The organism is Christiangramia flava JLT2011, assembly GCF_001951155.1.
Classification (GTDB): domain Bacteria; phylum Bacteroidota; class Bacteroidia; order Flavobacteriales; family Flavobacteriaceae; genus Christiangramia; species Christiangramia flava.
Genome location: NZ_CP016359.1, coordinates 3,446,861 through 3,504,531, shown reverse-complemented (window position 1 = coordinate 3,504,531; position 57,671 = coordinate 3,446,861). Strand labels below are relative to the sequence as shown.

General features: G+C 41.3%; 52 protein-coding genes and 1 tRNA gene (2 of these 53 running past the window's edge). 34 read left to right on the top strand and 19 right to left on the bottom strand.

Annotation, left to right across the window (positions count from 1 at the left end; all coding sequences use genetic code 11):
- Window positions 1-3,876 carry the 3' portion of a M4 family metallopeptidase gene (locus GRFL_RS15605; RefSeq protein WP_158091641.1) on the top strand. It extends 153 nt beyond the left edge of the window, so 3,876 of the gene's 4,029 nt are visible here — the last part of the coding sequence; the start codon falls outside the window, past its left edge; its stop codon occupies window positions 3,874-3,876.
- Between the two features lie 131 nt (window positions 3,877-4,007).
- Window positions 4,008-7,301: a maltose alpha-D-glucosyltransferase gene (treS, locus tag GRFL_RS15600; RefSeq protein ID WP_083645479.1), complete on the top strand. Its 3,294-nt coding sequence runs from the start codon at window positions 4,008-4,010 to the stop codon at window positions 7,299-7,301.
- Between the two features lie 5 nt (window positions 7,302-7,306).
- Here the strand turns inward: treS and GRFL_RS15595 are convergent, their stop codons facing one another.
- The 3 genes from GRFL_RS15595 to GRFL_RS15585 form a co-directional block, all read right to left on the bottom strand.
- On the bottom strand, window positions 7,307-8,503 hold the full coding sequence (locus tag GRFL_RS15595) for a hypothetical protein (RefSeq protein WP_083645478.1): 1,197 nt from the start codon (window positions 8,501-8,503) through the stop codon (window positions 7,307-7,309).
- Window positions 8,504-8,613: 110 nt separating this feature from the next.
- Entirely contained in the window at window positions 8,614-9,342 is a 729-nt protein-coding gene (locus GRFL_RS15590) for a class I SAM-dependent methyltransferase (protein WP_083645477.1), read from the bottom strand.
- Window positions 9,332-10,627, bottom strand: a complete 1,296-nt coding sequence (locus GRFL_RS15585; RefSeq protein WP_083646198.1) for a serine hydrolase domain-containing protein — start codon at window positions 10,625-10,627, stop codon at window positions 9,332-9,334. The genes GRFL_RS15590 and GRFL_RS15585 overlap by 11 nt, the downstream gene beginning before the upstream one ends.
- Window positions 10,628-10,792: 165 nt before the next feature.
- On the opposite strand from GRFL_RS15585, the gene GRFL_RS15580 reads away from it, so the two are divergent.
- Window positions 10,793-12,076: a carboxypeptidase-like regulatory domain-containing protein gene (locus tag GRFL_RS15580; RefSeq protein WP_083645476.1), complete on the top strand. Its 1,284-nt coding sequence runs from the start codon at window positions 10,793-10,795 to the stop codon at window positions 12,074-12,076.
- A 75-nt stretch (window positions 12,077-12,151) separates the two neighbouring features.
- Here GRFL_RS15580 and GRFL_RS15575 read toward each other — a convergent pair whose 3' ends face one another.
- Window positions 12,152-12,736 (bottom strand): DUF3244 domain-containing protein, encoded by a 585-nt coding sequence (locus tag GRFL_RS15575; RefSeq protein WP_083645475.1) that lies wholly within the window; start codon window positions 12,734-12,736, stop codon window positions 12,152-12,154.
- Between the two features lie 217 nt (window positions 12,737-12,953).
- Here GRFL_RS15575 and GRFL_RS15570 point away from each other — a divergent pair, with 217 nt between their 5' ends.
- A complete protein-coding gene (locus GRFL_RS15570; RefSeq protein WP_083645474.1) occupies window positions 12,954-13,832 on the top strand; it encodes an AraC family transcriptional regulator in 879 nt (292 codons plus the stop codon).
- 68 nt (window positions 13,833-13,900) lie between these two features.
- Window positions 13,901-14,482 (top strand): SRPBCC family protein, encoded by a 582-nt coding sequence (locus GRFL_RS15565; protein WP_083645473.1) that lies wholly within the window; start codon window positions 13,901-13,903, stop codon window positions 14,480-14,482.
- A 49-nt stretch (window positions 14,483-14,531) separates the two neighbouring features.
- Here the strand turns inward: GRFL_RS15565 and GRFL_RS15560 are convergent, their stop codons facing one another.
- Complete coding sequence (locus tag GRFL_RS15560) at window positions 14,532-14,882, bottom strand: 4Fe-4S dicluster domain-containing protein (protein ID WP_083645472.1); 351 nt, start codon at window positions 14,880-14,882, stop codon at window positions 14,532-14,534.
- Between the two features lie 138 nt (window positions 14,883-15,020).
- Between GRFL_RS15560 and GRFL_RS15555 the strand changes: the two genes are divergently transcribed.
- The 8 genes from GRFL_RS15555 to GRFL_RS15520 all read left to right on the top strand — a co-directional run bounded on the left by GRFL_RS15555 (window position 15,021) and on the right by GRFL_RS15520 (window position 22,274).
- Window positions 15,021-16,079: an acyl-CoA reductase gene (locus tag GRFL_RS15555; RefSeq protein WP_083645471.1), complete on the top strand. Its 1,059-nt coding sequence runs from the start codon at window positions 15,021-15,023 to the stop codon at window positions 16,077-16,079.
- Between the two features lie 72 nt (window positions 16,080-16,151).
- A complete protein-coding gene (gene serC / locus GRFL_RS15550; RefSeq protein ID WP_083645470.1) occupies window positions 16,152-17,216 on the top strand; it encodes a 3-phosphoserine/phosphohydroxythreonine transaminase in 1,065 nt (354 codons plus the stop codon).
- The gene (locus tag GRFL_RS15545) at window positions 17,217-18,164 is read left to right on the top strand and encodes a D-2-hydroxyacid dehydrogenase (RefSeq protein WP_083645469.1); all 948 of its coding nucleotides are present in this window, start codon (window positions 17,217-17,219) and stop codon (window positions 18,162-18,164) included.
- Between the two features lie 114 nt (window positions 18,165-18,278).
- The gene (locus GRFL_RS15540) at window positions 18,279-18,872 is read left to right on the top strand and encodes a hypothetical protein (protein WP_083645468.1); all 594 of its coding nucleotides are present in this window, start codon (window positions 18,279-18,281) and stop codon (window positions 18,870-18,872) included.
- A gap of 34 nt (window positions 18,873-18,906) precedes the next feature.
- Complete coding sequence (locus tag GRFL_RS15535) at window positions 18,907-19,332, top strand: DUF6146 family protein (protein WP_083645467.1); 426 nt, start codon at window positions 18,907-18,909, stop codon at window positions 19,330-19,332.
- A 27-nt stretch (window positions 19,333-19,359) separates the two neighbouring features.
- Window positions 19,360-19,671, top strand: coding sequence for a DUF6787 family protein (locus GRFL_RS15530; RefSeq protein WP_083645466.1), 312 nt, complete (start codon window positions 19,360-19,362; stop codon window positions 19,669-19,671).
- A complete protein-coding gene (locus GRFL_RS15525; protein ID WP_083645465.1) occupies window positions 19,668-19,988 on the top strand; it encodes a hypothetical protein in 321 nt (106 codons plus the stop codon). The genes GRFL_RS15530 and GRFL_RS15525 overlap by 4 nt, the downstream gene beginning before the upstream one ends.
- A 33-nt stretch (window positions 19,989-20,021) precedes the next feature.
- Complete coding sequence (locus tag GRFL_RS15520) at window positions 20,022-22,274, top strand: TonB-dependent receptor (protein ID WP_083645464.1); 2,253 nt, start codon at window positions 20,022-20,024, stop codon at window positions 22,272-22,274.
- Window positions 22,275-22,326: 52 nt separating this feature from the next.
- Here GRFL_RS15520 and GRFL_RS15515 read toward each other — a convergent pair whose 3' ends face one another.
- Genes GRFL_RS15515 through msrA form a run of 3 tightly spaced genes read right to left on the bottom strand, consistent with a single transcriptional unit; the run spans window position 22,327 to window position 23,833 of the window.
- Window positions 22,327-22,632 (bottom strand): hypothetical protein, encoded by a 306-nt coding sequence (locus tag GRFL_RS15515; protein ID WP_083645463.1) that lies wholly within the window; start codon window positions 22,630-22,632, stop codon window positions 22,327-22,329.
- 44 nt (window positions 22,633-22,676) lie between these two features.
- Window positions 22,677-23,273 (bottom strand): GTP cyclohydrolase I FolE, encoded by a 597-nt coding sequence (folE, locus tag GRFL_RS15510; protein WP_083645462.1) that lies wholly within the window; start codon window positions 23,271-23,273, stop codon window positions 22,677-22,679.
- Window positions 23,273-23,833 (bottom strand): peptide-methionine (S)-S-oxide reductase MsrA, encoded by a 561-nt coding sequence (msrA, locus tag GRFL_RS15505; protein ID WP_083645461.1) that lies wholly within the window; start codon window positions 23,831-23,833, stop codon window positions 23,273-23,275. Before msrA ends, folE begins: the two co-directional genes overlap by 1 nt.
- A 123-nt stretch (window positions 23,834-23,956) precedes the next feature.
- On the opposite strand from msrA, the gene GRFL_RS15500 reads away from it, so the two are divergent.
- The 9 genes from GRFL_RS15500 to GRFL_RS15460 all read left to right on the top strand — a co-directional run bounded on the left by GRFL_RS15500 (window position 23,957) and on the right by GRFL_RS15460 (window position 34,592).
- Complete coding sequence (locus tag GRFL_RS15500) at window positions 23,957-26,383, top strand: DUF5916 domain-containing protein (RefSeq protein WP_083645460.1); 2,427 nt, start codon at window positions 23,957-23,959, stop codon at window positions 26,381-26,383.
- Between the two features lie 51 nt (window positions 26,384-26,434).
- The gene (locus GRFL_RS15495) at window positions 26,435-27,097 is read left to right on the top strand and encodes an ABC transporter ATP-binding protein (RefSeq protein ID WP_083645459.1); all 663 of its coding nucleotides are present in this window, start codon (window positions 26,435-26,437) and stop codon (window positions 27,095-27,097) included.
- A gap of 11 nt (window positions 27,098-27,108) precedes the next feature.
- Window positions 27,109-27,879 (top strand): TIGR02757 family protein, encoded by a 771-nt coding sequence (locus GRFL_RS15490; protein WP_083645458.1) that lies wholly within the window; start codon window positions 27,109-27,111, stop codon window positions 27,877-27,879.
- Between the two features lie 52 nt (window positions 27,880-27,931).
- Window positions 27,932-29,149, top strand: coding sequence for a sensor histidine kinase (locus GRFL_RS15485; RefSeq protein ID WP_083645457.1), 1,218 nt, complete (start codon window positions 27,932-27,934; stop codon window positions 29,147-29,149).
- A gap of 62 nt (window positions 29,150-29,211) precedes the next feature.
- Window positions 29,212-30,414 carry a sensor histidine kinase gene (locus GRFL_RS15480; protein ID WP_083645456.1) on the top strand — a complete coding sequence of 401 codons (1,203 nt, stop codon included), beginning with the start codon at window positions 29,212-29,214 and terminating at the stop codon, window positions 30,412-30,414.
- A gap of 45 nt (window positions 30,415-30,459) precedes the next feature.
- Window positions 30,460-32,364, top strand: a complete 1,905-nt coding sequence (locus GRFL_RS15475; protein WP_083645455.1) for a BatA domain-containing protein — start codon at window positions 30,460-30,462, stop codon at window positions 32,362-32,364.
- Window positions 32,361-33,614: a dihydroorotase gene (locus tag GRFL_RS15470; RefSeq protein WP_083645454.1), complete on the top strand. Its 1,254-nt coding sequence runs from the start codon at window positions 32,361-32,363 to the stop codon at window positions 33,612-33,614. The genes GRFL_RS15475 and GRFL_RS15470 overlap by 4 nt, the downstream gene beginning before the upstream one ends.
- A 1-nt stretch (window position 33,615) precedes the next feature.
- Window positions 33,616-33,939 (top strand): magnetosome magnetite crystal formation protein family, encoded by a 324-nt coding sequence (locus GRFL_RS15465; RefSeq protein WP_083645453.1) that lies wholly within the window; start codon window positions 33,616-33,618, stop codon window positions 33,937-33,939.
- Entirely contained in the window at window positions 33,936-34,592 is a 657-nt protein-coding gene (locus tag GRFL_RS15460; protein WP_083645452.1) for an alpha/beta hydrolase, read from the top strand. Before GRFL_RS15465 ends, GRFL_RS15460 begins: the two co-directional genes overlap by 4 nt.
- On the opposite strand, the gene GRFL_RS15455 is transcribed toward GRFL_RS15460, so the two are convergent.
- Together GRFL_RS15455 and GRFL_RS15450 are read right to left on the bottom strand one after the other, a co-directional pair.
- Window positions 34,589-35,089, bottom strand: a complete 501-nt coding sequence (locus GRFL_RS15455; RefSeq protein WP_083645451.1) for a hypothetical protein — start codon at window positions 35,087-35,089, stop codon at window positions 34,589-34,591. The two genes, GRFL_RS15460 and GRFL_RS15455, sit on opposite strands and share 4 nt — an antisense overlap.
- A gap of 1 nt (window position 35,090) precedes the next feature.
- The gene (locus GRFL_RS15450; RefSeq protein ID WP_083645450.1) at window positions 35,091-35,852 is read right to left on the bottom strand and encodes an MBL fold metallo-hydrolase; all 762 of its coding nucleotides are present in this window, start codon (window positions 35,850-35,852) and stop codon (window positions 35,091-35,093) included.
- Window positions 35,853-35,956: 104 nt separating this feature from the next.
- On the opposite strand from GRFL_RS15450, the gene GRFL_RS15445 reads away from it, so the two are divergent.
- Entirely contained in the window at window positions 35,957-37,420 is a 1,464-nt protein-coding gene (locus GRFL_RS15445; RefSeq protein ID WP_083645449.1) for a nicotinate-nucleotide adenylyltransferase, read from the top strand.
- A gap of 74 nt (window positions 37,421-37,494) precedes the next feature.
- Here GRFL_RS15445 and murA read toward each other — a convergent pair whose 3' ends face one another.
- From murA to GRFL_RS15430, 3 genes are all read right to left on the bottom strand, one after another.
- On the bottom strand, window positions 37,495-38,808 hold the full coding sequence (gene murA / locus GRFL_RS15440; protein ID WP_083645448.1) for a UDP-N-acetylglucosamine 1-carboxyvinyltransferase: 1,314 nt from the start codon (window positions 38,806-38,808) through the stop codon (window positions 37,495-37,497).
- A 13-nt stretch (window positions 38,809-38,821) separates the two neighbouring features.
- Window positions 38,822-39,460, bottom strand: a complete 639-nt coding sequence (locus tag GRFL_RS15435) for a DUF4290 domain-containing protein (RefSeq protein WP_083645447.1) — start codon at window positions 39,458-39,460, stop codon at window positions 38,822-38,824.
- A gap of 97 nt (window positions 39,461-39,557) precedes the next feature.
- Entirely contained in the window at window positions 39,558-39,851 is a 294-nt protein-coding gene (locus tag GRFL_RS15430) for a DUF493 family protein (RefSeq protein ID WP_083645446.1), read from the bottom strand.
- Between the two features lie 81 nt (window positions 39,852-39,932).
- Between GRFL_RS15430 and GRFL_RS15425 the strand changes: the two genes are divergently transcribed.
- The 5 genes from GRFL_RS15425 to GRFL_RS15405 all read left to right on the top strand — a co-directional run bounded on the left by GRFL_RS15425 (window position 39,933) and on the right by GRFL_RS15405 (window position 44,457).
- A complete protein-coding gene (locus GRFL_RS15425; RefSeq protein WP_083645445.1) occupies window positions 39,933-40,466 on the top strand; it encodes an AAA family ATPase in 534 nt (177 codons plus the stop codon).
- A 6-nt stretch (window positions 40,467-40,472) separates the two neighbouring features.
- Window positions 40,473-42,383 (top strand): RecQ family ATP-dependent DNA helicase, encoded by a 1,911-nt coding sequence (locus GRFL_RS15420; RefSeq protein ID WP_083645444.1) that lies wholly within the window; start codon window positions 40,473-40,475, stop codon window positions 42,381-42,383.
- Complete coding sequence (fmt, locus tag GRFL_RS15415) at window positions 42,370-43,317, top strand: methionyl-tRNA formyltransferase (RefSeq protein ID WP_083645443.1); 948 nt, start codon at window positions 42,370-42,372, stop codon at window positions 43,315-43,317. Before GRFL_RS15420 ends, fmt begins: the two co-directional genes overlap by 14 nt.
- Window positions 43,318-43,503: 186 nt before the next feature.
- Entirely contained in the window at window positions 43,504-43,776 is a 273-nt protein-coding gene (locus GRFL_RS15410; protein ID WP_083645442.1) for an HU family DNA-binding protein, read from the top strand.
- A 120-nt stretch (window positions 43,777-43,896) separates the two neighbouring features.
- A complete protein-coding gene (locus GRFL_RS15405) occupies window positions 43,897-44,457 on the top strand; it encodes a YqgE/AlgH family protein (protein WP_083645441.1) in 561 nt (186 codons plus the stop codon).
- 1 nt (window position 44,458) lies between these two features.
- On the opposite strand, the gene GRFL_RS15400 is transcribed toward GRFL_RS15405, so the two are convergent.
- Complete coding sequence (locus GRFL_RS15400) at window positions 44,459-45,304, bottom strand: aminotransferase class IV (protein ID WP_083645440.1); 846 nt, start codon at window positions 45,302-45,304, stop codon at window positions 44,459-44,461.
- Window positions 45,305-45,355: 51 nt separating this feature from the next.
- On the bottom strand, window positions 45,356-45,742 hold the full coding sequence (locus GRFL_RS15395; RefSeq protein ID WP_083645439.1) for an START-like domain-containing protein: 387 nt from the start codon (window positions 45,740-45,742) through the stop codon (window positions 45,356-45,358).
- Between the two features lie 190 nt (window positions 45,743-45,932).
- Between GRFL_RS15395 and GRFL_RS15390 the strand changes: the two genes are divergently transcribed.
- From GRFL_RS15390 to GRFL_RS15370, 5 genes are all read left to right on the top strand, one after another.
- A tRNA-Met gene (locus tag GRFL_RS15390) sits at window positions 45,933-46,006 on the top strand.
- A 653-nt stretch (window positions 46,007-46,659) separates the two neighbouring features.
- Window positions 46,660-47,034, top strand: coding sequence for a DUF7793 family protein (locus GRFL_RS15385; protein WP_083645438.1), 375 nt, complete (start codon window positions 46,660-46,662; stop codon window positions 47,032-47,034).
- Window positions 47,035-47,045: 11 nt separating this feature from the next.
- A complete protein-coding gene (locus GRFL_RS15380) occupies window positions 47,046-47,942 on the top strand; it encodes a helix-turn-helix domain-containing protein (protein WP_083645437.1) in 897 nt (298 codons plus the stop codon).
- Window positions 47,943-48,037: 95 nt separating this feature from the next.
- Complete coding sequence (locus GRFL_RS15375) at window positions 48,038-48,469, top strand: MauE/DoxX family redox-associated membrane protein (RefSeq protein ID WP_083645436.1); 432 nt, start codon at window positions 48,038-48,040, stop codon at window positions 48,467-48,469.
- A gap of 83 nt (window positions 48,470-48,552) precedes the next feature.
- Window positions 48,553-48,825 carry a DUF6520 family protein gene (locus GRFL_RS15370; protein WP_139839255.1) on the top strand — a complete coding sequence of 91 codons (273 nt, stop codon included), beginning with the start codon at window positions 48,553-48,555 and terminating at the stop codon, window positions 48,823-48,825.
- A 51-nt stretch (window positions 48,826-48,876) separates the two neighbouring features.
- Here the strand turns inward: GRFL_RS15370 and GRFL_RS15365 are convergent, their stop codons facing one another.
- The 3 genes from GRFL_RS15365 to GRFL_RS15355 are packed head-to-tail and all read right to left on the bottom strand — an operon-like array spanning window position 48,877 to window position 56,156.
- Window positions 48,877-51,711: a M16 family metallopeptidase gene (locus tag GRFL_RS15365; protein WP_083645434.1), complete on the bottom strand. Its 2,835-nt coding sequence runs from the start codon at window positions 51,709-51,711 to the stop codon at window positions 48,877-48,879.
- A 12-nt stretch (window positions 51,712-51,723) separates the two neighbouring features.
- Window positions 51,724-53,130, bottom strand: a complete 1,407-nt coding sequence (locus GRFL_RS15360; protein ID WP_083645433.1) for a RagB/SusD family nutrient uptake outer membrane protein — start codon at window positions 53,128-53,130, stop codon at window positions 51,724-51,726.
- Between the two features lie 11 nt (window positions 53,131-53,141).
- A complete protein-coding gene (locus GRFL_RS15355; protein ID WP_083645432.1) occupies window positions 53,142-56,156 on the bottom strand; it encodes a SusC/RagA family TonB-linked outer membrane protein in 3,015 nt (1,004 codons plus the stop codon).
- Between the two features lie 687 nt (window positions 56,157-56,843).
- Between GRFL_RS15355 and GRFL_RS15350 the strand changes: the two genes are divergently transcribed.
- Entirely contained in the window at window positions 56,844-57,134 is a 291-nt protein-coding gene (locus GRFL_RS15350; RefSeq protein WP_083645431.1) for a hypothetical protein, read from the top strand.
- Window positions 57,135-57,206: 72 nt separating this feature from the next.
- Here GRFL_RS15350 and GRFL_RS15345 read toward each other — a convergent pair whose 3' ends face one another.
- A protein-coding gene (locus tag GRFL_RS15345; RefSeq protein WP_083645430.1) for a hypothetical protein crosses the window boundary here: on the bottom strand, window positions 57,207-57,671 show its end. Its footprint extends 633 nt past the window's final position; 465 of the gene's 1,098 nt are visible here — the last part of the coding sequence; the start codon falls outside the window, past its right edge — the gene reads right to left on this strand; the stop codon is at window positions 57,207-57,209.

The following is a 57,671-nucleotide window of genomic DNA, read 5'->3' as shown; positions in this document are numbered from 1 at the left end:
ATCAAAGTGGAACACGGGCTTATCAAAGCCGTTGTGAAAAACAACCAGGTGATCGCATTTACTTCAGAATATTATATTCTGGACAATGCTGCAACTTCCGCCGGTCTTTCCGAAGATGCAGCATTACAAAAGGCTTTGACCCATATTGGCGCAGAACAATATTCCTGGGAATATGTACTAAGCCTTGGCAGCAATTTGCTTGTTCAGCAAACCTACGACGAGTTTTATCCAAAAGGTGAACTGGTTTACGTAGATGATTATGCCACGCCTGAAGTTGACCTCTCCCTTGCGTATAAATTCAATATTTATGCGGCCAAGCCTATTTCCAGAGCCTATGTGTATGTAGATGCCAATAACGGGAATATTCTTTTGGAAGATGCGATTATCAAGCATGTTACGGAAGACGCTCCAAAACCGCAGCCGCAACCCGCTTATTTAAACGGAATTGGTGATACGCGCTATGCCGGGCGGAGACAGTTTGATTCGTCCCAGGATACCGACGGTAATTTTATTCTGAAAGGCGTCACCCCAAGCGGTGTAGAAAATGAAACCCTTTCTTATGAAGGAATTGGCGGGCTACCATTAAGCGTTCCGGCACTGGAGACTTTTGCGGTTCCTATTGCTGATGGTGATGGCGACCTGCTAAATCCGGAAACAGCCGATAATATCTGGAATGCTTCGGAACATCGTAAAGATGAATTTTCCACCTTGAACCCGTATCCGCTGGCCAATGAAAAAAATAACGACGACGTGGCCCTGGACGCACACTGGGGAGCTGAAGTAGTTCTTGATTACTGGAAAGACGTTCATAATCGCCTGAGCTACGATAACCAGGGAACTAAAATATTCAATTACGTGCACTACGGCGATGCATATGACAATGCTTTCTGGAATGGTACCGCAATGACCTATGGTGACGGAAGTTACCAGGGCGGCACCAACCCCGACGGGTCTTTTGCCCCGCTGACCTCTATGGACGTTTGTGCCCACGAAATTGGTCACGGAGTTTGTGAATTTACTTCAAACCTGGTGTACCAGCGCGAATCCGGAGCCATGAATGAAGGGCTTTCAGATATCTGGGCGGCTTCTGTAGAAAATTATGTCTTGACAAGAATTGATTCTTCTTTGGAGTTCGATACCTGGGGAATTGGTGAGCAAATTGACGAAAGTGATGGCGGTCTTCCCGCCGGAGATCCTGATTCTCGCGCCTTACGCTGGATGGACGCTCCTAAAACAGAAGGAAATCCAGACTGTTATGGTGGAGATAACTGGACAGACCCTGAATGTGGTACTCCTAACCTCGCCAATGACCAGTGTGGAGTACACAATAATAGTGGTGTGTTGAACAAATGGTATTACCTTATGGTTGCCGGCAGCGGCCAAACTTTGTCACCCGGCTTCGGAAAACCTGCCGTAGAAGATCAAATTACAGACGCTGGAAATTCCTACTCGGTAGAAGGCATCGGCTTTTCTAAAGCGGAAGCGATTACCTATATGGCAGAGACATTGCTTTCACCAAATGCCAAATTTGCCGAAATGCGCGACGCTTCTATTTTTGCGGCGCAGAGCCTTTACGGGATCGATTCCTTTGAAGAGCAGCAGGTAACCAATGCCTGGTTTGGAGTAGATGTGGGAGAAGCCTACAATTCCGGGGAACCCAATACCATTAGCTTCAGTGATAGCAATGTGACCATTTTTTCAGAAGACAATACCGAAACCGGTTGTGATGATTTTGTAATTTATGAAGTGGTGATCAGCAGTGTGGATGTAAACCCGACTGCTACGATTAGTCTGAATTTAAGCGGAACCACTGCCATGCAGGGGGAAGATTTTGAAATTTCGGCTACCGATCTTACTTTTTCAGGTTCCGAAAGAAAAACCATCGAGATCAAGGTTTTTGACGATGCGGTGATCGAGGATACTGAAAATATTACCCTTTCCTTCGTTTATAACAATGAATTTCAGCAGCAGGTATTCCGTATCGCTGATAACGATTTTGAACCACGAACCGGTTCTACCGTAGAAACTCTGCTGGCTGAAGATTTCAGCGGAAATGGACTTCCGCAGCAGTGGAGCATCAAAACTATCACGGAAGGTTTTAACAGCTGGAGTGTAAATGGAGATCTCACTGCGGCTGGCCGCGCTTATGTGAATGATAGCCTGGTAAACATTCCTTTTTATAACCAGGCCTCCCCTTCTGAAGTGATTTTGCAAACCGGGCTCATCAACGCCATGGGATACCAGGATGTGAACGTAAGTTTTGACTGGGAAGCCGGTGGTGAGACCGATGCGGTGGATCCAACGATCATTTTTGACTACGGGGAATTTGTTTATACGTTTGACGGCGCGAACTATCAGTCCCTTCAGAAATTTGTAGGATCAGGTCCATTAGCCGTAAGTATTGAAAACGGCCAGTTTTCCGGGCTTATTCCGGAGCTGGAAGGAAAATCATTTTACCTAGGCTGGAGATGGTACAACGATGCCAACGCGGGTTCTGAATTCAGTTTTGCTATTGATAATGTGACGGTGACCGCAGTGCCTGCCGGAATTGCTACGGAAATTGGTAAAACCATGACCACCAACGTGAGTGCGGGGACAACCGTATACTTCATGGCAAATTCCGATAAAAGCCTGATCGCGAAGATCAGCAATGCGACGGAAGATCTGGGCTGTGTGACGTTGAGTATCGAAGAATCCGGAAACGGTTTTGAAGTTTTCTCCAACATCAATACGGCGAGAGCTTCCAAAGTTTTCAGTATAAATACCGAAAATGAAAATGCCAGTTATGACCTGAGCATCTATTATACTGATAAGGAGCTGAGCAGTTTTGACCAGCCTTTGGAATTATTACCGATCAAAGTAGATGCTGCTACAATTGACGAGGCTGATGAAAGTTTAAAGAATTTTGAACTAAACGGCAGCGTGACCGAAGTGAATTCTGAAGATGCTTATAAGGTTTACACCGGTACGTTTACCGGCTCCGGAAAAGTAGGCCTGGCACAGGATTTTCAGTATTGTTTTGCAGCTCCCTCACCATGGAAGTCGGCAGCTATTGGCAATGGCAGCGGAAAAACCTGCTATGATGATGCGATTTTCAGCGTCGAGGCTAGTGGCGCTGGTTTGAATGCCCGCAGCGATTCCTTCTATTATACCTATCAAGATGTTTCAGCAGATGTGACGATCGTGGCCAGCCTGGATGCGCTCAGTAAGGAGGAATTGCAGAACGAGGCAACGCTTCAGATTCGGGAAAATTTGCAGGCTGGCAGTAAATTTGCCGCGATCAGTATAGAGGCCGATCCCCTGAGCGGTGCCAGTGAATTCCGCTTTGCGTATCGTAAATCGAGCGGCGGAAACATCAGTTTTGGGAATTATACTTTGACCAGTCTTCCGGAATATTTCAGATTGGAACAGTCTGGCAACCTGGTGACCGCATCCTATTCCGTAGATCAGAATAACTGGACCGAAATTGGTAGTGTCCGGCTGAAGTTTTCGTCAAAGACTGCCGGAATTGGTAGTAATGTGAACGCCACTTTCAGCGAAGTATCCATAATCGAAGGAAACGGCAAGACCCAGGAGGCGGATGAGAAGAACCTTACAAAGCTGGACGAAGGCAACGAGGCTCCGGTGAATGACTCCCGAAAACTCACATTATATCCTAACCCGGCTGTAAGCCAGATCAATTTGGAACTGGAAGAATCACCTATCAGTATGGTAAGCATTTACAGCCTAAATGGGAAGATGGTTCGTAGTGAAAAAGCGGAAAAATCTGGTGCCAGTATGCGCATCGATGTGTCCAGGCTACTCTCCGGCCTGTATATCGCGAAGATTTACACCGAAGATGGAAAAGTCTATAACAGGCGCTTCCTGAAAAAGTAAAAAATTAAGAAAATGAAGAAGCCGGGCTGTGTCCCGGCTTTTTTTATGGCAGTCTTTAGCTTTTTTTTAACTGAAGCTGCTGGCAGATTTCCTACTTTTAGATAGTACGCTATGATCGAAAAATAAACACTATGAATGAACAAAGCTATTCCGAAGAAAGTCTATGGTATAAGGATGCCATTATTTACGAACTCCATATAAAAGCTTTTTTCGATAGCAATGGCGACGGAATTGGTGATTTTAAGGGCCTGTTGCAGAAGTTGGATTACCTGGAAGATCTCGGTGTCACGGCAATTTGGCTCCTTCCATTCTACCCCTCTCCTCTTCGGGATGATGGGTATGATATTGCAGATTATTATTCGATCAATCCTTCCTACGGAAACCTGGAGGATTTTAAAAATTTCATTGAGGAGGCCCATGCCCGCGGACTAAAAGTGATCACCGAGCTGGTCATCAACCACACCTCCGATCAGCATCCCTGGTTTCAAAAGGCGCGAAAAGCTCCCGCCGGTTCCCCGGAAAGAGAATTCTATGTTTGGAGCGACGACCCAAAAAAATACAAGGATGCGCGAATCATTTTTACGGATACCGAACCATCCAACTGGTCCTGGGATTCTGAAGCGCAGGCTTATTACTGGCACCGTTTCTTTGCTCACCAGCCAGACCTGAATTTTGATAATCCCGAGGTGCAACAGGAAGTTTTTAATGTTCTTGATTTCTGGTGCCAGCTGGGTGTGGATGGCTTTCGCCTGGATGCTGTACCCTATCTTTTTGAAAGAGAAGACACTAATTGTGAAAATTTACCTCCAACCCATGAATTTCTGAAAAAATTACGGGCATACATTGATGCCAATTACGATAATAAGCTGCTTTTAGCGGAAGCAAATATGTGGCCTGAAGATTCCGCCGCGTATTTTGGAGACGGGGATGAATGCCACATGAACTACCATTTTCCCATTATGCCACGAATGTTCATGGCGGTAAAGATGGAAGACCGCTACCCTATTATAGATATTATAGACCAGACTCCTGAAATCCCTGAAAATTGCCAATGGGGAATCTTTCTTCGGAATCATGATGAACTGACCCTGGAGATGGTGACCGATGAAGAACGGGATTATATGTACAAAGTTTATACAAAAGATCCGCAGGCTAAGATCAACGTTGGGATCAGGCACCGCCTGGCGCCACTTCTCGAAAATAACCGAAATAAGATCGAGTTGATGAATATGCTCCTGTTTTCCCTTCCGGGAACACCCATCGTGTACTATGGTGATGAGATAGGAATGGGTGACAATTTTTATTTAGGAGATCGGGACGGTGTACGCACACCCATGCAATGGACGGCCGATCGGAATGCCGGTTTTTCGCTTGCCAATCCGCAGAAATTATACCTGCCGCTAATCATCGATCCTGAATACAAGTACGAATCGATCAACGTGGAAACCCAGAAAATGATCTCTTCCTCGCTGTTATGGTGGATGAAAAGGATCATCGGGATGCGTAAAAAATATCGCGCTTTTGGCCGCGGAGATATTGAATTCCTGTCGCCTGCTAACTCCAAGATCATTGCCTATACCCGAACCTTTGAAGATGAAAAGATCCTGGTTTTAGGTAATTTATCGCGATTTTCCCAACCGGCGGAAATTGATCTTTCCGAATTCAAAGGCTACACTCCGGTAGAAGTCTTCAGTCATAATAAATTTCCGGTGATCACAGACGATCCATATTTATTCACCATTGCGCCTTATGGTTATTACTGGTTCAGTTTAGAAAAGGAACGCGCCCGTGTAAAAGGGGAAACGAATATCCCCGAACTAAAAGTGGATAAATGGGAAAACCTTTTGAAGAACAGGACGCTTCAGAAGTTATCTGAAAGCATTTTGCCGCCGTATTTATTGCATCGACAGTGGTTTGAAAGTCACGGCCGCATCATCCAGGAGATTCATATTAAAGATACTGTAGATGTAGATGCCAATGAACTGGCGGTAAGAATTGTAATCCTGGAAGTAACTTATAATGAAGGTCTCCCGGAAACTTACCAGTTACCCATCGCTTTCTGTCATGATAAAGACGAGGAACTTCGAAGAGAAATTCCAGATCGCGGGGTGATCGCGAAACTGAAAATTGGCAAAGATCAGGGAATTCTTTTTGACGCGGTCTTTTCCGAAGCTTTTCGCGAACATTTACTGGAGCAATTCATTGAAAACAAGCAAAAAGGAGAGCTGCTTTTCGTTACGGAAGAACGAATTGAACTCGAGGAAGAAAATTTCAGGTCCCGACTCATCGATACAGAAAGCCGGCAAACCGTTATCACCTATGATGATGAATATGTCCTGAAGCTATACCGAAAACTGGACCTCACCTTTAATCCTGATGTGGAAACGGTGAAATTCCTGAGCAGGGCTAATTTCAAGCATATTTCACCTTACCAGGGCTCCATGGAATTCCATAAGATATCCGGAAAACCCTACATTCTCGGGATGCTTCAGAAGGTTACTGAAAATCAGGGTGAAGTCTGGCAGTATATGAAGGATTCCGCAGATCGATATTTCGAAAATGTGCTTACCAATACCAAACATTTTAAACGGGAAAAAACCGAAGGCAGGCTTACGCAGGCGATCAGCTACGAAGAAATTCCTGAAAACATGAGGGAACTCCTGGGGGTGATCGTCCCAGACCGTGTACACCAGCTTGGCAAATTCACGGCAGAACTACACAAAAAACTTTCAGAAGACACTCGCGATGAAGATTTTGACAAGGAAGAATCTTCCCTGCATTACCAGCGCTCGCTGTTTTCTGGACTGCAAACACTTACCAGGACCAGTTTGCAGCATCTAAAAACGCAAATGGGAGAACTGCCGGAAGATGTTCAGCAGGAAGCCCGCGAAGTTATCAGGATGCGTGAAGAAATTCTCAATTGTTTCAAAGATATTTATGACCACAAGATTCCCGTGATGAAGATCAGGACTCACGGCGATTACCACCTGAAACAGATTCTCTGGACCGGGAAAGAATATATTATGAACAGTTTTGAAGGGGATCCTTCCAGGTCATTTAGCGAGAGAAGGATCAGGCGTTCCGCGATGCGCGATTTGGCGGCTATGATCCGCTCCTTCCATTATGTGACTTACAGCAGTATTCTTTCTTCAGAATTCGACCAGCAACGCAAAGAGGGAAAACTTGAAACCTGGGCAGAAGACTGGCATTACTATATAAGCAGGTTATTCCTGAAAGGTTATTTCGAGAATGCTGAAAATGCCGATTTTGTGCCGGCCAGCCGGGAAGATTTCCGCATTTTGATGCATACCTTTTTGCTGGAAAAGGCGCTATACGAGTTGAGTTATGAGCTGAGAAATCGCCCTGAATGGGTTATTATTCCACTCAGGGGGATTAAGGCTATTGTGAAATATCACCGCAAATAATACGCTTATTCCACGATGTACATTTCGTTACTGGCTTTGATGTATTCCTGGGGATTGAAGGTAGATTCAAAACTGTTTCGCACCAGGTCGAGCTTTAATCGTAATTGCTTCATTTCCTCCTTCAAATAAGGATCTTCATCGTATTTATCGATAAGCTTCTCGTATTTGTTGAGGTTTTCCAGTATTCTGAATGTCAGCATCCCGAAACGGATCTTCAAATTCTGCACCTGTAGCATCTGGTCGTGGTATTCCTGTTTCCAGTTTTCAGGATTCTTACTGCGCTCTTCCACGATCTTATTTTCCGCGATCTTGGAGATATCCAGCATATATTGTGTTCGTTTCTTTGCATCGGTTTCATTGGTAAAATGTTCCTGGAAATCTTTCATGTTGATCCCCAGCATATCGACCAGATTATCTTCCATCGCTTCATTCTGAAGGTCCTTCAGCTCATTCAGACTTTTATTGATACCCTGCCATTCAGTTTCGATGAGGTCTTTATCATGGGTAAACTGAGAAATAGAAGTGGTCAATTTCAGCATTTCCATACTTTGTTTTTTCAGCTCCTTATCTCTTCGGTTCAGGGAATTGATAAAAGTACTGATCCCGTCAAACAAACTTCCTGCGAAAACACCGGTAAATGGCGTTCCTTCAGCAAGGTTCCCGGTGATCTGGATCATGTGATTCAATGCAGCAAGACGTGCGTTTTCTTCCTGTTCTTCCTTTACGAAATTCTGAAATTTTCCAAACCATTGCTGGTAACCTTCATAATTCATCGGGTTACTGATGCGGTCCAGCGTGGAATAGAACTCCCGGGAAGTATTGAAAAGGTTAAGCGGTTTGATCTCGCGTTCCATCGAAGCCAGGTTCAGTACTGCAGAACTATAATTGTATTTGTAAACACTGACGGTGTTTTTGTCGATCTCTTCCTGTCTCTCTTCCAGAAATTTTACGCGCTCCAGTAGTTTTTCTACTTTTTCGGAAGCCGAATTAGTGTTTTTGATGCTTTCATCCAGAGTGTTAATCTTGGAATCGATCTCCTTGATACGAAATTCCAGGTTTTGGCTGAGCAATGCCCGTTCCCTATTCAACTCCTTGAGGACTTCATCTGTAACATTGGAGGCCTGATCTTCTGAATAGATCTGGGCAAAAGAGGTAGAAATTCCTAAAAAAAAGGCAATTATCAATAATTGGTATTTTCTCATAAGTTGTTGGTTTATAGCAATCTTATAACGCTGGCAGTTGGACCATATTTCGTGCCACGACCATACGCTTTTGTAATCATGCGGGCTAAAATAGCTTGAAACGGGGCAATTCAGGCTCTACCGGCTCTCAAAATTATGGGGAATTTAACGCTTCCTAAATTTTCGAAGGAATTTCTGAGGTCTTTTTCCACGATTTGCACCGGATCTTTCCCATGGGCTTTTTCATAATGCTTAACTGCCGACCAGGTTCGCAGATACCCCAGCAAATGGGTTATATCCCATTTTAAAGATAAATCGAGTTTCGGAGCTGGAATTTCCTCGAAAGGAAAGGGAATATCCTGATATTCATTATCCAGGTGGCGCCGCTCGGGATCCCAGTATGGACCTATAATATTATTATAAAAATGATCCATGACCTGGTTAAAAGCTTGGTTGCCGCGAATGAGCCCGTAACCCATCAATGCCAATAATCCTCCTTTTTTCAGACATCTTGTTGCCTCGGAAAAAAATGCTGCAAAATCGAACCAGTGAACCGATTGCCCGCAAATGACCAGGTCAAAAACAGCATCTGGAAAATTCACCTTTTCAGCAGGCTGAAGGGAGTAATGAATTGCATTTTTCTGAATGGCATTTTTTAATTGTGGCTGGCTGATATCGGTCGCCTCAACCAGATTGAAAAAATCTGCAAGACGGGAGGCTACTTGGCCGTTACCCGTTCCACAATCCCAGGCGCAATCAGATCCTGAAAGGTTTTCTTTTAAAAAAGTATAGACCTCGGCCGGATATTCCGGTCGAAATTTTGCGTAATCACTGGAATGCCCGGAAAAATTATCTTTCATTTTTTGGTTGTTCCGGCTCTAGTTCCACGATGCTGGAAAAAACCATCTGGCGGAATTTCCAGGCCGTCTCATCATTTAGGTCTCCCTGAGTTTGCTTCATTAGAATCCCAATAGTATTGGTTTCAGGATCAGCAAAATACTGGGTGTTAAAATATCCACCCCAATCGAACGTGCCGGCACTCCCCTGGCCTCCCTTAGTCACTGCCTTTTGATTGATCATGCCAAAAGCGAGTCCGTAGAAATTCTCAGGTCCGCCAAAAAGATCGGTCACCTGTTCGCTCATTATAGTTCGAACGGTGGTTGGGCTGAGAATGTGTTTCCCATTGAAGGAACCTTTATTTAAGTACATTTGCAGGAACCGGGCATAGTCATTTGCCGTACTACTCAGGCCCGCACCGCCAGAGAAAAAAGATTTGGCGCCTTTTTTCGGGTAATCTGGATCGTAGAAAGTCAATCCAAAATTCTTCCATTTTCCCTGAACTTTTTCCTGCACGGCCACCAGCCTACCAGCTTTTTCCTGCGGAAGATAAAAATAAGTATCGTTCATTCCCAGTGGCTCAAAGATTCGTTCTTTCAGAAATTCGTCAAAAGCTTTACCGGAGACCACTTCAATAAAATAACCAAGCACATCTAAACCTTCGGAATAGGTCCATTTTTCACCTGGAACATGATGTAAAGGTAATTTGGCGAGTTTTTCTACGCTTTCCCCAATACTAATCTTTTCCGTAGTGAAGAGATCGGTCACGCCAGCTTTGCTATAGATCTTTCTGAATTGTTCATCCCCATCGATCATCCCATAGCCAAGGCCGGAAGTATGAGTAAGCAAATGCCTGATCGTAATCTCCTTCCCTGCCGGTTTGGTGGTAAAAGTACTGTCTTCCTCATCAAAACTTTCCAAAAGCTGAGGATTGCTGAATTCCGGAATATATTTCGAAATGGGATCATCCAGCTGGAATTTCCCTTCCTCCCAGAGAATCATTACTGCCGTGGCTGTAATTGCCTTGGTTTGCGAAGCAATGCGGAAAATGGCATCCCGTTCCAGTCCTTTTCCAGAGGCATTCGCCTGTCCAAAAGATTTCCAGTAAGCAAATTTGCCGTTTCGGGCGATCAGGGCCACAGCGCCGGGAATTTGTTTTTCTGTAACAGATTCCTGCAGCATAGCGCTTATCTTTTCAAGTCTTTCCGAAGAAATCCCCAGAACTTCGGGTGTTGTTTCCGTAAAATCGTTTTGGGCCATTCCTATTTGGAGAAACAGGAAGCAGCAGCAGTAAAATAGGTTTTTCATAAAGATGGTATCGCTAAGCCTTAAAATTAGCGAAAAAATGTGTGCGGTTTCAAATTCTGAATTATCCGTAAAGTCTCGCATCAAATTATGAGTTGTTCACATCAAATTACGCCGGAAATTAATTATATTGTATAAGTTTAGTATCAATCTAAAATTCAAAGGCTTATGAAAAATACTGGCATATTTCCCTACAGCCGAAACAGCAGCATTCTGGCGCTAATCGCCATGCTGCTCTTTTCGGCATATAGCTTTGCTTTTCAACCCAAAGCTGAAGATTATGTGGAATATCGTGGTGAAGTGGTGAACTCGAGCAATGGCCGGGGAATTGCTTCTGCTTTTTTAGCGTTAAACAATAGCAATATTTCTACCATCACCAACGAAGACGGGAAGTTTTCCCTCAAAGTTCCGGAAGACCTGGTAGAAGCCACGGTGACCATTTCAGTTTTGGGCTTTCAAAGCAAGACTCTTCCGCTAACCTATTTCAAACCTCAGGACACGCGTATCGAACTCGAGGAAACAGTGGAAGAACTTTCAGAAATCAGTCTTTATCAGGCGACCGACGCTAAATTGCTGGTCAAGGAAATGCTGACGAAAAAGGACGAAAATTATTTTAATGATGAAAGTTTGATGACTTCTTTCTACCGCGAAACCATCAAAAAAGGCTGGAGTGACGTAAGTCTTTCCGAAGCGGTACTGAAAATCTACAAAACGCCATATAACAGTGCAAAAAAAGACCTTGTATCTATTTACAAAGCTCGAAAAAGTACCGATTATGACAAACTGGACACGGTGGCCATGAAACTGAAAGGCGGGCCATTCAATACGCTGTATCTGGATATGATGAAGTACACCGAATATGTGCTGCGCCCGGGAATGCTGGAATCGTATGAATTCTCTTTTGACGATCCAACCAAAATCAATGATCGCTATACTTATGTGGTTGACTTCCGTGAAATTGATCACAGCGATCCGTGGTATTTTGGCAAGCTCTTTATTGATGCGGAAACTTCCACCCTGGTCAAAGCCGATTATAGCCTGAATGTGGATGATCGCAGCAAGGCGCAGGAAATGTTTGTGAAGAAAAAACCGAACGGTTCCAAGGTTTATCCTGTGGAGCTGAACTACGAGGTAGATTATGCCCAAAATAACGGTAAGTGGCGCTATGCCTACGGTAAAGCCGAAATGGAATACGTGGTGAACTGGAAAAGAAAAATTTTTAATTCCCGTTATAAGATCAATAGCGAGATGGTCGTGACCGATCTTGAAAATTACGCGGGTGAAGACTTCCGGCAAACAGAATCGCTCATCAGGCCTAATATTGTCATGGTGGATGATGTTTCAGGATTTTACGACACGAATTTCTGGGGTAGCAATAATATTATTGAACCAGACAAATCCATTCAGAATGCTATCGATAAGATCAAAAGAAATTTTGAAGATGAGCGATAGTTTGAATTTTAAAATGGAAAAAGCCCGGAAAGATCCGGGCTTTTTTTGTGGCTTTAATGTATCTGTTTTTTGAAACTATCCAAGTTTCACGGTCTCTTCGAAAACATGTTCACCGTATTTCACTTTTACGATGTATTCTCCGGAAGGTACCGTCTTAAAATCAAAAGTCTTCTTTAATACCAAATCCTTAGTCTTTAACTGGCCAATTTGCTCGCCGGCTTTGTCGAAAATCAGAATCTCGGCAGTAGTTTCGGTTGGATTGGCCATGTAAACCAATACTTTTTTACCGTAAGTCTTGAAGACCGGTTTAAAAACGAACTCGTAATTCTCGTGTTTTACCAGCAGTTCATTTCCTTTCTTTTTGATCACCGAAGTGGAAATCGTAAAAGTCTTATCCAGGCTCAACGTATAGTTTCCATCTGGCAGGTTTTGAAATGAAAGGGTTTTGGAATAGTTCTTCTCATTCAGGAAACGATCTTTAAAGATCACCTCTCCACGAGCGTCCATCAAACTCAAAACAGCATTATCTTCAACGTCCTGGAGATTTACAACCAGGTTTTGCTGTTCGCTGATCTTCAAATCCAGCCCATCGGCTGCATTGACATTAGCGGTCATTAACAAACTGAAAACCGCTACTAGGGTACTGATTGCTTTTTTCATAATCTTAGGTTTTTAAGGGTTAGAACTGAGATTAATATGATTCAAACTTAGACCGAAAAAGACTAAAACGATACAGCTGTATAAACCAATTTCTATGCTTTATTGATGTCAAAAACTGCTATAAAAACGTTTTCGGTTAATATTCCACATTTTATAGGTAAATTTGCAAACCACCCACCTCAGAAAATCAGAGTAATTTAGTACAAACCCGAAGCTGATGGCCGTACTTTCCAAACCTACCCTAGAAAAGATTGAGCCGGGATTTGGCAGTTCCTTTTCCCTGCGCACCTATTACACCAACTCTTCCAATAAAAACTACAGTTTCTGGCATTATCATCCGGAGATCGAACTGGTGTATGTAAATGGTGGTTCGGGAAAACGGCAAATCGGGAGCCATATTTCCTATTACAGAAATGGAGACCTGATCCTCATTGGCTCCAACCTTCCGCATTGTGCTTTTACTGATAGCCTTACCGGTCATGAGTGTGAAACCGTACTTCAAATGAAACCGGATTTCCTTGGAGAAGGTTTTTTTACTTTAACTGAAATGCGTTCTCTGCAAAATCTCTTCGAGCGGGCTAAAAAAGGAATTGTGTTTCACGGTGATACGAAACGCGAAATTGGCAAAAAGATCGAAAACCTTAAAAACCTGGATCCTTTCCACCGGCTCCTATCCTTACTAGAAATCTTCAAAGCCCTAGAACAAACCGAGAAATATACCATTCTCAATGCACAGGGATTTATCCTGGAAACCGAATTACAGGATAACGACCGCATAAACGTGGTATTCAATTTTGTAAAAGAGGAATTTCAGCAATCTATCCCCTTGGAAGAGATCAGCAATAAAGTGAATATGACGACACCGGCCTTTTGCCGCTATTTCAAAAAAATCACGGGTAAGACTTTTACGCGTTTTGTGAACGAATATCGCCTGGCGCATGCTGCAAAATTGCTACATGAAAAACAAATCAGCATTACAGAGGTTTGTTTTGAAAGCGGTTTCAATAATTTCAGTCATTTTAATAAACAATTCCGCAAATTCACTGGAAAATCACCTTCTACTTACCGCAATGAACTGAGGTTCCTGGTTTCCTGACAGGATTTCCTGAGGAGGTATGGTGAAAATTGTCTATTTTTAATAGAACTACTAAATACCTTCCAAGCATGAAATTTTTAAAGTACCTCCTCATTTTTCTGGCGGTGATCATCGTCATCATTGCCATCCTAGCGTTTGTAGCTCCAACTGAAGTTAAAGTAAGCCGCTCCATCACTATCGATGCGCCCCGGGAAACGGTTTGGGAATATGTAAATTCTCTCGAAGATATGCACCAATGGAGCCCCTGGGCTGAAAAAGATCCCGATATGAAACTGGAGTACCGCGGAACTGAAGGAAAAGTGGGTTCAGTTTATTCTTGGGATGGCGACCCAGAAACCGTAGGGAAAGGCGAACAGGAGATCACTTCGATCCAGGCACCTTCCAGGATCGAATCTGAATTACGCTTTCTCACTCCATACGAATCTAAAGCTGATGCTTATGTGCAGCTGGATGAAACTGGCTCTGGGTCGACTAGGGTGACTTATGGATTTGAGTCGGTTTCCCCACGCCCAATGAACGTGCTTAATCTTTTCATGAATATGGATGAGATGGTGGGACCCGATTTTGAAGCGGCTATGAGCAACCTCAAGAAACTGGTGGAATCTGGAGGATCTTCAGGTGAAACTCAATCAGAAATGGCTTTTCGGTAAACAAACAATCCCCGCTTAGTACGGGGATTGTTTATTCAGTTAAGGATCGTTATTCGTGGTGCATAAAACGTTGCTTTTCCAGCAATTCTTCTTCGCTCTCCACGTGATCATCATCAGGCACACAACAGTCTACCGGGCAAACAGCCGCGCATTGTGGTTCCTCATGGAAACCTTTACATTCGGTACACTTATCGGGTACGATATAATAGATCTCATCACTTATTGGTTCCTGGGGTTCTTCCGCGTTTGCTTCGTGCCCGTTTGGAAGTACTACATTTCCTTCCAGATCGGTACCATCAGCATATCTCCAGTCATCAGCTCCTTCGTAGATCGCGGTATTCGGGCACTCGGGTTCGCAAGCCCCGCAGTTTATACATTCATCGGTTATTACAATTGCCATAGCTCTCTTTTATTTGTAAATTTAATTACTGAACCAAAAATAAAGCAGCCTTTTAGGAATATTTATGGTTTTCAGCCGTGGAAGCTTTATTTTCGCACTCACAAATTTAACACGTGAAAAACTCTTAACCAAACTCACATGACATTAGATGATCATAAGTCTCATCTCGCCGAATTGGGCAAATTCCTTGGGCAATTCAGGGCTGAAGGCACTGCGCAGCAGGAAGAGGTGCGATTCAATGAAGAACTTTTTGACGAAATGAACGCAAAAATAGATGCTTCGATTCATCATAATGGTTGGTTCAATAGAGAAAATGTGTGTTTTGCCCTTCAGCAGTGGAGCAAAGCTTTAACCACGCGTAACCTGAAATTGTGGCTCGATGAATACGACCTTTCCAAAAGTGGCGGAAAAACGGTGGGAATCGTGATGGCCGGCAATATTCCGCTGGTAGGGATTCATGACTTTATTTCGGTGCTCGTGGCCAATCATTCGGTTCAGATACGCCAGTCCAGCAACGACCAGCTTTTAATGCCGGTTATTGCAAAATATTTGATGAAACTCGACAGTCGTTACGAGAATCGCATTCAGTTCACTAAAGAACAGCTTCAGGGTTTTGATGCGGTGATCGCTACCGGCAGCAATAATACGGCGCGTTATTTTGAATATTACTTCAAAAAAAAGCCGGCAATTATCCGCAAGAACAGGAATTCCGTAGCCATTCTTTCCGGTAAGGAAACTTCCGAAGAGCTCCAGGCGCTGGGTGAAGATATTTTCAGGTATTACGGACTCGGTTGCCGAAATGTTTCCAAATTATACGTTCCTGAAAATTACCATTTTGATCAATTCTTCGAGGCGATCTACGACTGGAATCCCATCATCAACCGTGATAAATACGCCAATAACTACGATTATAACAAGGCGGTATACCTCATGAGCGAATTCCAATTGCTGGAAAATGGCTTTTTGATGCTGAAGGAAGACAGTAGCTTTGGTTCTCCAATTGCCACGCTATTTTATGAATTTTATACTTCGGAAGAAGACCTGAAGCAAAAGCTGAAAGAAAACCGGGAGCAATTACAATGTATCGTTTCCAGGGAGCAAACAGCAGATTCGGTCGCGTTTGGGCAAACCCAGAAACCGCAGCTATGGGATTATGCTGATGATGTAGACACCATTGCATTCCTGGCGAGCTTATAAGTTTCAAATTATCGTTTTCCTAACAGCTTTTCAGGGCTTTTTTGCCATCTTTGTGCTATAAAACCAACTTTTATGAAAAAGCATAATTTCAGTGCAGGACCCTGCATCCTTCCGCAGGAAGTTTTTCAGGAAGCTTCCGAAGCCATTCTTGATTTCAACAATTCCGGATTGTCTATCATGGAAATTTCCCATCGCAGTGCCGGCTTTGTATCGGTGATGGAAGAAGCGAGGGAACTGGCTCTGGAGCTGCTTGGTTTAAATAACAAAGGTTATAAAGCGCTGTTTTTGCAGGGAGGTGCCAGTATGCAATTCCTGATGACCGCGTACAATTTGCTGAATAAAAAAGCCGCTTACCTGAATACCGGGACCTGGTCTTCTAAAGCGATCAAGGAAGCGGAACTTTTTGGAGAAATAATTGAAGTGGCATCTTCTAAAGATCAAAACTTCAATTATATACCGAAAACATTTTCTATCCCGGACGATGCTGATTATTTTCATTGTACTTCCAACAATACGATCTTCGGAACCCAGATGAAAAGTTTTCCCAACACCTCCAAAAGTATGGTGTGTGATATGAGCAGTGATATTTTTTCCAGAAGTCTGGATTTTTCAAAATTTGACCTGATCTATGCCGGAGCTCAGAAAAACATGGGTCCGGCGGGAACAACCCTGGTAGTTGTCAAAGAAGATATTTTAGGAAAGGTAGACCGAAAAATTCCTTCGATGATGGATTATGCAGTACATATCAGCAAAGATTCCATGTTCAACACTCCCGCTGTTTATGCGGTGTATGTTTCGCTGTTAACGCTTAGGTGGATCAAAAAAAATGGTGGTATTGCGGCGATGGAAAAGCGAAATGATGAAAAGGCCGAATTATTGTACGCAGAGATAGATCGCAACCCACTCTTTAAAGGCTTCGCAGCCAGGGAAGATCGCTCACCGATGAACGCAACATTCAATATTACGAATGATTCTTTGAAGGATCGTTTCGATGATGCCTGGAAGGCTGCCGGCGTAAACGGTCTCAATGGCCACCGCAGCGTTGGCGGTTACAGGGCTTCCATGTATAATGCCCTGCCGCTGGAAAGCGTTCAGGTGGTAGTTGATGTAATGAAAGAATTAGAAAATAAAGCATAAATGAAAGTACTCGCCAATGACGGTATTTCCCAAAGCGGGATCAAACTTCTGGAAGAAAATAAAGTCGAGGTAATCGTGAAAAAAGTAGCCGATTCCCAGCTGGCAGATTTTATTAATAACAACCAGATTGATGCGCTATTAGTGAGAAGTGCCACAAAGGTCAGAAAAGAGCTTATCAATAAATGCCCAAACCTGAAAATGATTGGGCGTGGCGGAGTTGGCCTGGATAATATTGATGTACAATATGCCGAAAGCAAGGGCATCAAGGTTTTCAATACACCCGATGCTTCGTCCAGCTCGGTGGCAGAACTGGTTTTCGCGCACCTTTTTGGAGGTGTTCGCCAATTATACCACGCCAATAGGAATATGCCTTTGGAAGGAGACAGCAGGTTTAAAGAACTCAAAAAATCGTATTCCAAAGGAATGGAACTTCGGGGTAAGACCCTTGGGGTCATTGGTTTCGGAAGGATTGGTCGTGAAGTAGCCAAAATTGCGCTGGGCATTGGAATGAAGGTCATAGCCAGCGACCATGAAGTGGGCGAAGCAGAAATCGAACTGGAATTTTACAATCATCAGAGCATCAAAATCCCAATCAAGACTGAACCGGTGGAAGATCTGATCAGGCATTCAGATTTTATTACGCTTCACGTGCCCTCACAGGATGAGCCGGTGATCGGGAAAGAGGAAATTGCCCAAATGAAAAACGGTGTTGGCATTATCAATACAGCCCGTGGCGGAGTAATTGATGAAAAGGCACTTTTAGACGCTATAGAAGATGAAAAGGTTTGGTTTGCCGCACTTGATGTGTATGAAAATGAGCCAACACCTGAAATTCGCCTGTTGATGAACGAAAGCATTTCGCTAAGTCCGCATATCGGAGCCTGTACCCTGGAAGCTCAGGAACGAATTGGAATTGAGCTGGCCAGAAAAATACTGGAATACAGGTAAAATGCTCAAATTCTTTAAGATGGAAACCGGTAACTAGAAATTGCCGGTTTTTTTATTATTTCTTTAAAGCATTTCCCTGTTTAATCTTGGTACCTTTCGGTATAAAACAAGGTTATGGCAAATATTCTGGATATTTTTCGAACCCACGTGGGAAATGAATTAATGGAAAAGACAGGTGAAGAAACTGGATTGAATCCAAAAGAAATTCACAGGGCATATATCTTTACACTGCCTTTTGTTCTAAGCGTTCACCGAAGCAAATGCGACCAGGGAACCAATCATTCTAAAGAATTCGCTTCAGAACTGGAAAAAATTCAGTTGACCAATCTTCCGAAGCTAAAAGAAACAGGCGAGAAAGTCTTTGCAAACATGTTCTCTTCTGCCAGGCAGGAGAAAATAATAGCTTTAAGCCGGGATCTGGGCATTTCAGAAAAATCGCTTGAAAAAATTCTCAAGATTTCCTGCGGACTCATTTTTGCCATCCTTTCTCAAATCTCGTCCAGGAAAAACCTGAAACGGGAAGACCACTGTAAGCTGCTCGACAGTCTTTCCGGCGTGAATGCAGTATATGAACAGGATGTTGCAAAACTTTTCACGCAGCACGATGACTCTGGAAACCTGATTCACACGGAAGAGGAAATTGCCTTGGGAAGCGATGAGAATGAGGATGACGAGAGTATTCTGGGAGGTTACGCCGGCGGAAGATAGGACATTTTAAACCGTACTTTATTACATTTGAAATATGAAAAATTTACTCTACATAGCTTTATTACTTCTTTTCGTGACCGGTTGTGGTTCATTGGGTGGAAATTATAACAAAGACCGAATCGCCAATGCTGAACAGGATACGGTGCGAATTGCGAACGACAGTCTCGAGTACGAAATCATCATTATTGAACCTGGCTTTAATTTATTTATCAATTCGTATGCAAAGCCTCGCGGTTACTACTCTCAACCATATTTAGAAAATAAGAACCAGTTTTTGGTTTCGGAATATAACCAACGTGTACGACAGCCAAATGCTTACAATCCTAATTTATACGTTCAGGAGATCAATTATGACCCTTCGATAGATTATGGATATGAGGTGAATTACCTGCTTTACAATTACTTTGTATACTTCAGCCAACAATACAATCAACGATTTAGTGTTCCTACACGCATTTAAAAAGATCACTTTTGTTATTTTTGCGCTATGGGAAAGTTGAAAGAGCGATGGGGAATCGATTCTAACTGGCAACTGCTGGTTATTTTCATTGTTTTTGCCATTACCGGTTCAACTTCCGCGAAACTGGCGGGCCCGCTTTGTGAATTTATCGGGATTTCTTCTGAAGAACATCACTGGAGCATCTACTGGCCTATCAGGATTTTGCTCATTTTCCCTATTTACCAGGTTTTACTGGTAGCATTTGGATGGATTTTTGGACAGTTCCGGTTTTTTTGGGGTTTTGAAAAGAAAATGCTCGAGCGAATGGGAATCTTTAAATTGCTGAAGTTGATCTCATGAAGCAGTTAAAGCACTTATTTTTAATATTTGGAGCTTTCCTGGTTTTAATGCCGGGCCTTGTGAGTTTCTCCCATATCTTTTCGGGTCACGAGCATCATCTTTGCCATCATTACGCTAAAAAACATTTTCACGCAAAAGACCTGGATTGTGATCTGTACAAATATCACAGCAATCCAGCACTCGAAATAAGCTTTTTGGAATTCCCGGTTTTCATTCCGAAGATCACCAGGGAAATCACAGTTACACCTTACGAATTTTTAGAAGATCATGAACCGCTTTGCTACGATCTACGCGGTCCGCCAGCCAGGTTTACCTAGAAAAACCTGTATACATCTTTTAAAAAATCATTTATGAAAAACATATTATGGTTGCTGCTATTTGCAGTGACATCTAGCATTTATTCCCAGAATACTTTCTCGGGAACCATTACCGATGCTGAAACCGGGGATCCGGTTTTCAGTGCCAATATTTATTTTCCAGAAATCGAAAAAGGCGCTGTTACGGGCGATGACGGCCGTTTCAGTATTTCCAACCTTCCGGAAGGAAATTTCAGGCTGGTTATTTCCTCGATTGGTTACACGAGCATCAATCAGCAGATCAGCCTGCCTTCCGATGCGGTGGATTTTCAATTGAAGCCTTCCGCAGTAGAAATGGAAGAAGTGATCGTTTCCACTCCTTTTCACCAGCTGCAAAGTCAGAATGTGATGAAAGTCGAACGAGAATCGGTCTCAGATTTGCAAAAAAGAGGGGCCGTTTCCCTGGCCGAAGGGGTTACACAAATTCCGGGTGTGGAGAGCATTACCACAGGTGTCGGGATTGGCAAACCTGTTATTCGAGGCTTAAGCTCAAACCGCGTCCTGGTCTACACCCAGGGAGTCCGGCTAGAAAACCAGCAATTTGGAGATGAGCACGGCCTTGGCATCAATTCTATGGGGATTGGGAGCGTGGAAGTGATCAAAGGTCCTGCTTCCCTGTTATACGGAAGTGACGCCATTGGCGGAGTTCTGTATCTCAATCCAGAGTCGTATGCCGCCGCCAATTCCTTCCAGGCAAATTTTATGAGCGACTACTTCAGTAATACTAATGGTTACCAGGAAAGTGCGATGGTTGGCACCTCCGGGGATCAATGGAAGTTCATGGCCCGCGGAAGCCTTTCGGCCCACAGTGACTATGAGGGCGGTGACGGTCTTAGAGTTACCAACACGCGGTTTAAGGAACGAGACCTGAAATTGGGAACCGGGTTCCAGAATTCGAAATATAAGGCTGATTTGCGTTATAATTTCAATAGGTCAGAAATTGGGATCCCAGAGGAAATGGGTGTGCAATCGCTTTCCAAAGAACCCATGCTGCCCTTTCAGAATATTGATAATCATGTGTTGAGCCTGGACAATAGGATCTTTCTGAAGAATTCCACGATTGATGCGAAATTGGGTTACCAGTTCAATAATCGCAAGGAATTCGAAGATGAGCATCATCATGAAGAAGAAGGATCTGAAGAAACTGAAGATCATGAGGAGCACGAAGGAGAAGAACTGCACCCGGCTCTGGAGATGCACCTTTCTACCTTCAGTTACAACCTGAAGTATAATTTCCCTGATTTCGGAAACCTGCAATTGGTGGCCGGCAGCCAGGGCATGCATCAGCAGAATGAGAATTTTGGAGAAGAAATGCTGATTCCTAATGCCGTTACCAACGACGTAGGGGTCTTTACTACCGCCCATTATCATCTCCCAAAATGGGATTTCCAGGGAGGCTTACGTTATGATCATCGCAGTTTGAAAACAGAGGATGTTTCGGGTGAAGAGCTGTTTCCGGAAATCGACCGTAATTTTTCCAGTTTTAATGCCGCTTTCGGTACCAAATATTCATTTTCAGATCAGCTTACCGCCAGGCTAAACCTGGCAACCGGTTTCCGCGCGCCCAACCTGGCAGAACTGACTTCTAATGGTTCCCACAACGGAGCGAATCGTTATGAAATAGGTAATGCAAATCTCACCAATGAGCAGAATTTTCAGGTAGACCTCGCACTGGAGTGGCGAAATGAACATTTTGAAGCATACATCAATGCCTTCCGAAACGGAATCGCTGATTATATTTTTATCAGCCCTACCGATGAAATTGTGGATGGTGAAAACGTATACCGTTACATTCAAGACAATGCCGTATTGTATGGTGGAGAGGCTGGTTACCACTTCCACCCTCACCCACTGGACTGGTTGCATGTAGAGGGAACTTTTGAGACCGTGACCGGAAAACGCGGAGACGACTATCTTCCGCTTATTCCCGCCAGCGCTCTCACGACCACGCTTCGCACCGAATTCCAGGGAGGAAAAACATTGCTGGATAAATACATTTTCACCAGCCTGAAGAATGTTTTTGACAAAGAGGAAATTGGTTATTTTGAGACCCGAACGGGTGGATATTCCCTGTTAAGCGCAGGTTTTGGTTCCAGTATCAATCTCGGAAAACAAAAGCTGCAATTCAGTCTTAGCGGAAACAACCTTCTGAACAAGACTTATGTCTCGCATCTTTCCAGGTTGAAAATGGATGGTATCCCGAATATTGGCCGAAATATCAAAATTTCAGTTCGCTGGGATATTTGAGGAAAACTGTAAAAACGAAAAAGGCTGCCAAATGGCAGCCTTTTTTATAATTTTAGTAGCTTTCTACTTCAATAACCTGTGGGGTCAAAGGCTTCTTCTTCCAAACATAGGTGTAAAGATACATCAGTGTAAAAGTGGGAATGATATCGGTTCCAGGCAGGATTTCTTCAAGGAACACCAGCACTGAGGCCAGTTTCCCTTTTCTTCCGGGATACATTTCACTCATTTTCTTGGCCGCATAAGGTGCCCAGGCTAAATCCAGAAAAGGTCCCACAAAAGGAATTGCTACCGTCACCATACCAATTCCGTCCAGCATCAAACCCTTCAGGAATTTTTTATTGTAAAGTAATTTTTTCATTTTTCTGATTTTTACTCAGAATAAAGCAAATAAGGTGCCAGATTCTAGCGCAGATCAGAACTGATAAGCTTCAGAAATTCGTTTCGTGTTTCCTGCTTCTCAAATTGTCCGCGGAAACCGGAAGTTGTTGTCGCACTGTTTTGCTTCTGCACGCCACGCATCATCATACACATATGTACGGCTTCGATGACCACGGCAACGCCCTGCGGCTGAAGTGTTTTATTCAGGCATTCCAGGATGTCATGCGTTAAGCGTTCCTGAACCTGAAGCCTTCGAGCGAAAACATCTACCACTCTGGGTAATTTGCTTAAACCTACGATCTTTCCGTTCGGAATATAAGCGATATGGGCTTTTCCAAAGAATGGCAGCATATGGTGTTCACAAAGGGAATACAGCTCGATGTCTTTTACGACCACCATTTCATCATATTTCTCATGAAAAATGGCTTTTTGAAGGATCTTTTCGGCATCCATGGTATAACCCTGCGTGAGAAACTGCATGGCTTTGGCGGCGCGTTCGGGTGTTTTAAGCACTCCCTCCCGATCTGGATTCTCGCCTACATTTTGAATGATCTCACTGAAACTTTCACGGAGCTTATCAGTGCGTTCATCGTCATATTGTTCAAAATAGGAATAAGACATTAGTTCTTTTTGAGTTTATCTGAAAAAAGTTTGTTCAATTTGGTAATTTTCGGGTCTATTATAAACTGGCAGTAAGGTTGCTGCCGGTGCTGATTATAAAAATCCTGGTGTTCTTCTTCCGCTTTATAAAATGCAGAAAATTCGGTTACTTCAGTCACTATCAGATCTTTAAACACCTTTTCCGCCTCCAATTTATCGATGATTTCGCGCGCCTGCATTTCCTGTTCTTCGGAATGATAAAAAATGGCACTGCGGTATTGCGTGCCCACATCGTTTTGCTGCCTGTTCAAAGTAGTTGGATCGTGCGTAGCAAAAAATATGAGAAGCAATTCGTTGAAACTAATGATATCGGGGTCAAAACTGATCTGTATAGCCTCGGCATGACCAGTACGGCCAGTGATGATCTCGCGATATGCCGGATTTTTAATCGTTCCTCCCGAAAAACCGGAAGTTACTTTCTCTACGCCATCAAGTCTTTGAAAAACGGCTTCTGTACACCAAAAGCAGCCTCCTGCGAGTGTAGCGGTTTCTAATTTTCGGGATTTGAAATTTTCTTCCATAAAATTGTTTAACAAAAGTAATATAATGTTAGACAGAAATATTTTCTTTAACGTGAATTTAGGCTTTTGGTTGCGCAATACATAACTCAATGATACATTTGCATAAAATTCATCTATCAATTAATGATCTCCAAAAATTACCTGCTAATTCTCCTTATTTTTTCATCTTTTCTCACATTTTCTCAAAATAAGGACAGAAGGAATTATACCATTCAAAAGATTACCAAGCCGCCAAAAATTGATGGGCTTTTGAACGATGAAATCTGGAAAGCTGTTCCAATAACCTCCAATTTTGTAATGGTGGAACCGGGTGATGGCGATGCTGCTCCTCCGGATCACCGTACTGAAATTCAACTCGCATACGATAATGAAGCTGTTTATATAGCAGCTGCTCTTTTTGAAAAAGATCCGGGAAAAGTCATGAAGCAGTTCACCCAGCGAGACAATATCAATCAGGCTGAGTTTTTCCTGATCGACCTGAATACTTATGACGATGGCGAGAATCAAACCCGTTTTATCGTGACCGCTGCCGGAACACAGGCTGATGCCAGGATGACCGGTGAGAACGAAGATTACGCCTATAATGTGGTGTGGGAATCGCAGATCACTCAGGATACAAACGGCTGGTATGTGGAGATCAGAATTCCTTATGCTGCTTTAAGGTTTCCGAAGAAAGAGGTACAGGAATGGGGTATGCAGATGGCCCGGGAGATCACCCATCTAAATAAAACTTACGTTTGGAACTACATCGATAAATCAACCGGTGAATTCACGCAGTATAACGGTTTGCTTAGCGGTCTCTCTAACATTGATCCCCCGGTGCGTCTTAGCCTCTACCCTTACACTTCAGCTTATGTGGATCATTTTGATGGTAATACAGATTTCAATTTTAGCGCCGGAATGGATCTAAAATACGGCATCAACGAGTCTTTTACCCTGGATATGACGCTGGTACCAGATTTTGGTCAGACCGCTTATGACGCCGTGGAGCTCAATCTTGGTCCGTTTGAACAGATATTTGGTGAAAACCGAGCTTTTTTTACGGAAGGCACTGAACTATTCACCAAAGGAAATCTTTTTTATTCCCGTAGGATCGGGAATACCCCTATTGGTTTTAACGACGCCCAGCGGGAGAAGCTGGAAAATGAAGAAATCATTGAAAACCCCGATAAGACTGATCTTCTGAATGCCTTAAAAATTTCCGGTCGTACCGATCGCGGGTTGGGTGTTGGATTCTTCAATGCCATTACCAATAAAACCGAGGCGGTCTACCGCGACAGTCTTACTGGGGAAACCCGGACCCGCATTACGGAACCATTTGCGAATTATAACATCCTGGTACTGGACCAGCGGTTTAATAAAAATTCCTCCATTTCCCTGATTAACACCAATGTTACCCGAAATGGGAATTTCAGAGATGCGAATACAACCGGATTTTTATTTGATGTCTACAACAAGGCAAATTCCTTCAATTTTCAGGGACAGGCTACTGTGAGTAACATCATCCAGCCCGGCCAGGACCTAACTGGTTTTGCATCAGAGCTGGAGGTCTCCAGGACCAAGGGGCACATTCGCTATGGAGTATCTCACGAATTTGCTAATGAAACCTATAACATCAATGATCTGGGTATCAGCCAGATCAATAATTACAATAATTTTTACTGGGAAAGTTCCTACCAGATCTTTGAACCTCAGGGAAATTTCAATAATTACCGCATCAGTTTATACGGAAAGCATCTTCGGCGTTACCGCCCAGACGATGCCGTGTTTACCGGTTCCGGTGGAAGCTTCTTTGCCATGACACGCGAGCGTTTTGCTTTCGGCGGAAGCCTCGAAATCAATGGAAAGTTCCGTGATTATTTTGAGCCAAGAATTGACGGGAGATTCGTGGAATATGGTAAAAGTGGCGGTGTGAACGCCTGGATTTCTTCAGACTACCGAAAGAAATTTGCTTATGATGTACGTTTTTACCTGGAAGATTACTTCCAATCTGAAAGGCAGATCCTGGACCTGAAGATCTCGCCGCGTTTCCGTTTCAATGACCGGTTTAATATGGTTTATAGTTTCGGATATTTTTCTCAAATCAACCGTCAAAGTTTTGTGGCCATTGAAGTTCCTGAAATCATCTTCGGCAATCGCGACCAAAACAGCATTGAAAATTCCATTAAGGCCAATTACAACTTCAATTCCAAGCAGGGACTCAACTTAAGTTTCAGGAATTTTTGGTCTACCGCAACTTTTGCTGAAGACCAGTTCGGATACCTGCAGCGAAACGGACTCGTTGCTGCGAATGGTTACGACCCTGCCAGTGACCCCAATACCAATTTCAACATCTGGAACCTCGATTTCAGTTATCGCTGGCAATTTGCGCCCGGTAGTGAAGCGGTGTTACTGTACCGTAATTCCATTTTCAACCAGGACCGGTTAAGCGAGCTTGATTATTTCAACAGTCTGGACAATTTGTTCCAGCGCCCTGCCAGGCACAACATCAGTCTGCGGGTGGTTTATTATATAGATTACAACCAGGTTCGAAACTTATTGAACGGCTGATCTTGGCAATGCACGCGTTTTTAACTATTTTCGGAAACTCATACCGCAAAAATGATCCTGGCAAAGAACATTCATAAATATTACGGAGACCTGCATGTATTGAAAAGCGTGGATCTCCACATAAAAAAATCAGAAATTGTTTCGATAGTTGGTGCTTCCGGAGCAGGAAAGACCACTTTACTGCAAATCCTGGGAACACTGGACCGCCCCAGCCGAAATGATGGCACCGAACTGGCCATTAATGGAACTGATATTTACAGTCTATCTTCCAAGGAACTGAGCCGTTTCCGCAACCGGAATATTGGCTTTATTTTTCAGTTTCACCAGCTTTTACCAGAGTTTACCGCACTGGAAAATATCTGTATCCCTGCTTTCATCAGCAACACTTCTAAAAAAGATGCTGAAAAAAGGGCTATGGAACTTTTGGGATTCCTGGGTTTACAGAACCGTGCCTCTCATAAACCCGGTGAACTCAGCGGCGGGGAGCAACAGCGTATTGCCGTAGCGCGAAGCCTGATCAATAATCCTGCGGTAATCTTTGCTGACGAACCTTCCGGGAACCTCGACAGCGAATCAGCAGAAAACCTTCATAAATTGTTTTTCCGCTTGCGAGAAGAATTCGATCAAACCTTTGTGATCGTGACGCATAACGAGGATTTGGCAGATATGGCAGACCGTAAGCTGACGATGGTTGATGGTGCAATTGTTCATTAAAAATTAAAGTTTTGACACAGGCCGAGATCAAAGAATTCCTCGATCATAAAGCAGAACAATACAATAAACCAGAATTTATCCTGGATGATCCCATCCAGATTCCTCACCGTTTTACCAAAAAAGAAGACATTGAAATTGCAGGTTTTTTGACCGCTACCATCGCCTGGGGAAATCGTAAAAGCATCCTCACAAATGCGTCGAAAATGATGAGGCTGATGGATGAGAGTCCGTTTGATTTTATTATGAATTACCAGGACCAGGATCTGGACAATTTCGAGGGTTTTGTGCACCGTACCTTCAATTCAGAAGATCTTAAATATTTTGTTCAGGCATTAAGGCATATATATCATAATAACAATGGCTTAGAATCGGTTTTTAAGAGTCATGCACAAGGCGCCACCCTGCAGCCTGCCATTCATGAATTCAAAAAAATATTCTTCAGTTTACCGCATCAGAAAAGAACGGAAAAGCATGTAAGTGATCCTTTAAAAAATTCCGCCGCAAAAAGAATCAACATGTTCCTGAGGTGGATGGTTCGCGATGACCAGGCTGGCGTGGATTTCGGAATATGGAAAAGCCTCTCTCCCGCCCTTTTATCCTGTCCCCTGGATGTACATTCCGGAAATGTTGCAAGAAAGCTGAAGATTCTTAAGCGGAAACAGAATGATGCCAAGGCACTGGCCGAATTAGATAAGAAGCTGCGAAAGTTTGACCCTCAAGACCCGGTGAAATATGATTTTGCGCTCTTCGGAATTGGCGCTAACGAAAAACAACTCTTTTAATTTGAATATTATCATTAAATTTAGTTTTCTTTAACAAAGAAATTGCTAGCCCATGATTGTTCCTAAAAAACCTGATAATGAAGATATTAGGCTTACTGCCGTGCGAAAACTGGAACTTTTAGATTCGCTTCCAGAAGAATCTTATGATAGTATTACGGCACTGGCCAGCCATATTTGTGATTCTCCAATAGCATTGATAACGCTTTTGGATGAAAACAGACAGTGGTTTAAATCAAAGGTTGGGACAAACATGGAAGGTAGTCCGCGCGAAACTTCCTTTTGCGGTCATGCGATTCTCAAGCCCCAGGAAATAATGGAGGTAACCGATACTACGAAAGACCTTCGTTTTATTGAAAATCCTTTAGTTACAGATGCTGCAACCAATATAAAATTTTACGCCGGCGTCCCAATTCTGGATACTGATGGACTTCCACTGGGTACTTTATGTGTACTGGATAATAAACAAAAACAGCTAACAGACGCTCAGCGAACGGCCTTAAGGGCTTTAGGAAAACAGGTGGAACTGTTATACGAATACCACAACAAGAACAGGGCCCTCGAGCAATTAAAAGATGATCTAAACGAAAATAACCGTATTCTCCAGGAATTTGCCAGCACGGTTTCTCATGACCTGAAAATGCCTTTGGCCAATATGATCCTCACTGCTGATATTATGAAGGCCAAATATGGTGATCGTCTCGATTCAGATGGTCTTGAGTATTTAAATCACCTCAAACAATCCGGTTTGACGTTGAGCGACTATATTTCAGGAATTCTGGATCATTATTCCAGCAAAAATATCAACGAAGATTACGAGGAATTCCATTTGAACGATCTGCTGGAGGATATTATTGACCTGCTTCAGATCGAGGACAACTGTGAGATCAACCTGCCAGACAGTAATTTGCTCATCGAGGGGAACAGTGCCGCACTGGGACAAATATTTATGAACCTGATCAGCAACAGTTTGAAATACAATTCCAGTGATAAGATCATTATTGATATAGATTGTACAGAGAGCCGTGAATTCTTCCACTTCAGTATTCATGATAACGGAATTGGAATTCCAAAAGACAAACAGGAAAGTATTTTTAATCTGTTCACGATCGTGGCAGATACCGATCGGCAGGGACGAAAAGGTCACGGCATTGGCCTTTCCACTGTAAAAAAACTGGTAGAAAGTATGCAGGGCAGTATTAGTCTCGATTCCGAAGAAGGTAAAGGAACGCTTTTCAAATTCACCATAAAGAGACCTATACCAGTACATTAGGAAATTTTTATAATAAATTCAGTTTTTAAATACATATCTTACCGCCTCATGTATTTGGGGCAATGCAACATAAAATAGTACCATTCAATGAAAAATTGCGTCGGGCGGCGTTAAAGGAATATGCCATTTTGAATACCGGCCCAGACAGCGATTATGATAATCTTACCTTTTTAGCTTCCACAGTTTGCGATACACCGGTGGCTAAGATCAGCGTGGTAGATAAAGATCGAATCTGGAACAAATCTGCACTGGGCATTCAGCATTGTGAGACCTCGCGAAAACATTCTTTTTGTGACTATGCCATTCATCAGGACACCGATATAGTTATTCTGAAAAGATCGGAATATCCCCAGCTTTTTGAATCTTCCAAAGGTGTTTATGATCAGGATTATTCGTTTTACGCCGGCATTCCGTTGTACAATTTCCAGGGACATGCCATAGCCGTACTCTGCGTTTTAGACACTAAAGAACGTGATCTGGATGAAATTCAGAAAAAGGCATTGTTTGCACTGGCCGAGCAAACCCTGAATCTCTTCGAATTTCGGAAACAGAAGAAAAAGCTTTACGAAGTTCAGGTCAAACTAAAAGAAAAATACCAGGAACTCGAACGATTTGCCAGCCTGGTGTCGCACGATCTCAAATCACCTTTAGCCAATATAATTTCCTTAAGTGAGCTGCTGAAGGATGAAAATAAAGGGAAATTTGATGAAGAAACCTCGCAGTACCTGCAATTCCTGGTCGAATCTTCGTATTCTCTTCGGAATTATATAGACGGGATTTTGAGTTTTTACCGAAGTGACCATGTGCTTCAGAAAGACTACACCAATGTAGACCTGCACAAAATGCTCAAAGGCATTGTAGATCTGTACCAGGTGGCAGATGATATTCACATCACCTATCCTGATGATATCATGCTGAACAACGTGAACAAGGCCGCACTAACGCAGATATTTATGAACCTGATCGGGAATGCGCTGAAGTACAACGACAAAGACTCCAGGAAGGTCGATATTGCGTTTAGTAAAAATGAAACACACTATTTCTTTGAGGTTAAAGACAATGGTAAAGGCATTGCTAAAGAAAAACTGGACGATATTTTTAATCTTTTCACCACGCTGGAAACCGCTGATCGCGACGGAAATATGGGAAGCGGGATCGGGCTGGCCACCGTAAAGAAACTGGTGGAATCCATGGGCGGAAAGATTCACGTGGAGTCGAAACCCGGCGAAGGCAGCAGTTTTAAATTCAGCGTAAAAAGGATCTAAGGTTTTCTGAATTCATTTTCTATCTTTGGAAGAAAGATCATCTTCATGAAATTTGAACATCCGGAATTATTGTATGCCCTGATTTTACTGGCAATTCCGTTGATCGTTCACCTCTTTAGGCTCCGCCGTTTTCAGAAACAGGAATTTACCAACGTCAAATTCCTGAAAAAGGTCATCCAGGAAACCCGGAAAAGTTCCCGACTCAAAAAGATATTGATACTAATTACCCGGATGCTGCTTTTTGCCTGTCTCATCCTCGCTTTTGCAAAACCCTACCTACCCGCCAGCGAAACCGCCGAAGAAACGGTCTCCACCCTGTTTTATCTCGATAATTCTTTCAGCAACCAAAACATTCAAGGCAAAAACAACGCATTTCAACTAGCGGTTAACCAGCTTTATAAAAGAGCCGGGAATTCTGCTGATTTTTCCTTTTTTACGAACCAGGACGATTACTACGATTTAGGTTCAGCTGAACTTCAGGAGGCTTTGCAGGACGTTTCGTTAACATCCAGAACTTATAATTTAAAGGATCTTCAGCTAAAAGCTTCGGAATTTTTCCAGTCTCACCCGGCAGATCAGCAGCACTTCGTGTTGATCTCTGATCTTCAGAAAAATATGGGTGATCCGGAAGAATTGGAAACAACGGCTTTCAAAACAAATTTGATCAAACCGGAAAACACGGTCATTCAAAATATCTCGATAGATTCTGCATTTATTGAAAATACCAATCCACAACAGGTGAACTTAAAAGTCCTGCTCCATTCTAATTTCATGACCCAGGAGCCTGTCAGCGTTGCTGTTTTCGACGGTGAGCAACTCCTGGGTCGAAATGCCATAATATTTAAGGATAGCCTTGCTGAAGTGTCTTTTCGGTTGACCAACGAATTACTGGAACACGGTTTTGTGAGCATTGAAGATGATGGTTTGACCTACGATAATCAGCTTTTTTTCGACCTTAAACCCAATCGGCAGATCCAAGTCGTGGCACTCGGAAATGCTGAGGATACTTTTCTTCGAAAGATCTATACAGAACCTGAATTTTCCTTTCAGTCGTTCCAGCCTGATCAAATCGACTTTAATGCGCTTACATCTGCAAATCTGGTTATTCTGAATGAGGCCGATCTTATTTCTCAAAGTTTGTGGGCAAATCTTCGAAAACTTTCAGAAGAAGGAGCGTCGCTGGTTTTTATTCCGTCAGAAGGCACGAACTCCGTGTCTCTTTTTAGCGGTAATTATTCCGAAGAAGAAAACACGGAAAAACTGATTTCAAAGATCAATTTTGACCATCCTCTTTTCGAAGGCGTTTTTGAGAACCGCACTCAGAACTTTGAATACCCAAAAACCCTGAAAAACTTTAAGATTCCGGGAAACAATGCGATACTCGAATACGAAAACGGGAACAGTTTTTTAAGGCAGTCTGCCAACCATATGTATGAATTTGCAGCGCCACTGAATCTTAAAAATTCCAATTTTCAGAATTCTCCCCTCATCGTCCCCATTTTTTACCAGTTTGGTTTACAATCCCTCAAACCTGCTGAACTGTATTATAACTTAAACCAAAAAAACAACATTTCGATCCCGCTTCAAAATCAGACAGATGCCGCGGCGCACCTAGATAATGGTGATTTCAATATGATCCCGCTTCAGCAGAATGTTGGAAAACGTATCGATTTGCAACTCACGCAAAACGACCTTCAAGCTGGAAATTATTCAGTTACGCTTCAGGATCAAAAAATAAGCACCCTGAGTTTTAACTACTCCAGGAAGGAAAGTGATTTGCAATACCTGGATATCGCGCAGTTTAAAAATGTAACGCTTTTTGATTCCGTTCAAACTTATCTGGAAACTACAAATGATGCCCGCGAGATCACTTCGCTTTGGAAATGGTTTGTTATTTTTGCTCTGATCTTTTTAGCACTAGAAATGCTCCTGATAAAATTCTTTAAATGAAACTACTACTGAAATCAGCGAAAATTGTAGACCCAGCCTCCTCTCACCACGGAAAAACGGTAGATATCCTGATTGAAAACGGAAAAATCAGTAAAATTGGAAATGACCTGGAGGCGGACTATGACCGAAAGATCGATATCCCAAATCTGCATGTTTCACAGGGTTGGTTTGACAGCAGTGTGAGTTTTGGGGAGCCTGGTTTTGAAGATCGGGAAACTATTTCAAACGGTCTTGATACGGCGGCCAGATCAGGTTTTACGGCAGTTGCCCTGAACCCAAACAGCTTTCCGGTACTTGATCATTCTTCCGGGATATTTTCAGTAAAAAGCAAAGCCGCGGGACATGCAGTTAAATTATACCCCGTTGGAGCGCTAAGTTTGAAGAGTGAAGGTATTGATCTTGCCGAGTTACTGGACATGCAGGATGCCGGGGCAGTAAGTTTTGGTGATTATAAATCGCCTGTTTCCAATCCAAATTTGCTTAAGATCGCCCTGCAATACGCCCAGAATTTCAACGCCCTCGTGCAAAGTTTTCCACTGGAGAAGAAAATCGCGGGCAATGGGATCGTGAATGAACACCACACCTCTACTTCATTAGGATTAAAAGGCATTCCAAACCTTGCCGAAGAATTACAAATTGCCAGGGACCTCTACATCCTCGAATATACCGGCGGAAAGCTTCATATTCCTACGATCTCTACGGCAAAAGCTGCGGAATTGATCAGCGAAGCCAAACAAAAAGGCCTTGATGTTAGTTGCAGTGTTGCCGTACATCAGCTGCTGCTGGATGACCAGGAACTGAAGGAATTTGATGCCAATTTCAAGGTTTTACCACCACTGCGCACCTCTGAAGATCGCCAGGCGCTGGTAGAAGCCGTTAAAAACGGAAGCATTGATATGGTGACCAGCGATCACGACCCAATAGATGTGGAGCATAAAAAAGTGGAATTTGATAATGCGATGTTCGGTACAATTGGGCTGGAATCGGCTTTTGGTGCTTTGTCTACTGTTCTCGAAACTGAAAAAGTGATCGAAATGTTAACCGCCGGAAAAAACAGGTTTGGAATACCTTCTGAACCAATAGCGGAAAATGTTAAGGCAGACCTGAGTCTTTTCGTTCCCGGTGAAGAATATAAATTTGGCAGGGAGCATATATACTCTACCTCAAAAAACAGTATTTTTCTAAATAAGACTTTGAAAGGAAAAGTGATTGGTATCATTACCGAGAATTCTTACCAAATCAACGAATAAAATGGAAGAAAAAACTAGCGGTAAAACAGTTGCGATCGTAGCTTATCTTACCATTGTAGGAACGATCATTGCCTATTTCATGAACCTGGACGGCAAGGATCCTTTAGGCAGTTTCCATATTCGCCAGGCTTTTGGCGTGCACATCCTGTTTTACATTCTGGCAGCTTTACTCGGTTTTTTTGACAGCGGTTCTATTGTCATTGCTTTTTATGTTTTTTTCTTTGTTTTATGGCTTTTTGGAATCGTTCACGCACTTAAAGGTGAAGAAAGACCAATTCCTGTTATAGGGCCTTTATTTCAAAAATGGTTTAGCACAATTTCATGATGACACATTTTTCTCTCGAACACCTCGTAAGAAAACCCAGAATACAATCTCCAAAAGCTCCTGCCCTGTTCCTGTTTCACGGCTACGGAAGTGATGAAAACGACCTGTTTTCGTTTGCGGAACAACTGCCGGATGAATTGTTTATTATTTCGGCAAAAGCACCTTACCAAATGCAACCTTACGGAAATGCATGGTATGCGATTTATTTTGATGACAGCCAGGGAAAGTTCAGTGATGACCAGCAGGCAATTCAATCCAGGGACCTGATCAGGGATTTTGTTCAGGAATCTATTGAAGCTTATAACCTGGATGCTGAAAATATAAACCTGTTAGGTTTTAGCCAGGGAAGTATTCTCAGCTATGCCGTCGCACTCTCCTATCCGGAAATGATTAAAAATGTGGTGGCCCTAAGCGGGTACATTAATCAGGATATTCTGAAGGATGGCTACCAGCATAATGATTTTTCAAAACTGGAAATTTACAGTTCTCATGGTTCCGTAGACCAGGTGATTCCGGTGGATTGGGCCAGAAAGACCAAACCCTTTCTTGAAAAATTACAGATCCCGGTACAGTATTCTGAATTTCCTGTAGGTCATGGTGTGGCACCCCAGAATTTTCATGAATTCAATTCCTGGTTGAAGAAACGCATCTAATCTTTGGGATACAGGAAACTTTTTTCTGAAGTGAACTCATAGCCGCCCTCTGGAGTTACGGTGTAGCTGAAAATTACTTCTCCCCAGTATTTTCCATCTGTAAATTCGGCAATAGCCCATTTGTGGTTCAAGACATGAACCTTATTGATGCGAATTGGCCCATTAATTCCATCATACGGAACCAGTGGATTGTCCTCCACACTTTTGTTCTGGCTAATCATCTCATCTTCGATCCTCTGGCTTAGATCTTTTGTATCGATCCCCAGTTTATCGAAATAAGTCAAAGCACTTTCATTACCCTCCAGCTGAAAATCGCGTTCAGCTGTATTGCCAGAAGCTTCCAGATCACGGTTCTGTTCCTTTAGTTGCTCCAGCCTGTTTTCCAAAGCCGCTATTTTCTCCTGCTTGTCATCGAGAATTCGTTTATCATTCACATAAATAAAAATGCTGAATAATAAACTGAAGATAAACAGGTACATCAGGATCCGGTTGCGCATATTATATCGTGATTTTTAAATTATCGTAAGCCAGGTGGACATTTTCAGGAAGCTGTTTTTCAACTTCTTCGTGAAAGCCCAGCAGATGGCTGATATGTGTTAGATAAGCTTTTTGAGGTTGCACCAATTCAATGAATTCCAGGGCTTCTTCCAGGTTAAAATGCGAGTGATGCGGCTCAATTCTGAGTGCACTAACGACCAAAACCTTCAAATCCTGCAACTTTTCAGTTTCTGAAGGAGAAATACTTTTGATATCTGTGAGGTAAGCAAAATCTTCCATTCGGTAGCCAAATACCGGCAAACGGTTATGCATGAATTCCACCGGAGTGATCGTTAAACCGTGAAAGGAAAAAGGTTCGTTGGAAATCAGGTTTTCCTGCACTCCCGGAGCTCCGGGATATTTATTTTCTGTAGTGAATATATAATCAAAACGCTTCCGAAGAGCTTTCAGGACACTTTCGCGGGCATAAATAGGAATATCTCCCTGACGAAAGAAAAATGGCCTGATGTCATCTAAACCGGCGGTATGATCGTTGTGTTCGTGTGTGTATAGGATGGCATCGAGGTGCCGCACATTCGCGGCCAGCATTTGCTGCCTGAAATCGGGGCCACAATCTATTAAAATGTTCTTATGATTCCACGTGACGAGTACCGAAACACGCAGGCGTTTGTCTTTGGGGTCGTCGCTTTGGCATACCGGGTGATCACTTCCGATAATCGGGATTCCCTGCGATGTGCCTGTGCCTAAAAACCTTACTTCCAAACGATGTTATTTTTAGCACAAAAGTAGGCATATTTTTTTGTATACCTCCCGCTTTTAGTACTTTTGACATACACAAAAAGCAATGTTCATCTAAAAGAAAAATTATGCCAATCACCATAATGGGCGATAAGGAATTTGAAAATGTTCCTTCCATAAACAGTAAAGCCCTTCGCATCAATCTGAACGAAAATATCTACGGGACGTTTTCTGAAATTGGTGCAGGACAGGAAACGGTGAGAAACTTTTTCCGTGCTGGTGGCGCATCAGGCACGATTGCAAAGGCAATGAGCGCCTACGATAAGGATTTTAGTGATGCGATCTATGGAGTTGAGGATGATCGCCGTTACGTGACCGAGTCCAGACTAAAAAAAATGCTGGCACACGAAACCAAACTAATCGAAGAGCGAATTTCCCGCGATAAACACCCAAACAAACTCTTTTTTACCTACGCCAATACCGTTGCAACCATTGATTTTGCCAAAAAATACAAAGGTCATGGCTGGGTTGGAATCAGGTACCAGGTAGATCCTAAAGAAGATTATAACGAAATCATTCTTCATGTTCGTTTTCATGAAAATGACGCCAGACACCAACAGAACACGCTTGGGATTCTTGGCGTAAACCTGATCTACGGCGCCTATTACAAATATGACAACCCCAAAAAATTACTTCGCTATCTCTATGATCATATCGATAAGGACCAGATCGAGATCGACACCATCAATTTCTCAGGACCGAGATTTGAAAATGTAGATAACAGGCTCATGAGTCTGCAACTGGTTAAAAATGGTATGACCGAGGCGGTGATGTTTGGACCTGACGGAAACAACGTGCTTCCGGCGAAAATACTTTACAAAAAGAACATTTTGGCGCTCCGCGGAAGTTTCCGCCCCGTGACCAAAGTGAATATGGATATGTATGAACGTTCGAAAGAATTGTTCTTTAAAGAAAGTAAGGTTTCCGAAGAAACTACTGAGATCATTTTTGAAATTACCCTTTCCAACCTTCGTGCAGAAGGGGAAATTGACGAAAGAGACTTTATGGACCGGGCAGAATTGCTGTGTTCCCTTGGCCAAACCGTTATGATCTCCAATTTCCAGGAATATTATCGCGTGGTAGAATATTTCAGCAGATATTCGAAACAGCGAATGGGCTTAACCATGGGTGTCCAGAATCTGGTTGACGTATTCGATGAGAAATACTACCGCCACCTGAGCGGCGGAATTCTGGAGGCTTTTGGAAAATTATTCTTCAAAGACCTGAAAGTGTACCTGTATCCGCTGAAAGATCCAGATACCGGAGAAATTATCGATAGCGACGGGCTTAAAGTTCATCCACGAATGAAAGAATTATACAAATTCTTCAAATACAATGGTCGGGTTGAAGATATTAAGAACTACAACCCGGAAATCCTGGACGTGTATTCCAGAGAAGTCCTGAAAATGATCACCGAAGGAAAAGATGGTTGGGAAGATATGCTTCCGGAGAAAACCACGAAAATGATCAAGGAAAAGAACCTGTTTCACTACCAGGAAAACAAAAAGAAAGCAGACACTGAGAAAGTGTAATATACTATATACAGAAAACTAAAAAAGCTGTTCGAACGAACAGCTTTTTTTATGTTTCATCATTTGGAAATTAACTAGTCCAGTCGTTGAATTTTTGCTCCAATAGCTTTCAGCCTACCTTCAATATTTTCATATCCGCGATCAATTTGTTCGATATTGTGAATCGTAGAAGTCCCTTTTGCGGAAAGTGCAGCGATCAATAAACTTACACCCGCACGAATATCCGGAGAAGTCATCGTAGTGGCCTTTAATTGTGATTTAAAATCATGGCCAATCACAGTTGCACGGTGTGGATCGCATAGAATGATCTTGGCACCCATATCGATTAGCTTATCCACGAAGAACAACCTGCTTTCGAACATTTTCTGGTGAATGAGTACGCTACCTCTTGCCTGAGTAGCCACCACCAACATGATACTTAAAAGATCAGGAGTAAACCCTGGCCATGGAGCGTCACTAATGTTCATAATGGAACCATCAATAAAACTTTGCACCTCATATCCGTTGGTATGCGCAGGAATATGAATGTCATCTCCTACTCTCTCCAGTTTTATTCCGAGTTTTGCAAAAGTTGTGGGAATGATACCCAGCATATCCCACCGAACATCTTTAATAGTAATATCACTTTGGGTCATCGCAGCCAGGCCGATCCAGGAACCAATTTCAATCATATCAGGCAGGATACGGTGTTCACAGCCTCCCAGTTTTTTAACCCCTTCGATGGTCAAAAGGTTTGAACCTACTCCGCTGATTTTTGCTCCCATAGCATTCAGCATATTGCAAAGCTGCTGAAGATAGGGTTCGCAGGCGGCATTGTAGATGCTTGTTGTTCCTTCAGCCAGCACAGCGGCCATCACGATATTAGCGGTTCCCGTTACTGAAGCTTCTTCCAGCAACATGAAATCTCCTTTTAATCCATTAGGTGCTTCAACACCATAAAATCGTTCTTCCCGGTTGTAACGAAAATCGGCACCCAGTTTCATGAAACCTTCAAAATGGGTATCCAGTCTCCTTCGGCCGATCTTATCCCCTCCGGGTTTTGGGATATAACCTTTTCCGAAGCGCCCTAAAAGCGGCCCCACGATCATGATGGAACCTCGAAGGCCTCCACCATCTTTTTTGAACTGCTCGCTGCTCAGATAGTCCATATTCAGGTCATCGCTCTGGAACGAGTAACTCCCTTTCCCGATTTTCTCCACCTTTACGCCCAAATTGCGCAGGAGGTTGATGAGTTTATTGACATCAATGATGTCTGGGATGTTATTGATCTGGACTTTTTCGTCGGTTAATAAAACGGCACAAAGAATTTGAAGGGCTTCGTTCTTGGCTCCCTGCGGAATGATCTCCCCGCTGAGCCTGTGCCCTCCTTCAATCTGAAATGTTCCCATTAATTAGTGAGGTTTAATGACGTTTACGGCCGCGACGACCGCCTTTTTTTGAATTGTTGTTTTTGGTATATTTTCTTTTGCCACCACGAACAAGGTCTGCAGCTTCACTGAGATCTTCATCCACATTTTTCAGGTTCAACTTGCCATTGCTAAGATCTTTCAGGTGATCAAAGATCACTTTATCATCAACCGAATCCCTGTTCCAGTTCAGGTAAGATTTCTTCATGTGGTTACCAATACTAAGAACGATAGCCTCTTTCAGAGGTCCTTCTTCCCAGTCTTTCACCTCGTCAATCATTCTTTTAATATTGTTTCCGTAGAAACGATATTTAGCATTATTTTCAGGGTAATCCAGCCTGTCTGGTCGTTCAGCCAGTAATTCCCGGGTTGGTTTTGGGAAAGGGCTATCCACATCCAGTTTGAAATCACTGATGATGAATAACTGATCCCATAGTTTATGCTGAAAATCGGGCACATCCCGCAGGTGTGGGTTCATATTTCCCATTACCGCGATGATGGATTGTGCCACTTTATTACGCTCTTTATCATCTTCGATACTTACGGCATGTTCGACCATTTTCTGAAGATGTCGACCGTATTCCGGTATGATAAGCGCACTCCTCTCAGAGTTATATTCTAATGCGTTTGTCAAAATTGAAATTAATTAGGGTGATAATTATGAAGAATTTTCTCCTGATTGCAAAATACTAAATTAAATGCAAGAACTGCAAAAAAGCAGCTTCTGAATTTTAAAGGGAAATCACGCCCTCCACTTTTTCGGCTACTTCCTTATATTTCGCGATTACCGCATCCGGGTTCTTCATCCGCACATTGATGGAAACACTGGTGTATTTCCCGTTTTTAGATTGCTTGGTTTCGATCACGGCTCCCAGGTTATCAAAAATATCTTCTATTTGCTGAATCTTATCCTCTTGTGTAGGAACGATAAATTTGTAAAGATATTCTGATGGCCACATCGCTGTGTCCTGTAGCTGTTTCTTTAATTTGGCGTAAAATTCTTCGGGATCGTTTGTCGTGCTCATTTCGCTCTTCCTTCTTTTTGAGCAAAGATACAAGGAATCATCGCATTTTTATAATCAAATTCAATTGCCGAAATTTGCCGCGTGAAAGCAAAGAAAATCGTAATTACCGGTGGCCCCGGTACCGGCAAGTCTTCCATCATCCATGACCTGGAAGCGAGAGGAGAAAAATGCTTGCATGAAGTATCCAGGGAAGTCACCTTACAGGCTCAAAAAGAAGGAATTGAACAATTATTCCTGGTAAAACCCCTACTATTCAGCGAAAAGTTACTTGAAGGCAGGCTGAACCAGTTCAAAGAGGCAGATTTAATAGATTCCGATCATATATTCATCGATCGCGGGCTGCCAGATGTGACGGCATATATGGATTATTTCGATACGCATTACCCCAGCATGTTCGATGAAACCTGCCTGGAAAACCAGTATGACAAAGTTTTCATTTTGCCACCGTGGAAAGAAATTTACCAAAGTGACAACGAACGTTATGAGAATTTTGAAGAAGCCAAGCGAATTTCAACTTATCTTTATAAAACCTACGAGCGATACGGCTATAAACCTGTAGAAGTTCCTAAAACTAGCGTTCAGGAACGTACAGAATTCATTTTGAATAATATTTAGACTGCATTGCAGGATGAAGCTTTAGAAATACTTAGAAAATACTGGGGTCACGACGAGTTCAGGCCAATGCAATGGGAAGTGATTTCCAGCATCCTGCACAATCGTGACAGCCTAACCCTGTTCCCCACCGGTGGCGGAAAATCAATCTGCTTTCAGGTGCCAACCATGATGCGTGAGGGACTTTGCCTGGTGGTTTCGCCCCTGGTCTCATTGATGGAAGACCAGGTTATGCATCTCCAGCAAAAAAATATCAAGGCTAAAGCGCTCATTGGTGGGATTTCGCCAGATGATCTTATTCGAGAACTGGATAATTGTGTATTTGGCAATTATAAATTTCTGTACCTGTCTCCGGAACGGCTTCAGCAGGAGCTCATTTTGGAACGTCTGAAACAAATGAACATCAGTCTCATCGCTATTGATGAGGCACATTGTATTTCCCAGTGGGGCCACGATTTCCGGCCTGCTTATCGCGAAATTGATCTTTTGAGAGAAGTGCTTCCTGAAGTTACTTTTGCAGCATTTACCGCTACTGCAACCCAAAAAGTCGCGCTGGATATCTGTGAGCAATTACAGCTGAAAGATCCGCAGATTCATCGGAGCAGCTTCGAGCGCAAAAATCTGCTGTATGAAGTGGTAAAAACGGAAGATAAATACCATCGCCTAACCAAACTGGTTCATAAACTATCTTCTATTGTTTATGTGCGCAGCAGAAATGCTACGGAAGAAATAGCCCGCTTCCTGAATAAACAGGGAATCCCTGCAGCTACCTATCACGGTGGACTGAAAAACGAAGTGAAACAGAAGCGATTCCAGCAATGGCTAAGCGAGGAAAAAAGAGTCATGGTGGCCACTACTGCTTTTGGGATGGGAATCGATAAGGCAAATGTGGGTTGCGTGGTTCACTGGGACCTCCCGGAAAGTCTGGAGGCGTATTTCCAGGAAGCCGGAAGAGCCGGCCGCGACGGGCAACCTTCCAAAGCAATCCTTTTAACAAATGATGGTGATATTCCGGTATTAAAAAACCAGTTCTTGCATAATTTGCCAGATCTCAACGAAGTGAAACTGGTTTACAAAAAACTGATGGCGTTTTTTAGTATTGCTTATGGAGAAGGTTCACAAACAGATTATGACCTGAACTTTTCAGAATTTTGTAACCAGTATCGTTTTCATTTTCAGAAGACCTACAATGCACTGCAGCTGATGGATCGAGCCGGAATTCTCCGGCTTACGGCAAACTATCATAAAAAATCTTTTATTCATATTCTTATTTCCGGTGGGAAACTGGAATTTTTCATGGATCAAAACCCCAAATACGATCACTTATTGAAAGCCCTTCTACGGAATTACGGGGGAATCTTTGAGAATGAAATACCGGTGAGCCTGGGAATGATCAGCGATAAAGCTCAAATTTCGGAAGAAAATGTGCAGGTTTTACTGGAGGAATTGCAAAAACAGGATATTCTAGATTTCAATATTTCCCGGCACGATATGGTCATCACCCTTTTACAACCGCGAGAAGATGATGCTACTTTAAACCCTTTTTCCAAATTCATCAGGTCTTATAATGACTCAAAAAAAGAAAAGATCGCGCAGGTACTTGAATTTGTAAAAAATGACCGCGAATGCCGGCAGCTACAGTTGTTGAGATATTTTGATGAGAAAAAACCTGAGCCATGCGGGAAATGCCATATTTGCTTAAAAGACCCGAAGAATTGGAACCGGGAGATCATGAACAATATTTATCTGGAAATAAAGAATAGATTGAAACAAGGCCCTGCGAGCTCCCGGGAACTGGTAGATAAATCAGCATTTCCAGAAGAATCTGTTTTAAAAGTAATAGGTTTGCTTTTGGAAAAAGACATTCTCACAAAGCAAGCATCGAATAAATACGAATTGACCAAAAATGAAAAATCTTAGAATCCTTTTTATGGGCACACCTGATTTCGCGGTGCAAAGCCTGGATGCTATCCTTAAAGAAAAAATGAATGTGGTGGGCGTGGTAACCGCTCCAGACAGGCCTGCCGGAAGAGGTAGGAAAATAAATGAGAGTGCTGTAAAAACCTACGCTTCAAAACACGGATTGAACATACTCCAACCCACCAACCTGAAATCTGAAGAATTTTTAGAAGAGCTGAAAAGCCTTGATATTGATGTGAGTGTGGTGGTTGCTTTCAGGATGCTTCCCGAGAGCGTCTGGAAACTTCCGAAATATGGAACTTTTAATTTACATGCCTCCTTACTACCACAATATCGCGGTGCGGCACCTATTAATTGGGCCGTGATCAACGGTGAAAAGAAAACCGGTGTAACAACTTTTTTTATCGACGAAAAGATTGACACAGGAAATATCATCCTTCAGAAAGAAACAAAAATTCATCCGGAAGAAACCGTGGGTGAGCTTCATGATCGTTTACAGGAAATTGGTGCCGGGCTGGTCGTAAAAACGCTTCAGCAAATTGCCAAAAACAAGTTAGAAACCCAGCAACAAAAGGAAACTGGTGAGCTCCTTCCCGCTCCAAAATTAAATCCTGAAAACACAAAAATAGACTGGAATGATACCGTAGATCATATCTATAACCACATCCGGGGACTCAACCCATATCCCGGAGCGTGGTGCTACCTCGAAAATTCTACCGACGAGTTACGGGTAAAGATATTTGGAGTGGGCAAGATGTACCAGGAACACCATTCTCCCGCCGGATCAGTTAACGTAAATGCTCAACAAATTAAAGTCGCAGCTAAAAACGGGTATGTTATCGTAAAGGAAATTCAGTTACCCGGAAAGCGAAAAATGGATAGTAAATCGCTTTTGAACGGATTCAATTTCGCGAGTGACGCAAAAATGCGCTGAAGCCTTATTAACACTGATTTCGTTGCATTTTAATAAAAAACAATTATCTTTATTAACAAATAACTGAAGTTATCAACAAATACGGGCATTTCCCTTGCCAGTACTTGCGTGGCCGAGAATTCCGTATAAATTTGTATACCAGTTTAACAGAATGTTTAACCAACAATTAATTTTAAAATTCAAATTATGAACAAAACAGATTTAATCGACGCAATGGCTGAGAACGCTGGAATTTCTAAAGCAGCAGCTAAAAAAGCATTAGAATCTTTCCTTGAAAACATCGAGAAGTCTCTTAAAAAAGGAGATAGAGTATCTCTAGTAGGATTTGGATCATGGTCTGTATCTAAAAGAGCAGCACGTGAAGGAAGAAACCCACAAACCGGAAAAACTATCAAAATTGCTGCTAAAAATGTAGTGAAGTTTAAAGCCGGAGCTGATTTACAAAAAGCTGTAAATTAAGAATCTGCATTCGTAAAAAATCAAAGCCTTTCTCCGGAAAGGCTTTTTTTATTTAAAATTTCTGCAACAATATTGCATTATTTGAATGAAATTTTTAGTTTAGTTAAAAAGACTGCTGCAATGATCGCGTTAAAACCTACCAAAGGCCACCTCTTAGTAGCGGAACCTTCTATCATAGGTGACGTTTCTTTCAATCGTTCCGTGGTGTTGCTTGCCGATCATTCGGAAAATGGATCTGTAGGATTTATCTTAAATAAAATTCTCGATTTTTCACTCAAAGATCTTATTCCTGATATTCAGGGTGATTTCAGTGTTTATAACGGTGGCCCCGTAGAACAGGATAATCTGTACTTCATTCATAAAATTCCAGATCTTATTCCAGATAGCATTGAGATTGCTAATGGTATTTACTGGGGTGGTAATTTTGAAGCAGTGATCGACCTGATTGCCGATGCACAAATCGATGAAACGCAGATTAAATTCTTTTTAGGTTATTCCGGTTGGGATGCCAACCAGTTAGAAGAAGAGCTGAATTCGCATTCCTGGGTTGTGACCAAAAATGAAGACCACACCAGTCTTTTAGAGAAACCATATAATTCCTTCTGGAAAGAGATGATGCTGGAATTGGGCGGTGAATACATGCTTTGGTCTAACTCACCAGAAAACCCATCCTACAATTAATTTAGGCGAGTCTGGCTTTAGCGTTGAGCTTTCCTATTATTTCCTTTGCAACCTTTACCTGAAATTCTTTCTTACGGTATTTATGTACCGGTTGAATTCCTACAGCTACGTTGGTTATAAATAATTCGTCAGCTTTTTGTAATTCAAACGGTGAGATAGAATCTTCCTCAATTTTGTAATCTTCAGATTTCTTCAGAATTTCTAAAACCTGCTTTCGAATAATGCCATTTAGGGCACCTTCTGCCAAAGGAGGTGTTTTAATGCTTTGCCCCTTGATCAGAAATAAATTTCCGTTAAGCGCTTCCACGACATTCTTTTTTTCATTGATCAGTAAACAGTTCTGATAATCATTTTCTTTCGCATAGATACTTCCAAGTACATTGATCGCCCTGTTGTTCGATTTAATCGTAGAAAGCAAACCGCTGGTGACATAATGATCTTTAAAGAGTTCGATCTCATAAAAATCTTCGCTCAGAACATAAAACGGGGTTTTCATAGGTGTTGCAGCGATGACATACCCCACTTCCCGCGTTTCAGGAGTATAAAAACCTCCCTCATTCCTGTAAACTGAAAGTTTTACCCGTGCAGTTTTATCTGAAAGTTGATTTCTTTCCACTATCTTAAGAATTTCCTGTTCCAGAAATTCGGGAGAGAAATTTGAGGGAATTTCCATTCTCATGATCCGCATTGAGGCCATAAGCCGAAAATAGTGATCTTCCCAGAATACGATTTTGCCATTGATGACCCTGATGGTTTCAAAAACTGAATCTCCATAGGCAAAGCCTCTATTGGTAACTGTAAGATGCGCCTGCTCGTTCTCTAAAAGCTGTCCGTTAATATTGATCATAAAAAAAGCCCCTTTTTTGGAGGGGCTAATTTACTATTTCTATTAGGATTTTTAAACCGATCCAAGGATCTGTTTTAAATCGGATATCATGTTATCCCATAACATTTTTCCTTCCTCAATTTCATCTTCTTCGGCAAAATCGGTAATCATTAACGATACGTCTTTGGTAATATCATCAACCTGGATACGAAGTTCAAAAAAATAAGGAGTGTCTTCTTCATCAACCCATTTAAATTTGATTCTTTCATCGCTCTTTTTGCTAACCAGCTTTGCTTTTTCTTCACTTCCTTCCCATATAAAAGTGAAAAATTCCCCTCGGGAATTAACATTATCGGCATACCACTCGCTTAAACCCGAGGGTGTTGAGATATATTGGTAGAGTAATGAAGGAGAGGCCTGGATAGGAAACTCCATTTCGTATTTTACCTTTTCTTCCATTTTTGATTAATTAGTTTCGGGCAATATAGATATTAATTGGAAAGATTAAAAGAAATCAAAATAAATATTTCTCAAAATAATATTTGTGTCAAAATAAATTAATTTTATATTTGCACCCGCATTCACAAAAAGCCGAAAGCGTACGTGAATCAAGGCCTGAGCGAATTTCAGGTTTCTTAATGAAAGTTATGGCGAGGTAGCTCAGTTGGTTAGAGCGTCGGATTCATAACCCGGAGGTCCCGAGTTCAAATCTCGGTCTCGCTACTAGTAAAATCAAGGCTTTCGAGAAATCGAGAGCCTTTGTTTTTTTCACTTAGTACAGAATAAGTACAGAATGGTCAAATTTCTTACCGTTAATTTAGTCTGGTGCGCTTTAATTTCATTTTCTATCAAATTTAATTCTAGAAAAAAATGTCATGAATGGATAAATTTTTTCTGAAACAAAATTATCCATCTTTCTCACCTATTCATTTAATCTATACTTGTGTAAAAAGTTGCTGAAGCGAAAAGTATCATTTATTTTTTTTCAATCCTCCTCCCCTTGCCGCTTTCTTAAATTATAATAGGCAAGTGAATAAGGGTATATCGAATTTCTAGGTGATCGAACTGCAGTACACAAAATGATCATTCTATTCTAATGGACATAGTATTTTAGATACAGAATAATTTCCTCTTAGTTCCAAAAAAAATCATTAATGCTTAAGCCTAAATTCATGAATTTCATTTAAATCTATTCCTTATCAAAAATATTTAACTTCAAATTACATTATTAAGACAAGGATTTTGGCTCTAGGTACTAATTGTTTATAGAACCTTTGCCTACATTAAACTGGTAATAGACAATTAGTGGGTTTTACCATATAACTAATTTCAATTAATAATCTGATTTATACGATCAACCTCTAAGATTTAAAATAATGTTCGAAAACAGGTATGCACGAATTTGGATTAAGGACAATATTCTTTTTCTTGAATATAAACCTAATCTCATTTTAAATCTGAAAGAAGCTAAGAGAGTGGTGTCAGACCGCATGGGACTTCAAAAGAATAAAGCATTCCCGGTTCTATGTGATCCTAGTGGAATTTTAAAATCAAACATTGAAACATTAGAGTATCTCTCAAGAGAAGGTAGTCTCCTTATCAAAGCATTAGCTTTTCTCACCAAAAATCCGCGCTCCTTTCTACTCAGTAAATTTTATGTAGAAACTCATAAACAGGAAATCCCAACAGCAGTTTTCGAAAATAAATTTCAGGCTTTAAATTTTCTGAAAAAGAAACAAAAGAAAAAATAAATGAAAATATCATGGATCGTGAGTTCAATAGAGAAAGCCTCCAGGCCATTTATCGAATGCTTCTCGAAATGGCTAAAGGAAATTTTGACTTTCAAATAGAATGCACCAATCGTCATGATGAGTTGGAAGGTCTGATGCTTCTTTTAAACTTAACCGTTCAGAAATTAAAAAAGAATAGAAATCAGTTCCTTTGGCTTAATAAGGATCGTGAATTTGTAAAGATTCAAACAGCATGTTTCCTACTGGATTCAGATTACAGGATTGTTCACTTTCAATCTGAAATGGAATATCTTAAAGAAAAATTTGAAAATTTACCTGAGGGAGAAAAATTTTCAGCCTTTCTTACCGAGGAGTCCAAAAATCAGTGGAGTAAAAGTATTATTAATCTTAAAGACAAAAAACAATGGTTTTTAATTCTTCCCCTGAATTATTCATTTCAAAAATCATTACAGTTTAGTCTACATTCGGTAATAGCAAAAGTTACTTGCAAAAAGTCTGAGTTTTATTTGGTTTATTCTTCCCAACCCAATTTGGAGCAGAACAACCTTTTCAATGTTCCAGAAATTAAATCTAATGATACTATTTCAATTTGGGATCAGCAACTTTTTCAGGATATACATTCTTATATAGAGAATCATCTTGAAAAGCCATTAATTTCTTACTACGATTTAGCTTCACTTTTCAATACTAACGAGCATAAAATAAAGGTAGGCTTTAAAGAAGTATATGGATTAACTCCTTTTCAACTCCACAGGGAGAAACGAATTGAACGTAGTAAAATCCTTATCGCTAATACAGATTTATTCTTAACCGAGATAGCAGAAAAAATGGGATTTTCTACCTACCCTCAATTTTCAAAAACTTTTAAAATCATCACGGGAATTTCACCAAGAACTTATAAAAAATAAGTTAACTAGTAAAATTCCTCCTTTTTTGATAACAAATTGTTCGCTTTCGACAAGTTTTATTCTCCAATTTTACTTCATGATAAAGAGAAAAGAAAATGATTGGTTGGAAGGAATTTATAAGAGAGTTTACCCGATATGCATTTATAGTATTATTCCTATATGCAGCTCTTTTCAAATTAATAGATTACCAAACATTCTATGACAGATTATTAAATAGCCCGGTTATACGTGGAGAGATTCAGGCGCAATTGATTTCCGTACTCCTACCGGTATTAGAATTGACCACAGCCGGGCTTTTGATAAGCAAATCATACCGGAAAACAGGTATTTATTTAGCCTTTATTCTAATGCTTCTTTTTACCATCTACATAGCAGGGATATTACTATTTAGCCAGGAAATACCCTGCTCCTGTGGAGGAATTATAAATGATCTCACATGGAACGAGCATTTGATATTTAATATTGGCTTTTTGTTATTAGGTGCGATGGGCATGTATTTAGAATCCAATAGACATAAAGCTTTTTAAGAAATAGTATTGCGCAATGCTAGGATAGAACGCCTGGACACCAAATTGGAACAGGCACATTGTTTAATTAAAATTGTATTATCATGAAAATTTTTAAATCCTTAATGCCAGTAATGGCATTGGTAATGGCAGTAGGACTGGCCTTTGCTAATAAGGCAGATGTACAGTCTAATGGCTGGGTTGAAAGGAATAATATGCCATATCAACTCCAAACTGACCCCTGTAATTCAGGCACCCAGGAACTCTGTAAGGTGAGCTTCACCGATGATCTTGGAACAATTCATCAGGTATATACAACCTCTGATTTACAGACACCAAAAAAAGATGGTAGCGGAGTATATATTCTTTCCGAATAAATATTCTTAGAAAGGTAGCCCCGGTATTTACCCGGGGCTTTTTTTAGCTATTTATAATTTTAAGGTTTTATCAGAATTGCCAGTTAAAATTAACCGGTCTTCCTCTCTTAAATATTTCAAGGCTGTCTTTTTTAAATCATTAGCACTAAACTGGTTAAGATATTGTTCTACTTCTTCTATTTCGGCTTTATCCAGATCATGTCTATAATGATCATAAAGCCTTCTCTGCACGGCTAAATTTGTATTTTTATATCTAGCTCCCCATTTAGGAAGATAAGCCGAGTTCTTAACGGTTCGCAAGAAGTTCTCTGAGACAAGTTCTGTTCTTAAGTCATGGAAGTAATCCTTACTTCCCTTAAGGGCTTTTTCAAAATCTTCTTTATTACTATCCAGTAAAATTTGAAACCGAACGGTGTTATTTTCAAAATCTACGTTGGCAGTTCCTGCCGAAAAATAAATACCAAGATTTTTGTTGAAACGCAATCCTTTTGATTTAAGATCCAGAGCTTGTTTTAATAATTCTATTTGCACCTCTTCTCTAAAATCTCTCGATTTTAATTTACTTTTAAATTGAATAGACAATAAATGATTATCTACTTTATAAGGTATTTGAAAATGTCTCAATTTGGTATTCGATGTCGTGGAGCTCATTTTACTTTCTTGCGATTCCGGGCATTGCATAGAATTCTTTGTATTTGGAAGATTGCCCAAATACTTTTGAAGCATAGGCAGAATATCTTTCTTTTTAAAGTCTCCAGTTATTATAAAAGTGAAATCTCTCGCATTAGTATGTAAGGCTTTGTATTTCCTATAAGCATTTCTATAATTAACCTGTAGGCTATGCTGGAAACGTTTTCCACCTCGTGGAATTTGTAGAATATTATTTTCCCTATTAATAAAATCAAGAAAATCATAGTTAGGGTTTAAACTTCTCCTTGAGCTTCGCTCCTCTTCCAGTTTCCAGTCTTCAAATGCATCTTTATCAAATCGCGGGCTGGTGAAAGAGAGATAAATCAATTGAAGTAATAATTCCATATCCTCGCTGATGACTTCGGCCTTTACACCTGTCTCATCTGGATCTATATAATCTACAATCCCAAAAGGAAAACTCGTCTTGGAAAGTAATTTTTCAACTTCGAACTTATTATAGTCCCCAGCACCAGAATTATGGATAATGAGCGGGGAAATCATGGTTTCTATTTTCTTTGAATCAAGACAGTCAGCTCCATAAGGACTGAACCCGTGGACCATTATTTTATCTTTGTATCTACCTTTCTCAGGTTCTAGATCTTTAAAAATGATTTTTAAGCCGTTCTCCAGTACAATAATGTCTTCATTATACTCCCCAAACGTTCTGTCTAAAATTTTAGCTTCATCCAAACTCGAAACTTGGTCTGGAGACATTAATTGAAATGGGGCTGTTATTGGCTTATATTGAACCGGGTTCTCTAACCCATCATCAATCCATTTCTCAATCCTGGGTCGCGTAAACAAATTTCTATCTATGTTCTCCGGTAGAATAATAGCTATATCGGTAGGATGCCAGTTATTTGAACTAATTAAATTGTTGATTGTTTCTAATTTCAGATTTTTTAAAAACTCAATTTGGCTAAGGTTTCTACTAGTGGACAATGACTCATCTTCTACTATTATTTTTTCTAGTGCCTCAGCCCACGCGGCCATCGAATTATGATCCAACTCCTTTAAATATTCAATTTTATTACCTACTATGAATTCCCATTCATCATTCTTAAATCCATATTTGGAAATTCCTGCTAGCACACTGTAAACTTTACGAACCACTTCTTCAAAGGAATCTCTGGATTTGATGACTAATCTTATTGCGGACAGGTCTCCATCAGGGAAGATTGTGGTAGAATAATCTACACCATACTCCAATTGTTCATTCTTCAATCTTTTATCTATCATGGCAGACAGGAGTTCCCACAGCAGATCATTTTCTTCAAGTTTAAAATCTTCAAAGTAAATATCAGGATTACGAAAATAAAATTGAATACTGGTTTTTGGTACCAACTCTTTAGTGACTATAGAAGTTGATGGCTGAATAATAAATTTCCCCGGACTATCAAGGTAATTTTGGTCACAGTCTTTTCTTGGCCTGACCTCTCCTCTAACTGCAAGATCTTCAAATTTTTCCTTGATTTTCTTTTCAATTTGATCAACGTTCTCCATATTTCCTATTACTACCAGACCCATAAGATTGGGCCTGTACCAGTCATGATAATATCGTTTTAATGCTGCCGTTGAAGAATTCATGATTGCAGCTTTTGTATCTTTTGGATGAGGAGCATCATTGCACCCCGTTAAATAATAAAATATTTTCCATTCAGGGTACACCATACCAGGATCCCTCGAATCAATTTTCTCTTGATAAATGGCTTTCCGCTCCCCCTCGACTGCCTCCTCTTTAAATAAAATTTTTCCGGAAGCGATATCATGATAAATTGAAAGTGCCGTATCAAGGGCTTTAGTCACCTCCTTTGGATAACGAAAACTGTAGTATGCCTTTTCTCCGCCTATCGTCGCCCTCAGATCCTGCGGTTTCATATTAAGTTGTGAATAAAAATCAGGATTATATCTTAAATCAGGAAAATTTTCAGTGGCCATAAAAGATAGGTGCTCTAACAAATGAGCTAAGTTATACTGATCTTCATCTTCCTGGCGGGAACCTGCCCTAACTATCAAGTCAACATGAATTTTTTCCTCGTTCCCCTCTATTGGTTTGATGAAATAGCGAAAACCATTTTCCAATTGTCCAGTCCTAATTTCACTGCTTGTAAGATCAATATTATTACCATCTTCAATCTCCTGTGCTGTAAGAAACTGAGTCAAAAATATAAACAGGATTATATTTATTTTTTTCATATTTAAAGGATGTTAATAGCCGGGGTTCTGGGTGAGGTTTGGATTTTTTGTTCGTTCTTCAAAAGGAATGGGAAAAAGATTTGCGGATACCGTCCACTGTGAATTCTCTTTGTCTTCTAAAACTTCAGTTTCCCCGAATCGATGTAAATCAAACCATCGGTGCCCCCATTCACTAAATAGCTCTCTTCTTCTTTCTAATAAGACTTCAGCAATCAGTTCCATTGCTGTTATGTTCTCTGTCGATTCAATAGTCGCTATACCTGCCCTGGATTTTATTTTATTTAAATCCTCTATGGCACCTGATAAATTTTCCATTCTTGCTCTTGCCTCGGCACGGATTAAGTATTGCTCGGCAACGCGAAGTACCATGGAATACTCTGCAATGGGGCCGCCGGAAGCATCATATTGGATCTTATATTTATTAGGATAGTAGAGAGTATCACTCTCAGCCGCAAAAGGATTAATCCAGCTTTCGTATCGTGCATCTTCTTCTTTTGAAAATATATCCACTAAGCTTTCTGATAGCATTACTAGGTTATAAGAAGTTGGAGTTTTAGTCAATAAATTGCCATCACGGGTATGGGTAAAACTATTGCCCCAGCCTATTGGAGATATTTGCCAGATGGCCTCACGACTATTGGCTAAAAAGACTTCGTTAAGATTTTCCAGAAGTTCATAGCGAGAAGAAGCCTCTATCACCCCTGTGCTATAGCTCTCGGCCTCCTGCCAGTTGCCTAAGTACAAATGCACTTTTGCCAGTAATGCGAAAACTGCAAATCGATTCACCCGGGTACGTTCATTCGCGGGATAATCTTCATTTAGCAGCAATGCTGAATCTTCTAAATCATTTAATATTTGACTACGAATGACTTCTGTCGAAGTTCTGGAAGCAATTGAGTTTTCTTCATAGTTAGTGTCCAGGATTAAGGGCACTTCTCCATAAAGATTTATAAGGTAAAAGTAAGTGAAGGCACGTACAAATTTAGCGCTTCCTTCAATTTCACTTATTATTTCCTCATTTAATGAATTATTTCCTTCTACCCCATTTAACAAGGCATTTGCCTGGTAAATAATATTATAAGCTCCAGCCCATAAAGTGAGATTCGAACTATTTCCGGGAGATAGCTGGTTCTGGTGAAATTCCACCAGATCCTGGGTAATGGTAGTTAATGAATAAGTATCCGCTGAAAGTGCTCCAAGAAAACTAACCGATTGACTACCCCCGTTGGCAAAGCTGGTATTGAATAACTGGTTAAACATCCCCTGCAATGCTGTTTTAGCTGTCTCGTCATTTGTAAAGACAGCCTTACTGTCTAACATGTAATTGGGAGTGTCAACTTCTAAAAAGTCTTCGCATGAACTCATAAAGAGAATACCTGCAAAAAGGATGAGTCCCCCTACTATTTTATTGATTTTCATAATTGTATGGTTTATAAATTTATTTGTATTCCACCCGTGATACTTTGAAGTACAGGAAGGGCTAATGATCCCGGACTTTGCGGGTCGAGACCCTCATAATCTGTTATCGTTAAAAGATTTTGACCGTGCAGGAAGAATTGTATGCCTGTTAATGAAGTATTTTGTAGAATAGATTTAGGAAGCTGGTATCCCAAAGAAAGAGTTTTTAATCGCACATAGGAAGCATCTACAATACCATAATCACTGGACATGGCATTATTATAAGCGATAAAACCTGTAATTGACTGAGTTGGCCTTTGTATAAAGCCGTCTCTTCCATCAACACTTCCCTGGTTAACATTTCCTAAAAAGCCCGGCACTCCTCTATAATATCGCCTGCCCTGTTGTTTGACAAATTCAAGTAAAAAGTTCAGGGAAAAGCCTTTGTAGTTAAACTGATTATTAAAACCTCCATAATATTCTCTTCCCAGATCTTTTGAAATTACCCGGTCGTCAAAATCGTATCGCCCATCTTCGTTCACATCGCGAACCTGAAAAAACCCTGTTTCCGGGTCTATCCCTTCAAACTCATAAACATTCGCAAGATTTAACGGCTTGCCTATTCTATATGCATTGGCATAAGCACTTTCTTCAAGATCATCAAACCTGATTAATTTATTCGAAGGCAGCGTAAGATTGAAAGAACTTCTCCATTGAAACGCATCCGTTTGCATATTCAATGTGGAAAATTCAATCTCCAAACCTGTATTCTGGACCGTGGCCGGTAGATTTGCCTCCACAGTATTAAAACCTGTGATAGCAGGAAGATTATACCCCACAAGCTGGTTTGAAGATCTGTTCCTATACCAGCTCAGGTTTAAATTTATTCGGTCTTTCAGGAAACCAAGTTCCACGGCCGCCTCGATCTTTTTATTAGTTTCCCATGAAAAGAACGGATTGGTAAGCCGCACCGGGTATAAGCCTCCGGGCCCGGGAGTAGACTGATAGGTCTCCAGGTAGCGATAATCACCTATTTGATCATTTCCCGTGACACCATAGCTTCCCCTAAGTTTTCCAAAACTTAAGAAGCGAAGATGGTCCTGTACAAATTGACTGTTTGAGAATATCCAGGCCCCTCCTATAGCGCCAAAATTGGCAAACCGGTTGCTGGGTCCAAAACGTGAAGACCCGTCCCTTCTTCCTGTTAAGTTAAGGAAATAGGTTTCCTTCCAGTTATAGCCCAAACGTGCAAAAACAGCCTGATATTTATACTCCTGGGTTTGGTCTTTACCTATGCTTAAGGCATCTGCTGCATCCAGGTTACCAATCAGGTGATTGTTGGCATACCCTGTGGCATTAATTATATGATTTGAATCTTCATTTTCCTGGAAAGTGGTGCCAATAAGGACATCTAAATTATTATTACCAATGCTTTTATTATAAACCAACTGAGGTTCTGCTATCCAGGATCTTCTATTTACAAAGGAATGCTGGGAACGATTGGATACGAAATTCCAGGCAGCCGGGTCATAAATTTCCCTGGGAAGTAAAATATCTTCCCTACTGTTAAGAAAAGTATATCCCAAATTAGCTTTAAGAGTCAAGCCTTCAAATAGCTCGTATTGCAATCCCAGGTTAGCGATTAAATTATTTGAAAGTGATCTGCCATCACCCTGTAAAGAGGCTAACGGATTTTGCCAGGTTGAATTTTCCCAGTTTAAACTCCCATCCTCCTGGTATAATTCAGGTGCATTGGGTGGTAAATTAAGCGCTGTACTAACGAAGTTATTACTACTGAAAAGATCATTATCATTGATCCCGTAATTGGCTGAAAAATTAAAACGGAATTTCCTATTTTCTGACTGCCGATTAAACGAAACATTCACTGTTTTCTTTTCGAAAGAATAATCTCCCGGGAATACACTACCCTGTTTAAAGTAAGAAGCTCCTATTTTAAAGGAAGTATTCTCCCCGCCACCTGAATAATTTAAGTTTGCATTAAATGTGGGAGCCGAATTTCCGAATAGTACGTCCTGCCAGTCGGTATTTCGATCCTGGTCCCACACCAAAAGATCCCCTGCATTGGAAGCTGTTGGCTCCACGCCGTCATTTTCAAAGGCCTGTCTTCTAAGTTCCAGGTACCTGGGCGTATCTAAAAGATCTACAAAATTAGAGACACTGCTCACTCCGCTATAAACCCTTGCTTCAACCCTATCTTTTCCACCGGTAAACTTTCCTCCTTTTGTGGTAATTAAAATAACTCCGTTTGCACCCCGAGAGCCATATATAGCTGTAGCGTCGGCATCCTTTAGGATCTCGATACTCTCAATATTTGAAAGGTTGAGACCGCTTAAAGGATCTGTGCCTGTACCTGCAATAAACTGGTTAATGGAGTTCACCGGTCCTGAATTCACCGGCATACCGTCTATGATATATAGAGGAAGGTTCCCATTATCACCTAGGGAGTTTCGCAGGCTATTCTGTCCCCTGATGCGAACTACAGGTGCCACGCCCGGAATCCCGTTGGGATCGCTCACTTCGAGACCTGCCACTCTTCCCTGCAAAGCCTGTAACGGGCTTATCACCGGCTGGTTATCGATTTCTTCTGCCTTAACACGTGAAATGTTACCCGTACTCTTCCTGGCCGTGGTATTGTAATACCCGGCATTGATCTGGACCTCATCCAGCGAGGATACGTCTTCTTGTAACGAGATATTAATAAGGGTTTGATTACCTACCGGTATTTCTTGGGATTTAAACCCGAAATAGCTAAAAACGAGTGTATCGCCACTGGCTGTCTGGACATTATATTCTCCTTCTTCATTGGTGACCACCCCTATAGGTTTATCTTTGATAAAAACACTTACTCCTTGAAGCGGTTTACCCGTAGGGCCGGTTACTTTCCCTGAAACTTGCTGCTGGAAATGGGCAGGAATTTTAAATGACGGCGTTGCCGCCTTGGCCTGGGACATGGCTAAAATTACCAATAAGCCCATGGCTAACAGGAACATGATAAGGATCATGCCCCGCCTGTAAAAATTTTTCATAATTTTACGGTAGTTAAAATGAAACATTAGTTTTATTTAAGCTTAGGCCTTCCCTGTTGGACTGCAATCTCAAGGGAAGGCTTTCTCGCTTTTACCCGCCAAAACGAGTGTTCATCTTTCTTTTCTTTTAAGCATTTTTTTAACTGACTAATACAAATTTTTGGAGCAAAAAAAGCATCCTGTTATCCTGATATTATATACCCAGCCACGCTTTCCCAACTGGAGGAATGCAGGCTTCCCACCCAACTACTGCCTGGAATAGGGTCCCTGCAGTAACCCACGGGATTGTAAAATTCCCTGTCCCGTTTACAGGAATTAATGAATACACTTATAAAAGTGCCGGCCACCCTGGCCATTAATAAATTTTTTTATTTAGTTAATGAATGCGAGCTTCTGTGAAGAAACAAAAGCTTTGAAAAAGAAAAGTTACCGCATAAAAAAAGGCGTGGTTACTCAACTTATCGGATTGTGGTACTGGTATACCTTGGAACGACAAGTAAGCCCACGCCCGGGTCGTGAGCATTTACACTTATCATCTCGTTCCTTAAAAATTACCAGTTTTCAATCCGAGATTCAAAGCGAATGCTTCTAATATTTTACTTTAAGAAGTTTCGCAAAAATATTAATATTAACCAAATATAATAATATAATTTAAATATTACCGAATGCGGTAATAAAAATTTTCTAATGATCCTTCAAATTGCAGAAAACCTGATCATGAAGGATAACAAAACAGAAGAAATAAAAGCTCTTATAGCTAGAAGATTGAAAGATTTAAAAGGAGATACTCCTTATAATGTGATATCGGAAAAATGTAACACTACCTCTGCACGTATAAGTGATGTTGCTAATAATAATATAGATTGTCAACTTACGACTTTGATAGATATTGCAATCGGTTTGCGGGTTTCTCCAGCTAAGTTATTAGATATAGATTTTAACTTTGAAGATTACTATCGGAAGCTAGACGGAAAATGATTTGGTTTAGAAAATTTAATGCTGAACTCTTTAATTTTTTTGAAATACTACAAAGGGCAACTCCGATAAATATTAAATTGAATTATCAGGATGAACGAATATAACGTTATCCTTTGCTGTTAATAAAGTCATTAAGTTTTCATCTATCGGCGAGCTATCTTTAGCTTTTATAAGCAATGTTATAAGGCGGGATGATAAATTACCATTTCCAACGTAAGGAAATTCTTCAATTCTAGTCACGTTATGGAAGTCCTTAAATGAAGTATGATGAATATATAAATCAAGTTCTTTATCATTCCTATAAAGAATTGCTGTGTAAAGTTTTTCCGGTAATTCAATATTTTCTAGTAATTCAAAACACAGCATGGTTTTTTTTAAGTTCTTACTACAATCACATTTAATTGTTTTACCTAAAATTAAATTTTCATTTTTGATACAAATTTGATCAAAGATAAAATTCAGCGCTAAATTATCTACTTTATCATCTTCAATTGTTTCGGTTAGATTGAATACTTCAGAGTTTTGAGCGCTAATTTT

Excerpts from the sequence above, each read along its gene's own strand:
- GRFL_RS15365 (WP_083645434.1), bottom strand. The coding sequence starts at position 51,711 with ATGAAAAAAATAAATATAATCCTGTTTATATTTTTGACTCAGTTTCTT.
- GRFL_RS15580 (WP_083645476.1), top strand. The coding sequence starts at position 10,793 with ATGAAAAATACTGGCATATTTCCCTACAGCCGAAACAGCAGCATTCTG.
- GRFL_RS15465 (WP_083645453.1), top strand. The coding sequence starts at position 33,616 with ATGGAAGAAAAAACTAGCGGTAAAACAGTTGCGATCGTAGCTTATCTT.
- GRFL_RS15485 (WP_083645457.1), top strand. The coding sequence starts at position 27,932 with ATGATTGTTCCTAAAAAACCTGATAATGAAGATATTAGGCTTACTGCC.
- GRFL_RS15460 (WP_083645452.1), top strand. The coding sequence starts at position 33,936 with ATGATGACACATTTTTCTCTCGAACACCTCGTAAGAAAACCCAGAATA.
- GRFL_RS15515 (WP_083645463.1), bottom strand. The coding sequence starts at position 22,632 with ATGAAAAAATTACTTTACAATAAAAAATTCCTGAAGGGTTTGATGCTG.
- GRFL_RS15535 (WP_083645467.1), top strand. The coding sequence starts at position 18,907 with ATGAAAAATTTACTCTACATAGCTTTATTACTTCTTTTCGTGACCGGT.
- GRFL_RS15475 (WP_083645455.1), top strand. The coding sequence starts at position 30,460 with ATGAAATTTGAACATCCGGAATTATTGTATGCCCTGATTTTACTGGCA.
- GRFL_RS15495 (WP_083645459.1), top strand. The coding sequence starts at position 26,435 with ATGATCCTGGCAAAGAACATTCATAAATATTACGGAGACCTGCATGTA.
- serC (WP_083645470.1), top strand. The coding sequence starts at position 16,152 with ATGAAAAAGCATAATTTCAGTGCAGGACCCTGCATCCTTCCGCAGGAA.
- treS (WP_083645479.1), top strand. The coding sequence starts at position 4,008 with ATGAATGAACAAAGCTATTCCGAAGAAAGTCTATGGTATAAGGATGCC.
- GRFL_RS15380 (WP_083645437.1), top strand. The coding sequence starts at position 47,046 with ATGGATCGTGAGTTCAATAGAGAAAGCCTCCAGGCCATTTATCGAATG.
- GRFL_RS15410 (WP_083645442.1), top strand. The coding sequence starts at position 43,504 with ATGAACAAAACAGATTTAATCGACGCAATGGCTGAGAACGCTGGAATT.
- GRFL_RS15560 (WP_083645472.1), bottom strand. The coding sequence starts at position 14,882 with ATGGCAATTGTAATAACCGATGAATGTATAAACTGCGGGGCTTGCGAA.
- GRFL_RS15530 (WP_083645466.1), top strand. The coding sequence starts at position 19,360 with ATGGGAAAGTTGAAAGAGCGATGGGGAATCGATTCTAACTGGCAACTG.
- GRFL_RS15565 (WP_083645473.1), top strand. The coding sequence starts at position 13,901 with ATGAAATTTTTAAAGTACCTCCTCATTTTTCTGGCGGTGATCATCGTC.
- murA (WP_083645448.1), bottom strand. The coding sequence starts at position 38,808 with ATGGGAACATTTCAGATTGAAGGAGGGCACAGGCTCAGCGGGGAGATC.
- GRFL_RS15395 (WP_083645439.1), bottom strand. The coding sequence starts at position 45,742 with ATGGAAGAAAAGGTAAAATACGAAATGGAGTTTCCTATCCAGGCCTCT.
- GRFL_RS15445 (WP_083645449.1), top strand. The coding sequence starts at position 35,957 with ATGCCAATCACCATAATGGGCGATAAGGAATTTGAAAATGTTCCTTCC.
- GRFL_RS15545 (WP_083645469.1), top strand. The coding sequence starts at position 17,217 with ATGAAAGTACTCGCCAATGACGGTATTTCCCAAAGCGGGATCAAACTT.
- GRFL_RS15370 (WP_139839255.1), top strand. The coding sequence starts at position 48,553 with ATGAAAATTTTTAAATCCTTAATGCCAGTAATGGCATTGGTAATGGCA.
- GRFL_RS15375 (WP_083645436.1), top strand. The coding sequence starts at position 48,038 with ATGATTGGTTGGAAGGAATTTATAAGAGAGTTTACCCGATATGCATTT.
- folE (WP_083645462.1), bottom strand. The coding sequence starts at position 23,273 with ATGTCTTATTCCTATTTTGAACAATATGACGATGAACGCACTGATAAG.
- fmt (WP_083645443.1), top strand. The coding sequence starts at position 42,370 with ATGAAAAATCTTAGAATCCTTTTTATGGGCACACCTGATTTCGCGGTG.
- GRFL_RS15500 (WP_083645460.1), top strand. The coding sequence starts at position 23,957 with ATGATCTCCAAAAATTACCTGCTAATTCTCCTTATTTTTTCATCTTTT.
- GRFL_RS15575 (WP_083645475.1), bottom strand. The coding sequence starts at position 12,736 with ATGAAAAAAGCAATCAGTACCCTAGTAGCGGTTTTCAGTTTGTTAATG.
- GRFL_RS15405 (WP_083645441.1), top strand. The coding sequence starts at position 43,897 with ATGATCGCGTTAAAACCTACCAAAGGCCACCTCTTAGTAGCGGAACCT.
- GRFL_RS15455 (WP_083645451.1), bottom strand. The coding sequence starts at position 35,089 with ATGCGCAACCGGATCCTGATGTACCTGTTTATCTTCAGTTTATTATTC.
- GRFL_RS15595 (WP_083645478.1), bottom strand. The coding sequence starts at position 8,503 with ATGAGAAAATACCAATTATTGATAATTGCCTTTTTTTTAGGAATTTCT.
- GRFL_RS15555 (WP_083645471.1), top strand. The coding sequence starts at position 15,021 with ATGACATTAGATGATCATAAGTCTCATCTCGCCGAATTGGGCAAATTC.
- GRFL_RS15350 (WP_083645431.1), top strand. The coding sequence starts at position 56,844 with ATGATCCTTCAAATTGCAGAAAACCTGATCATGAAGGATAACAAAACA.
- GRFL_RS15430 (WP_083645446.1), bottom strand. The coding sequence starts at position 39,851 with ATGAGCACGACAAACGATCCCGAAGAATTTTACGCCAAATTAAAGAAA.
- GRFL_RS15470 (WP_083645454.1), top strand. The coding sequence starts at position 32,361 with ATGAAACTACTACTGAAATCAGCGAAAATTGTAGACCCAGCCTCCTCT.
- GRFL_RS15585 (WP_083646198.1), bottom strand. The coding sequence starts at position 10,627 with ATGAAAAACCTATTTTACTGCTGCTGCTTCCTGTTTCTCCAAATAGGA.
- GRFL_RS15360 (WP_083645433.1), bottom strand. The coding sequence starts at position 53,130 with ATGAAAATCAATAAAATAGTAGGGGGACTCATCCTTTTTGCAGGTATT.
- GRFL_RS15385 (WP_083645438.1), top strand. The coding sequence starts at position 46,660 with ATGTTCGAAAACAGGTATGCACGAATTTGGATTAAGGACAATATTCTT.
- GRFL_RS15355 (WP_083645432.1), bottom strand. The coding sequence starts at position 56,156 with ATGAAAAATTTTTACAGGCGGGGCATGATCCTTATCATGTTCCTGTTA.
- GRFL_RS15570 (WP_083645474.1), top strand. The coding sequence starts at position 12,954 with ATGGCCGTACTTTCCAAACCTACCCTAGAAAAGATTGAGCCGGGATTT.
- GRFL_RS15400 (WP_083645440.1), bottom strand. The coding sequence starts at position 45,304 with ATGATCAATATTAACGGACAGCTTTTAGAGAACGAGCAGGCGCATCTT.
- GRFL_RS15540 (WP_083645468.1), top strand. The coding sequence starts at position 18,279 with ATGGCAAATATTCTGGATATTTTTCGAACCCACGTGGGAAATGAATTA.
- msrA (WP_083645461.1), bottom strand. The coding sequence starts at position 23,833 with ATGGAAGAAAATTTCAAATCCCGAAAATTAGAAACCGCTACACTCGCA.
- GRFL_RS15520 (WP_083645464.1), top strand. The coding sequence starts at position 20,022 with ATGAAAAACATATTATGGTTGCTGCTATTTGCAGTGACATCTAGCATT.
- GRFL_RS15480 (WP_083645456.1), top strand. The coding sequence starts at position 29,212 with ATGCAACATAAAATAGTACCATTCAATGAAAAATTGCGTCGGGCGGCG.
- GRFL_RS15590 (WP_083645477.1), bottom strand. The coding sequence starts at position 9,342 with ATGAAAGATAATTTTTCCGGGCATTCCAGTGATTACGCAAAATTTCGA.
- GRFL_RS15525 (WP_083645465.1), top strand. The coding sequence starts at position 19,668 with ATGAAGCAGTTAAAGCACTTATTTTTAATATTTGGAGCTTTCCTGGTT.